Genomic DNA, 55,941 nt, shown 5'->3' on the forward strand with positions numbered 1-55,941 from the left:
ACCGCCCAGATCGCCGAACTCCTGGCCAAGGAGTTCCGCACCCCCTAACAACCCCACCCCACCCGCCCCACCCCGCCCCGCCCCGCCCCGCCCTGCCCGCGTGCGCCCCGCGCCCCGCCATCGCGGTCGATCATGGAGTTGTGGTGGGTGAATTATCCAGCTCTAAGCCTTTTGTGGGGCACCACAACTCCTTGATCGACGCCGGTAGGGGGCGGGGGTTGGGGTTGGGTTGGGGGTGGGGGTGGGGTTGGGGGGTGGGTCAGGCTGCGGAGAGGTGGACTCCGTCTCGGCCCTGGCGTTTTACCGCGTAGAGGGCCTGGTCGGCTCTCTTCAGGGTGCGGTCGGGGGTTTCGCCGGGGCGGGGCAGTGCGACGCCCACGCTGATCGTGCGGCCGATGCGCCGAGCCGCCTCGGTCAGCCGTTCGGCGATCCGGACCGCCTCCTCGGGGCGACTCACCTCGATCACCGCGACGAACTCGTCGCCACCGATCCGGTACAGCTCGTCGCCGTGCCGGAGTGCCTCCTCGAGAGCGCGGGCCAACCCGACGAGCACCCGGTCACCGGCCTGGTGGCCGTACGTGTCGTTGACGATCTTGAAGCCGTCCACGTCGATCGCCAGCAGGGCCGTACGTCCCGGGGTGGCCGCCGCGATCCGCTGCCCGAACGGGCCGGTGTGCCGCAACCCGGTCAGCGGGTCGGAGCTGGCCTGCTCGCGCAGTCGGGCCAGCGTGCGGAGGCGGTCCAGGTTGGTCCAGGCCTGCCCGGCGAGCAGTTCCATCAGGCTGACCGTGGTCGGGTCCGGGCGCAGGGCACGTTCGTCGGCGACCAGCAGCATCCCGCCGGCCTCCGGTGACCCGACCGGAACGGCGACCACGGTCTGCACCCGCGCCTGGGTCAGTGGTCGGTAGTCCTCGGTCGGGGGGTGCCCCGCCTCGCCCAGCGTGTACCCGGCGCCGTAGCGGTGTGCCCGGTCGACCATCCGGGCCAGGGCCGCCGGGCCAGCCTCGGTCAGCTCGGCGCGGATCCGGGTCTCCAGGTCGCTCGGCGTTGCCGGGGGAGGGCCGAGTTGGCCGGCGACGAGCAGGAGCGCGGTGGAGAGGGTGGAGACCTCCCGGGCGGCGCGGGCCGCCGCGTTCATCAGCTCCGCTTCGGTGAGTGCGGAGGAGAGTGCGGCGGTGTGCCGGAGCAGCTTCTCGCTGCGGCTCTCCTCCGGTGGGCCGCCGAGTGCGGCGATCCGCGCGCCGAGCCGGTCGGCCAGCCACTGCGCCGTCTCCCGCCACAGCTCCAGGTCGGCTGGCTCACTCCACTGCAGGTCGAGTACGCCGATCGCCCGTCCGGTCGGGTCCAGCACCGGGACGCACAGCTCGGCGGTCACGTCCGGGCGTACCGGAAGGTAGTCCGGGTCGGTGGTGACGTCCGGGACGACGGCGGGGGCGCCGGTGGCGTACACCCGCCCGACGATGCCGGTTCGCTCCGGCACGGTCGCGAAGACCTGCCAGGCCCCGGTCGCCGCTACGCAGCGCAGACGGTCGTGGGCCGCGAGCAGCACGGAGATCGTCGCGTGGGTGTGCCGGGACAGCGCGGTGACCGTCCACCGACAGGCCTCCGGCACGCTCGACGCCATCGGGAGGCGGGCGATGACGTCACGGCTGACTCGCTGATGATCCACTCGCACGTCGTTCCAGGTAGGGGAGGGGCCGGCCGGCGCCGAGCCGCGCGATCAAGCGTACTCACGGTGGCGGGATCCTCAGGGCTTCGTACACACGTGCTATCCACAGGCTGTGGACACAGCCTGTGGGCGGTGCCACCGGGTGTCAGAGTTGACGATCGCGTTTGCGCCTGCCAATAATAGTTGGCATGAGCCAAGGTGAGCTATGGGAGAGCTGAGCGGCGACCGGCTGGTCGAGGTCCTTGCCACGCTGGCCAGCCCGCACCGACTGCGGGTGCTCGCCGCGCTGACCGGTGGACGTGCGTACGTCTCGCAGCTCGCCCGCGATCTGGGCATCAGCCGCGCGCTGCTGCAGGTGCACCTCAAGAAGTTGGAAAAGGCCGGGCTGGTCACCGCCCATCTGGAGTTGTCCGAGGACGGCAAGGCACTCAAGTACTACGAGACCGCGCCCTTCTCGTTGCACCTCACGCCCGACATGGTGGCGGCCGCCGTCACCACCCTGAGCACCGCCGGAGACGGCGATGCCGTATCGAAAGGAAACAGTTAGATGGACGTCACCGCCTCGGTCTTCCTCGTCGTCGTCGCCGCCCTGCTCATCTCGGTCGTCTGGTACGCGGGCGTCCGCACGCGGACGGCGGTCGCCGGCGAACTGCAGCGGCAGTACGCCGAGCAGGCCGCCGAGACCCAGCGGCTGCTCACCGACGTGAGCGCGCAGTTGGCCGACCTGAACCGGCGCACCGCGGACATGCAACGCATCCTCAAGGACGCCGAATGACAGCCCTCGGCCTCAGCCCGCCGGTCACACTCCTCAACGTCCCCAACGCCATCACCGCCGTACGCACGGCGGGTGCCGTCGGGCTCGCCGTGGCGGCGCTGACCCAGCGCAGCGCGCACCTGCTGGTCGCCGCCTACCTGCTCTACTGGATCGGAGACATCCTCGACGGTGCCGCCGCCCGGAGCCTGGGACAGGAGACGCGTACCGGCGCGGTCTTCGACATCGTCGCGGACCGTGCCTGCACGTCGGCCTGCGCCGCCGCACTCATCGTGCTGCGGCCCGCCACGGCCCTGCCGATCGCGGTGTTCCTGGTCCAGTTCATGGTCATCGACCAGTTGTTGAGCCTGATGTTCCTGCGCTGGCCGCTGCTCAGCCCGAACTACTTCGCCCGCGTCGACAGGCGCGTCTACCTGTGGAACTGGTCTCCGCCGGCCAAGGCGCTGAACACCGCCGCGGTGGTGCTGCTGGCGATCTTCGCGCCGATGCCTGTGGCCGTCACGTTCGCCCTCGCGGTCGCCGCGGTGAAGATCGTCTCGTTGGTCTGCGCCGCCAAGCTGCCGGCGGGACTCCTGCCTACCCGACCATGATCGCCGTTCTGGTGGCCGCCGGCGTCGGGCTGCTGTCGGCCTTCCTGCCGTTCACCCCGGCCGAGCCGTACCTGATCGCGACCGTGGCCACGACAAGCGCGCCGCCCGTGGCGCTCGGCGTGGCCGCCGCTGCCGGGCAAACTGCCGGCAAGGTGCTGATCTTCCTCGGCGCGCGCGGCGCAATCCGCTCGACGTGGCTGCAACGGCGGCTCCGCGGACGTCCGCCCGCCGCGCCGGCCCGACCGGGTCGACTGAGCACGATGCTGGCGCGCCCGAAGGCGGCCGGCGCGCGACTCGTCGAGGTGCTGGAACGCCCCCACCAGTCGACCGGGATGCTGCTGGTCAGCGCCGTCAGCGGCCTGCCTCCGCTGCTGGCCGCCAGCGTCTACCTGGGACGCACACCCATGCGTCCGGTCACCTTCGCGGTGACGTGCCTGCTGGGCCGGGCGATCCGCTTCGTGACTGTCGCGCTGGCCCCGCAACTCGCCGGCTACTGAAACGGTGGCCGTCGGCCCGACCTCGACGACGGGCCGGACTGCCACCGGACCGGCCTCGTCAGGGACCTCGTTCAGGCACCCAGGAACACCGCGCCCAGCGATAGCGTGAAGCTCCCGACGCCGAGGAGGCGAGCCCATGCTCATCGCTCAGCTCAGCGACCCGCACCTGACCACCGGTCTGCTCGCCGCCGCACCGGCCGCCGGGCTGCACCGTGCGCTCGGCCGGGTGCTGGCCGTCCGGCCGCGGCCGGACTGCGTCGTGATCAGCGGCGACCTGGTCGACCACGGCCGACCCGACGAGTACGCGGCGCTGCGCGAGCTGATCGGCCGGTTCCCGGTGCGGGTGCACCTGGCCGCCGGCAACCACGACGACCGCGAGGCGCTGCTCGACGCCTTCGGCGGCACACCGTGGCTCGGGGGCGGGTTCTCGACCCACTACCACGTCGATCACGAGGCGGCGTCGGTCGTGGTGCTCGACTCGCTCGTCCCCGGCAGCAGCAGCGGCCAACTCGGCGAGGAGCAACTCGGTTGGCTCGACGGGGTGCTGGCCGGGCGGCCCGAGGTGCCCGCCGTGGTCTTTCTGCACCATCCGCCGGTCGCGGTCGGCATCCCCGCGGCCGACTCCCTCCGGCTTGCCGACTCCGACGCGTTCGCCGAGGTGATCCGTCGGCACCCGCACGTCGTCCGAGTCGCCTCCGGCCACCTGCACCGCCCGGTCACCGCGGCCTACGCCGGCACGGTGCTCACCGTCGCACCCAGTACCTGGAAGCAGAGCACGCTCACCATGAGCACCGACGAGCAGATCGGCTGGGTCGACGAGCCAACCGCCTTCCTGCTGCACCTGGTCGAGGCGGGCGGGTGCGTGACGCACACCGTGCAGGTGAGTCACTCGGCCGGTCAGACCTGCACCTCCTGAGGGAGCCCGTCGTGGTGGTCTGGTACGTCGCGTACGGCTCGAACATGCACGCCGCGCGCCTCGGGTGGTACATCGGTGGTGGCTGCCCGCCCGGTGGGAGGCGCACGTATCCGGGCTGCCGGGATCGGCGCCCACCGAGCCGGTCGGTCCCGGTGTCCCTGCCCGGCGGGATCTACTTCGCCGGTGAGTCCCGGTCCTGGACCGGGGGCATGGCCTTCTACGACCCGCACCTGCCGGGCGAGGCCGCGGCCCGCGCCTATCTGGTCACCGAGGAGCAGTTCGCCGACATCGCCGCCCAGGAGATGTACCGCCCGGCGGGTGCCGCCGCCGACCTGATCCCCGCGACCGGGGCGGCGATCGAGGCGGCCGTCACCGACGGACGGGCGACGCTCGGCCCCGGCCGGTACGAGACGTTGGTCTGCCCCGGCAGCCGCAGCGGCGTCCCCCTGCTCACCTTCACCGCGCCCGAGGGGGCGTCGGCCACCCCGTGCCGGCCGCCCGCGCCGATCTACCTCGGCATGATCGCCCGTGGTCTGCAAGAGGCACACGGCTGGCCGGCCGAGCGGATCACCAGCTATCTGGCCGCCCGGCCCGGCGTGGCCGACGGATGGCGCCCCGACGCCGTCGCCGCCCTGGTCAGCGAGGTGCTGGTCGACGTGTGACCGCCGGGCGGTCCCGGCCCGCAACTCGGCCCGGCACGTGGCCCGCTGGGGGCCAGGCCGTCAACCGAGCAGGAACTCCCGCAGCGCGGGAGCGAGCGTCGCCGGCGGCACGTCGTGGTAACCACCGTCGAGGCTGATGGATCGGCCGCCCGGGACCGCCTCGGCCGCGGCCACACTCGCGTCCCTCAGCCACTGTGGACTGCCGGTGCTGTGCACCCCGAGAGTCGGCACCGTGATGGCCGCCAGCCGGTCGGTGGGCAGTCGCCCTCCGGCGGTGACGATCGAGTCATACACCAGGGTGTGCGCGATTGCGGTCAGTCCGTCCCACATCGGCTGCGACCGCATCCCGGTGATCTGCTCGGCCGGCAGCCCCACCGAGTCGCTGAGGAAGAGCCCCACCGCGCCGTCCCGGTCGTCGGCGGCGATCAGCTCGATGAGCTGCGGGGTGATGTCCTTGCGGACGCCCACGTGCGGGCCGACCTGGAACGGTGGCTCGAACAGGACCAACCTGGTCACCGGAAGGCCCTGCGCCGTGGCGAGGGCGGCCAGGACCGCCCCGGAAGAGATGCCGTAGACGGCGGCGGAACCACCCGCCGCGGCGATCAGGGCCGCCAGGTCGTCGATCTCGCGACCGATCTCGTACGGTGCGGTGTCGCCACTGAAGCCGCGCCCCCGACGGTCGTAACTGAAGGTGGTGAAATCCGTCGCCAGTGCCGCACCCAGGTCGCGGGTCGCGTTGCGATCGCTGAACGCGCCACCGACCAGGATGATCGCCGGCCCGGCACCTGACCGTTCAAACGCGATGGGTGTGCCGTCGGCCGACCGCACCTGCTCCGCCACCGGTGTCGTTCCGCTCACGATGTCGCCCCCAGCTCTCGTTGGTCGTCCCGTCCTTTCTAGACCCTGCGTACGACGATGTCCGGCAGACCGCGGCAAACGACGTTCGATCCGGGGTGCGGGCGTACCCGCAGCTCCGATCCGCCGCCTGGGTCGCCCCGCCGGCGTCCGGATGAGAGGCTGTCGGGGCAGGCGGCCATCCCCAACCGCCGCCAACCGCGACCCTGACGACGGTGTCGCTCGACGGCCCGGTCGACCCAGAGGCCGGGCCCCGCGCGGGCGCCGATTCTTCCGAGGAGATCCATGTCCACAACCGGGATGCGACGGGCCGCTGTCGGCCTGACCGCGCTCGCGGTGGCCGCGTTCGGCGCGGTCGCCACCAGCCCAGAACAAGCCGACGCGCGACCGAAGCCGGTCGACGTCACGCTGCTGGCCCTCAACGACTTCCACGGCAACCTCGAACCGCCGAGCGGGTCCAGCGGCACCATCGCCGGGCAGGCCGCGGGCGGCGTCGAATACCTGGCGACCCACCTGGCCGAGCTGCGGGCCGCCGCCAAGAAGAAGAACACCATCACGGTCGCCGCCGGTGACCTGATCGGCGCGTCCCCGCTGCTCTCCGCCGCGTTCCACGACGAGCCGACGATCGAGGCGCTGAGCATGGCCGGGCTGGACTACGCCAGCGTCGGCAACCACGAGTTCGACGAGGGCGCCGCCGAGCTGCTGCGGATCCAGAACGGCGGCTGCCACCCGGTGGACGGCTGCGCCGACGGCACCCCCTACCGGGGCGCCGGCTTCAAGTACCTGTCCGCGAACGCCTTCAAGACCGCCACCGGCAAGCCGCTGCTGGCGCCGTACGCGATCCACAAGGTGCAGGGCGTCAAGGTCGGCTTCATCGGGATGACCCTGGAGGGAACCCCGCAGATCGTCAGCCAGCAGGGCGTCGCCGGCCTCACCTTCGCCGACGAGGCGGACACCGCCAACCGGTACGCTCGCGAGCTGCGCCGCAAGGGCGTGGAGACGATCGTCGTGCTGCTGCACGAGGGCGGCGCCCAGGCGTCGACCGGTGGGATCAACGACTGCGTCGGCATGACCGGGCCGATCGTGGACATCGCCAACCGGATGGACCCGTCGATCGACGTGGTGGTCAGTGGGCACACCCACCAGGCGTACAACTGCGACATCAACGGCAAGCTGGTCACCAGCGCCAGCTCGTTCGGTCGCCTGGTCACCGACATCGACCTGAAGATCGACCGTCGGAGCGGTGACGTCGTCTCCGCCGCCGCGAACAACGTCGTGGTCACCCGCGACGTGGCGAAGGACCCGAAGCAGACGGCCCTGATCAACCACTACAAGACGGTGCTCGGCCCGGTCGCCGGCCGCCAGGTCGGCGTGACCAGCCAGGCGATCACCCGGAGCCAGGAAACCCTCTTCGGTACGAGTCTGGGTGAATCCCCGCTGGGCAACCTGATCGCCGACGCCCAGCTCGCCGCCACCGACGACGAGGAGGGCGCGGTCGCCGCCCTCATGAACCCGGGCGGGGTCCGCGCCGACCTCGACGCCGGCCCGGTCACCTACGAAGAGGCGTTCACGGTGCAGCCGTTCGCCAACAACCTGGTGACGCTCGACCTGACCGGCGCGCAGCTCTACTGCGTACTGGAACAGCAGTTCGTCACCAACCGCACGCTGTACCCGTCGTCGACCGTGGGCTATGTGGTCGACCCGAACGGCACCACCGGCACGGTGGCCGACCCGTGCGCCGGCACCCGTGTGGTCCGGGGCAGCCTCACCCTCGGCGGGACCGCCGTCGACACCGCCGCCACCTACCGGGTGACGGTGAACAACTTCCTGGCCGGCGGCGGCGACGGCTTCAGCGCCCTCACCGGCGGGACCAACCAGGTCACCGGCCAGATCGACCTGGACGCGTTCGTGGCGTACCTGACCGCGCAGTCGCCGGTCTCCGCCCCGACGCTGGACCGCATCCGCACCACCGCCGAGGTCCCCGCCGCCTGACGGCCGACCCCCGCGACATCGGGCCCCGGAGCACCCGCTCCGGGGCCCGACCCGTCCCAAGCGCCACCGTGTCCCCCGCAGCCCTGAGTCCGCGCGCTCGCGTCCCGCGCGCTCGCGTCCCGCGCGCTCGCGTCCCGCGCGCTCGCGCTCGCAGCCTGCGCCCCGCGCCCCGCCGCGCCCCGCCGCGCCCCGCGCCCCGCCGCGCCCCGCGCCCCGCCGCGCCCCGCGCCCCGCGTCGCGCGCCGCGCGCCGCGCGCCGCGCGCAAGATCGCGCTCGAACATGGATGTAGTGGCATCGAGGCGTGATGAGGCCACTACATCCCGGATCCAGCACGATCTTGGGGCGGCGCGGTGGTGCGGGGCGGCGCGGCGGTGCGGGCGGCGCGGGGCAGGGCGGCGCGGGGCAGGGCAGGGCGTGAGGCGTGGGGGTGTGCGGGTCAGGCGGCGACGGGGGTCGGGCCGGGAGACACCGCGGCGGCTGTCGCGCGGCCGTCCTGCTCCGCGGTGAGCAGTCGGCGCAGGGAGAGCGCGATCAACGAGGCGACCAGGCAACCGCCGACCACCGTCGCCACCCAGACCCTGCCGTCGGCGGCGGCGATGAGCGGTCCCGCGGTCACCGGGCCGATCACACCGCTGATTCCGAAGATCATCGAACTCATCGCGTTGTACCGACCACGAAGCTCGTCCGTCGCCAGGGCGTTCGTCAGGGCGGGCATCACCGGCGACAGCATCGTCTCACCGAAGCCGAAGATCGCCGAGCAGGCCACCACGCACAGGGCAGCCAACACGGCGCTCTCCCCGGTGACCAGGCCGGCCGCACCGAGGACCAACCAGGCGGCGGCGAACACCGCCCCCACCACCGCCAGTGCCCGGGTACGGCTGCGCCCCTCGATCCGGCGGATCACCAGCAGTTGCGCGAGCACGATCATCACGGTGTTGGCCGCGAGCGCCCAGGCCACCACGCGGGGGTTCACCTCGACCACCCGCACGGCGTACGCGGCGAAGCCCACCTCGATCTGCGCGTACCCGCAGGTGGTGAGGACCAGCCCGAAGATCACCAGCCGCCGGAACGGGCGGTCCCGCAGCACGGTCAGGTAGCCGCCGGGCGACGGATCGTCGACCCCTCGACGGTTGCCGAGTCGGTGGCCCACGCTGGGCAGGGTGAGCAGGATCAGCGCCGGCAGCAGGTACGTCACCGCGTCCAGTAGGTAGATCGCCTGGAAGGTGCCGGGTCGGGCGGTGTCGACGATCGCGCCGGAGGTCATGCCGCCGACGCCGATACCAAGGTTGAGCAGGGCGAAGTTCAGCCCGAACACGCGTTGCCGCTCGTCGTCGTCGGTCAACGACGCGAGGATCGTGTTCTGCCCGGACCAGATCGCCGAGCTGCCGATGGCGATCACCGTCATCACCAGCAGGGCCGAACCGGTCGAGTGGACCAGCGCGAGCGAGCCCGTGCCGATCGCCTCCAGCACCAGGCAGGGCACCACCACCCAGCGGGCGCCGAACCGGTCGATGAGCGTCCCGCCCAGCGGTGACAGCGCCAGGGTGACCGCGCCGTACCAGCCGATCACGAGCCCGGCGCGGGCGTCGGTGAGCCCGCGTACGTCGGTCAGGTAGATGAACAGGAACGGCAGGGTCAGACCGCGCCCGATCGCCGACAGCAGAGTGCCGAGCATGATCCGGCGGGCGTCCGCTCGGCGGGGCAGGGCACGACGCAGCATGTCCGGCATTCTGATCCCCAGGTGTGACACCGCGCGAACCGTTTTGGCCGCGCTCCGCCCTCGCTGGTGTCCTCGGGTGACCAATCCCACGATGATCCACTGGTCTCGGTGGCGGTCGGTCGTTGTCCCCCGGGTCTGCGATGCTGGCTCGATGACCGGCACCTGGCGACACCTGCCCGCTACCGCCCGCGCCATCGCGGTGACCGCCACCGCGGCCGTCGCCGCCGCGCAGGCGCGCGATGGTCAGGCGTACGACGAGGCGGTCGGTGGCCTCGCCGCCGACGAGCGATCCGGCCTGGTGCTCGGCGCGGTGGTCCGGCTGCTGCTGGAGGAGAGCCATCCGGAGGGGCTGACCGGCGACGACATCCGCCAGGTGTTGACTCGATGCGTGCAGAGCGCGACGCGGTGGCGGTCGGACGTGGACCCGCACGTGGTGCTCGTGCTGCTCGCCGGCGCGCTCGGCGTGTACGACCCCGAGGGCGACGAGTCCCGTCCGGACGCGTCGGCGCTGGCCCGGCATGCACCGCTCCTGGTGGCCGACCTGTTGGCGACGACAGGCGTGTCGTTCGACGACTACCTGGCCGCCGCGTTCGCCGAGATCGAGCGCACCGAACGACAGGACTGACCGGCGGGGCGGCCACCTCGGTGGTGGCCGCCCCGGTGGCGTACGGCAGGGGCCGGCAGTTGTCGTGTCAGTTGGAGTTGGTGAGCCGTTGCGCCACGACCTCCAGGTACTCGGCCGGGATCCGTACCGTGCCGTCGGTGGCCCGGTTGTGCGTACGCGCCAGCTCGACCAGGTCGGCGTGCAGGTGCGGTCGCCGTTCCTCGGGCAGCGCCTCGAACGCCTTGAGCGTGGGCCCGTAGTTCGCCCGGAAGAAGTTGGCGAACTCCTCGGGTGTGCCGAAGCGGAAGACGAACTCCCGGCGTACCGCCCGCAGGTCGCCCACGGCCTCGCCGAGAAGCTCGCGGACCCGGGCCTCGTCGCCCCACTCGACGGGCGGGCGCAGTCCCGGTGGCGGGGGCACATGCCGGGCCACCGTGCGGAACAACTCGCCGATGAACCCCTGCGGCGTCCACGAGACCAGCGCCACCGTGCCGCCGGGGCGGCAGACCCGGACCAGCTCGGCCGCCGCCCGCTGCTGGTCCGGGGCGAACATCACGCCCACGACGGAGAGCACCGCGTCGAACGACCCGTCGGGGTGCGTCAGGCGCTCCGCGTCCCCGGCCACGAAGGTGACCGCGAGCCGTTCGGCCGTCGCCCGCTGACGGCCCCGTTCCAACAACTCGGGTACGTAGTCGACGCCGGTCACGACGCAGCCGCAGCGGGCGGCGGCGATGGCGGCGTTGCCGGAGCCGGTCGCGACGTCCAGCACGCGGGCACCGGCCGACAGGTCGGCCGCCGTCACCAGCAATTCGGAGATCGGATGGATGAGTGCGGCGACCGCGCCGTAGTCGCCGCTGGCCCACGTCACCTGCTGGCGTGTCTTCACGGCGTCGAAGTCGAGTGCGGTGCTCATGGGCGTCCCCCTCGGACGGTAGTGGTGCCCTTGACGCTAGGTGACCCACCGCCTCTGGGGATCGGCTGAAGTACGTATGTTGGCGGCGGTTTCCGCAGGCAGCGTCACGATCAGTCCTGGTTCCAGGTGTCCGTCTCAAGTGTCGACGGCGCACCGTCGGTGGCCACCTGACCGGTGGCGAGCGTCCGGCCGGACGCGTCGAGCGCCTCGACGACGAGGTCCGTCATGGCGGGGGGCACGCGCACCACCGCCCCGGAGCCGCTCACCGCAGCCGTCGCCACCTCGCGCCCGTTCTGCGCCACCCGTACCTGGGTGGCTGCCGCAGGCGTCACCACGAGCAGGGACCGAAGGGCTCCTTCGCCGATGACGCCGTTGTCGATCGACACCGCCAGGACGCTTGCGGGGTCGGTCGGGTCCGCTGCGACGCTGAAGGAGGTGCCGGTGCCGACCACGCCGTTGGGTCGTGGTTGATCGAGGTCGATCGTCACCTCGCCGAGCCAGCCGCCGCCGGCTGCGGGAGCAGCCACGATCATCGTCTTGCCGCTCTCCACCGAGGGCCAGCCGGTGGGCGGCGAGCCGTCGTCGGAACGGGCGGGAAGGAGAGCGGCGTGCCCGCCCCACACCACGCTCGGCAGGGCGGTCAGTTGGTATCCCGACGACTGGGCGTACTGCGACACCAACAGTCGGGCACGCGGTTCCGGGACACTGCCGCGTACGCGGGACATCGCGGTCGCGAGCTGCGCGTCGGTGATCGGCTCCGACGCCAGCGAACCCGGTCCCGCGGTGATCTTGCGCGTCACCCCGCCGCAGTCGACCCGCCACCACTCGGGCCGCTGGGTCTTCGGGGTGCGGATCAGGTACGACCCGGTCGGCTCCGGCGCCCACTGGAACGCCCTGCCGTTGGGCAACGGTGAGGTGAGGAAGACACACCCGGCGGGTGCGATCGCCACGTGGATGAGCTTTCCCGGGCCGGAGGGGTCTTCCACGGCGCGGCTCTCGTAGGGTTCCAGCCCGTCGCCGACGCCCCGATCGGCGTTGGTGCTGGTCAGCTTCTCGGCGCTGGCACCCTCCTCGGCGGCCAGCCAGATCGCGGCGCTCGGCCAGCCGGTGCCCGGATCGGGCTGGTCGCGGACGAAGGCGGCGAGGGCGATCCGCTGGCCGCCGACGTCGTCGACGAACAGCACCTTCACCGCGGTCAACGGCACCCTCAGGCGGGGAAAGTCTCCTCGGCGCTGCGCGGCCAACAGGAGTTCGGAGAGCTGGCGGACGTAGCCGCTGTCCTGGCCGACGACGCCGCGCGGTGGCGACTGGAGGAGCTTGTTCGACCAGGCCAGCACGGGCGCGTTGGACTCCGTCGCGTCCGCGGGTGGTGGTGGGGTGGTCCGGCCCGGGTCGGCGATCGCGAAGGCGGTTCCGCCCAGGGAGAGCACCAGAGCGAGGGCCAGTCCGCCGAGGCGGCGCTGCCGGTCCCGTCGGTAACGCGCCCTGGCCCGACCGTACGGATCCGGCTGTGGGGTCAGGGTCCTGCTCAGCTCGGCCAGCGCCCGACCCACTTCGTCGTCGGCAGTCATGGTGTTACCCCTGTCATCGTCGTCGTCCCGGGCGGTGCTGGATCGGTTGCCGCTGGGGTCGTCGTCGGCACCTGGTTCGGCGTCGGCGCGTCCGACGCCAGCGCCAGACGCAGGCGAGCCAGACCTCTCGACGCGCGGCTCTTGACCGACCCCACGGAGCAGCCCAGAGTGGCGGCGACCGCCGCCTCCGGCAGGTCGACCACGTACCGCAGCACGATCACGGCCCGGGTTCGCGGCGTCAGCTCCCGCATCGCCTCGTACAGGGCGTGCCGTTCCGTCACCGCCTCCGTCATGTCCCGACCGGACCGGTCCGGCAGGAACGACGTCACCACCTCGTGCACCCGGTGGCGACGCCAACTGCTGATGTGGTGGTTGATCATGACCCGTCGCAGGTACGCCATCGGATCGTCGATCCGACGCCATCGACGCATCACCTTCACCAGCGCCGTCTGCACCAGATCCTCGGCATCCTGCGCCGACCCGGTGAGGTGGTACGCCACGCGCAAGAGATCCATGTAGCGCGTCTCGACGAACTCGCGAAAATGCTCGTCGTCAACTGCCATAAGCCCCCGCCTCGATTGGTTACCCAGCACGACTCTGGTGGGGCCGTGAAGGTTGAAGGCCCGCGGGTGGCAATCCGCACACGACGCGGGCAACGACGACCATCACCTCTCGCGCACCTGACACCGGCGTCGTAAGCTTCAGTTTGAGCGACTGCTCAACTCGGTCGAGTGCGTGCGCCCGACCAGGTGTTACCCCGGCATGTCAGCGGCGCGCCGGAGCAAGGTGTTCCGGCACGCGGGACCACGGAAGGCGGCCAGATGAGAGCCCCCCGATTGGTGAGCGTCGTCCAGCGCCGCCTCCTCGTGAACTACCGCACGGAACCGGAGGTCACCGCGCGGCTGCTGCCCGCCCCGCTGCGACCGCAGGTCGTCAACGGGTGGGCCGTGTCGGGCATCTGCCTGATCCGGTTGAGCGGAGTCCGTCTCCCCTCCGTGCCCGCACCCTTCGGCCTGCGTAGCGAGAATGGCGCGCACCGGATCGCGGTTGAGTGGGACACACCTGACGGCGTCGCACAGGGCGTCTACATCCCACGCCGTGACACCGGTTCCCGGCTCAACTCCTGGGTCGGCGGCAGGCTTTTTCCGGGGCGGCACCACCTCAGCCGCTTCGACGTCAGAGAGAGCGCGGACGAGCTGCGGATCGCCCTCGCCGATCCGGTCGACAAGGTACGCGTCGGTGTCCACGTCCGCGTGGCAGCCGCCCTGTCGGGCAGCCACCTGTTCGATGACGTCGACCAGGCCTCGGAGTTCTTCCGGCGCGGTGCCACCGGCTTCTCGACCACCCCCGATCCGAGCCGCCTCGACGGAGTGGAGCTGCTCACCCGGGGCTGGCAGGTCACGCCGGTGGACCTGGCCTCGGTGCAGTCCACGTTCTTCGACGACCCGGTCCGGTTCCCTCCGGGATCCGCGATACCCGACTGCGGGCTGCTGATGCGCAACGTCCCCGCCACGTGGAATCCGCTGCCGCCGATGGCGGTGCGGCCCACCGGTGGCCCGGTCGCCACTCGCAGCCGGTGAAGGTCGTCCTCGCCGGCGGTTCCGGGGCGCTCGGATTCGTACGGTGGGGTATCGGTGGCCGCATGGGCAGCGGCCGACAGTGGATCAGTTGGTTGCACATCGACGACCTGTGCGCGATCGTGCGCCACTGCACGGACGACCCCACGCTGTCGGGCATCGTGCATGCGACCTCCCCCAACCCCGTACGCAACAGCGATCTCATGGCCGCGCTCCGCCGGGCGATGGGTCGTACCGTCGGTGTTCCCACCCCTGCGCCTCTGGTCCGGGTCGGATCGGTGTTCCTGCGCGCCGATCCGCTGTTGGTGTTGACCGGCCGTCGGTGCGTCCCGAACCGGCTGCGCGATGCCGGCTTCGAGTTCACCCACCCAGAGTTGGGACCCGCGGTCGCCGACCTGCTCAGCGGAGCGGCCCGCCGATGACCGGCCTCTCCTCGTCTAGGGCTGGACGTCGTTGGACAGGTTGATCCGGATCTCCGTGTTGCGGTAACCGGCGCGACCGAAAGCGGCCGCCATCGGCGCGTTGCCCATGTCGGTGGTGGCGGTGATGCGCGACTCCCCGTTGGTCGCGTGCAGGCGGGTGATCTCGGCGAGCACCTCGTCCACGTAGCCGCGCCCGCGGAACTCCGGCACCACCCCGAGATAGCCGACGTTCACGTTGTACGGGGTCGCGGAGGGAATCGCCATGCCCGCCACCTCGCCCTCGCGCGTGTAGGCGATCCGCCACCACTCCCGCTTGCCCGGCGCCCCGAGATAGAAGTCCATCTCCTCGCGCGCGGTCGCGTCCACGCCCTTGGCGGCCAGGCTCGCACGGGTCCGGGCATCCAGGCTGCCCTCGGCGATTCTCCTGAACACCGCGAGGAACTCCTCGTCGGAGGCCGCGCGGAACCGCAGCCGGCCGGCTGCGGGGGGCACCCCGTCGGCGGGTGCCCACTCGAACTGCAGCCGCTCCACCTCGCGGGTGAGGCCCGCCGCATGCGCCGCCGCCCGCCGCCACTCCACGGCCGCCAAGGTGGCCGGATCGTCCCGCCAGCCACCGCTGACCTTGATCATGTACTCCACCGGCTCCGGGAACCCGGCCAGCGCCGCCCTGATCAGCTCGGCGGCGACGGCGGCACGGTCGCCCACCGCTGGATCCACGTCGAGGCAGTCGAGCGCGACCGGATGCGGGCTGCCCTTCGGCCCCCACCACAATGCCCGTCCCACGACCTGGCCGTCGTGCTCGGCGATCCATGTCCATTCCGGCCGGTACATGCCTTCGGCCAGTTCGGCCAGGTAACGGTCTGCGGGGATCCACCCAACGGGCTCGGTCACGATCCACGGGGTCACGCGGTCGAGGTCCGCGGGGGCGGTAGCGCGGTAGGAGATCACGTGCAGAGGCTAGCGAAGCGCAGCACCATCATTCGTGCGCGCCGGGGGAATGACAGAAGGCCAGGTGAGAGTCGATCTCACCTGGCCTTCTGGCCTCTGGTCGGGGTGGCCGGATTCGAACCGACGACCTCTTCGTCCCGAACGAAGCGCGCTACCAAGCTGCGCCACACCCCGAGGCGTGCCGACAAATAGTAGCCCACCCGCCCGGAGGGTCAAACTCGGTACCCCCGCCGCCCGGCCCCGCCCCCGACCATCGACAGGCGGGCGGGAAGGAGCCGCTCAGCGGGGGATGAGGGTGAGGATGCTGGCCTCCGGGGGGCAGGCGAAGCGGACCGGGGCGGTCGGGTGGGTGCCGAGACCGGCGGAGACGTGCAGCCAGGAGTCCGAACCGGGCCAGCGGTGCAGGCCGCGCGCCATCGACCGGGGCAGGCCGCAGTTGGTGACCAGCGCTCCGTAGCCCGGTACGCAGACCTGACCGCCGTGGGTGTGCCCGGCGAGCAGCAGCCCGAAGCCGTCCGCGGCCATCTGGTCGAGCACCCGCGGCTCCGGGGAGTGCGTCAGCGCGATGGACAGGTCCGCCGAGGACGAGACCGCGCCGGCCACGGTGGGGTAGTCGTCCCGCTCGATGTGGGGGTCGTCCACGCCGACCAGGTCGAGCTGCCGGCCGCCGGCCTTCAGCGTGGTCCGGGCGTTGTTGAGATCCGCCCAGCCGGCGCCGGTGAACACCTGCCGGAGCTCCTCGTAGGGCAACTCGACGCCCTCGGTGTACTCCCGGTCAGGCAGGAAGTAGGTGAACGGGTTCTTCAGGACCGGCCCGGTGTAGTCGTTGGAGCCGAACACGAACGCTCCCGGGTAGTCCAGCAGCGGTTGCAGGGCCCGCAGCACTCCGGGCACCGCGCCCGGGTGGGCCATGTTGTCGCCGGTCACCACCACCAGGTCGGGGTCGAGGGCGGCCAGCGACGCCACCCACCGCTGCTTGCGCGCCTGGTCGGGCATCATGTGCAGGTCCGACAGGTGCAGGACCCGCAGCGGCTCCGCGTCGGCCGGCAGCACCGGCACGTCGTACCGCCGGAGGGTGAACATGTTGCGCTCGATGAGCGACGCGTACGCGAGGGTGGCCGCGCCGACCGTGGCGGTTCCGGCGGCAAGCCGGAATAGTGTGCGCTTTCGCATGGCGTTCAGGGTAGTTTGACCGTCCATGAGCACGCTGAAGGACCGCCTCACCGCCGACATGCGTTCCGCGCTCAAGGCGCGCGACGAGCTGACCACCTCCACGCTGCGGATGGCCCTGGCCGCCGTCGGCACCGCCGAGGTCGCCGGCAAGGCCAAGCGCGAGCTCACCGATGACGAGGTGCTCGCCGTGTTGACCAAGGAGGCCAAGAAGCGCCGGGAGGCGGCCACCGCCTTCGCCGACGCCGGCCGCGCCGAGCAGGCCGCGAAGGAGACCGCCGAGGGTGAGGTGCTGGACCGCTACCTGCCCCGGCAGCTCTCCGACGCCGACCTGGCCGAGCTGGTGTCGGGGGCGCTCGCCGCGGGCGGCTTCACCGGGAAGGCCCAGATGGGCCCGGCCATGAAGGCGGCCCAGGCCGCGGTGGCGGGCCAGGCCGAGGGTGGTCGGGTGGCCGCCGAGGTACGCCGACAGCTCGGCCTCTGATCCACCGGCATCCCGGTCTGCGCTCTCCGGAGCGTGGACGGGTAGGCGGTGGTCCCGGACAGACGGAAACGGGCGGGCACCCGTGGTGGGTGCCCGCCCGTCGTGTCCTGATCGTCGGCTCAGCCGCCGGGGCGGCCACCGGGTCGACCGGTGTTGCCGGGTTGGCCGCCACCGGGGGTGCCCGGCGTGGCGCCGCCGCCACCGTTGCTGACCTGGATGGTGACCACGCCGCCCTTGATGGTGCGCCCGTCCGGGCTGGTGCCGTGGACGGTGTTCGGAGGACAGGACGACTTCACCTTGGTGTCGGAGACCACCGGCTCGAAGCCCGCATCCTTGAGCCGGGACTTCGCCTGATCCACCGAAATGCAGCTCACGCCGGGGATGCTCTTCTGGTCACCCTCGGAGATCTTCTGGCCCGGCGGCTCGAACTGGATGCGGTCCTTGCCCCTCATGGCATCCCGCAGCGTCTCCTGGACCGGCGGGTTGATGCCGTTGGGGACATCGTGGCCCATCTCGACGTTCGTCTGCGGCCAGTCCGGGTCGGCCATGATGCCGGCCACCGCGTACTGCTTGGTCATCGCGACCAGGGCTGCGGTCTTCTCCGAGTCGGTGGTGCCGGACTTGCCGGCCACCGGCGCGTCGACGATTCCCTTCACCCGGCTGGCGGTGCGGCTGCTGCCGCACTTGCTGGTGCTGGAGTTGTCGCCGACCGGGCAGCGGGCGGCGTCCACGGCGGCTCGGGCCACCTCGGTGCCGAACCGCTTCTCACAGCGCGGTTTGGCGATGTCCAGTTTGTTGCCGTCCGGGTCCTTGATCTCCTGCACCGGGATCGGCTCGCAGTACGTGCCGTCCGCCGCCAGGGTCGCGTACGCGTTGGCGAGGTCCAGCGGAGTGGTCTGCGAGACACCGAGGGTGAAGGCGCCCCACTGGTGCGCCCCCTTCTCCAGGGTCAGATCCTCGTCGGTGCGGAACTGGATGCCGGCCCGCTTGGCGACGTCGACCACGTTCTCCGCGCCGACCTGCTGCTGGAGCGGGACGAAGAAGGTGTTGATCGACTGGGCGAACGCGGTCCACATGTTCTGCACGCCACCGGGCTTCAGTCCGGAGTTGGTCGGGCAGTACAGGTTGGTGCCGGGGCAGGCGGCAGGGCCGGGCTGGATCTTGTACTCCGACCGGAACTGCTGCGGCGCGTTCATGCTGTAGCTGAGCGGGATGCCCTTCTCCAGCGCTGCCACGATGGTGAAGATCTTGAAGGTCGAGCCAGCCTGGTAGCCGGTGATGCCGTCACCACCGGTGAGCAGCGGGTTGACCGTCGCCGGGTAGTTGCCCCGGATGCCCTTCCGGCTCTTCGCCGGATCGCTGGAGATCTTGTTATTCGGCTTCTTCGGGTCGTCCAGCTTGAACTGTCGGTTGACCGCGAGCGCCCGGACCCGGCCGGAGCCGGGCTCGACCACCGCGACCATTGCCGCTTCCTTGCTCTTCTCGCTCTTGGCCTTGCGAACCGCCTTGTCGGCGCCCCTCTGCGCCTGCACGTCGATGGAGGTCACCACCGTGTAGCCGCCGCTCTTGAGTCGCCGCTCCCGGTCGTACGTGGTGGAACCGAACGTCTCCTGCTGCATCCACCAGCGGTAGAAGTAGTCGCAGAAGAAGCCCCAGCTGTTGACGTTCGCGGCGACGCAGCCGTTCGGGGTCCGCTTGTCCAGCACCTTGAGCTCGACGGCCTTGGCGGCGTCCGCCTCCTGCTGGGTGATGGCCTTGATCTCGACCATGTTGTTGATGACGTAGTCACGTCGTTCCAGCGCGGCCGGGTAGCCCGACTCGGTGGTCGGGTCGTTCGTGGTGGGCGCCTTGACCATGCCGGCCAGCAGCGCCGCCTCCTCGATCTTGAGCTTGCTCGGCGGCTTACCGAAGTAGACCTGGCTGGCGGCGTAGATGCCGTACGCGCCGTTGCCGAACGCGGCGAGGTTGAGGTAGCGGGTGAGGATCTCGTCCTTGGAGAATTCCTTGTCGACCTGGAGGGCCAGCCGCATCTCGCGAAGCTTGCGGGCGCTGGTGTCCTCGGTCGCCGCGACCACGTCGGCCGGGTGGGTGGCCGAGTAGGCGATGGCCAGCCGGACGTACTGCATGGTCAGCGTCGAGGCGCCCTGCCGGCCGCCGTCGCCCTGGTTGTTGACGAACGCGCGGGCGACACCGTTGATGTCGACGCCGTTGTGCTTGTAGAAGTCGTGGTCCTCGGCCGCGATGATGGCCTTCTGCATGTACGGAGAGATGTCGGCGAGCTTCACGTCGCGCCGGTTCTCGTCGTACATGGTCGCGAGCGGTGTCTTGCCGTCCGACGCCAGTAGATAGCTGATCTGTGGCGCGCGGGCCACCGTCAGCTCTGTGGGCAGGGCGCCGAACGTCTCGGCGCCGGCCTTCGCGGCCAAGCCGGACATCGCCACCGCGGGGAAGGCCGCCGCAGCGACCACCACGCCGGCCAGCAGGCCGCACACCAGCAGCGATGCGGCGTTGGTCAGCACATTGTGGTCACGTTTCCGCATCCAGGTCACCTCGGCATGGTACGCGAGTAGGGAACGAGGGGCGCCTGGGCATTCTTTCCCCATTTCCTGCACGCGCTGCCCTCGTTGTGCTAAACGCACGACCCCCGGTGCTTGGTTGCGTGTAGCCCGGCGCGAGTCTCCTCCAATTTCCGGAGGTGGCGCAGCGTTATCGCCGACCTCGGCGGGGTAACCGGCGGGCGAAGGCCCGGGAAGCCGGGAGTGTCCGGAATGATGGATTTCGCCGACAACGTTGCGTAATCAGTCGACTACAGAGCATGATGGGGGCGGCGACAGCGCCACATGTCGTCCGTGCCGCCTTGGGGAAGGCGAGCCGGGCGATCGGGGGGAATTGCCGGCTGGCGTGCATCGACGAGGTCGGTAGGTACTGCAAGGGGGGACGTGTACACATGGGCATGATCACTGACTGGCCGTCGCTGGCGGCGTGTCAGAACGGGGACCCGGACGCGTTGTTCGTACAGGGCGCCGAACAGAACGTGGCGAAGCGGATCTGCCGGAGCTGCCCTGTTCGGTACGAGTGCCTGGCCGACGCGTTGGACAACCGGATCGAGTTCGGTGTGTGGGGCGGCATGACCGAACGCGAACGGCGGGCACTGCTGCGTCGACACCCGCAGGTGACGAGCTGGCGCAAGATGTTCGAGGCCGCGATGAAGAAGAACAGCAAGGAAAAGGCCGGAAAGGACAAGATCCTCGTCAGTGCGACCAACTGACGACGGTCACGGCCGGCTGATCGCCGCGCCGATCGTCCGCAGCCCGTCGACGTCGTGCACGTCGGCGGGCTGTGCCGTCACCGACACCGTCGGCACCGCCGGGAACGCCTCGGTGAACCGCGCGGCCACCTGCTGCTCGCGTACCGCCTGGCGAGCCAGCGCCGCGTGTGCCCGCAGCACGTCGGCGGTGGCCTCGTGCCCACCCAGGTCGGTCAGCCGCTCGGCGGCGACCCGGCTCTGCTCGGCGTCCAACTCCGGTGCCGCGAGTCGGTGCACCCGGTTGAGCACCAGGCCGGCCAGTGGCATCCGCTCCTCCCGCAGGCGGCCCGCGAAGTAGGCAGCCTCCCGGACCGCGTCCGGCTCCGGCGTCGCGACCAGCAGGAAGGCCGTCTCCCCAGCCTGCAGGATCCGGTACGTCTGCTCGGCTCGCTGCCGGAAACCGCCGAACATCGAGTCCAGTGCGGCCACGAAGCCGGACAGGTCGGTGAGCAGTTGCGCGCCGAGGACCTTCTGCACCACCTTCGAGAACATCCCGAACGAGGCGGTGACCAGGCTGAACATGCTCCGTCCGCCGCTGCGCGCCGGGGCCAGCAACAGTCGCAGCATCCGGCCGTCGAGGAAACGGGAGAGCCGGGCCGGTGCGTCCAGGAAATCAAGTGCCGAGCGGGACGGTGGGGTGTCCACCACGATCAGGTCCCATTCGCCCCGGGCGTGCAGCTGGCCGAGTTTCTCCATCGCCATGTATTCCTGCGTGCCGGCGAAGGTCGAACTCATCGCCTGGTAGAACGGGTTCGCGAAGATCTCGGCGGCCTTCGCCGGATCGGTGTGCTGCAACACCACGTCGTCGAAGGTGCGCTTCATGTCCAGCATCATGGCGTGCAGCTCGCCGCCGCTGCCCTCGACGTCGATCCCCTTGACCTGGCGGGGCGTGTTGTCCAGCTCGGTCAGGCCCAGCGACTGGGCCAGTCGGCGGGCCGGGTCGATGGTGAGCACCACCGTGCGTCGGCCGTGGTGCTCGGCGGCCCGCAGCGCCAGCGCCGCGGCCGTGGTCGTCTTTCCCACCCCGCCGGCACCGCAGCACACGACGATCCGTACGCCGGGGTCGGCGAGAATCTGGTCGACGTCCAGCAGCGGCGCCGCGTCTTCGGAAGGCACCAATCGAGCGTATCGGGCTGGTGGGTCCGTGCGCCCGTGCTGCGCTCAGGTGTGAGTCAATCGGCGCGGACGAGGGCCTGGGCCAGCGTCGTGAGCCCCGCCCGGTCCACTCCGTCGGGCAGCAACGGCAGCTCGACGATCGGCAGCCCCAACTCCACCAGGTCGGCGCGGAGCGAATCTTCCAGTTCGCGCCGGATGAGCTGGTCACGTGCCTCGTCGTGCAAACCGGCCACGGTGTCCCGATCGGCCGGCAGCCCGGCGGCGACCAGCCCTCGCCGCAGCTCCCCGGCGGTGACCGGCTGGCCGGCCGGCAGCGCCGGTCGGGTGCCGTTGACGATCACCTTTCCGGTGCCGAAGCCGAGGGCGGTCAGGTCGGCGATGGCGTCCACCGTCTCCTGCACCGGCATCTCCTCCAACAGCGTGACCACGTGGACCGCGGTCATCGGGGAGCGCAGCAGGGCAGCGACCCCCTCGCTCTGGGTCTTGATCGGGCCCACCTTGGCCAGCCGGGCCGTCTCCGCCGTGACGTTGAGGAACCGACCGATCCGCCCGGTCGGCGGGGCGTCCAGCACCACCGCGTCGTACGCGCGCCGCTGCCCGGTGGTGCGGGTGGTGGCCTCCTTCACCTTGCCGGTGAGCAGCACGTCCCGCAGACCCGGCGCGATGGTGGTGGCGAAGTCGATGGCGCCGAGCTTGCGCAGCGCCCGGCCCGCCGCGCCCAGCTTGTAGAACATGTCCAGGTATTCGAGCAGCGCCTCCTCGGCGTCCACCGCGAGGGCGCGCACCGCACCGCCGTCCGGCGCGTCGGCGAGGTGTCGCTCCTCGTACGGCAGCGGGTCGATGCCGAAGAGTTGGGCGATGCCCTGCCGCCCCTCGACCTCGACCAGCAGGGTGCGCCGACCGCCGGCGGCGAGCGCGAGGGCCAGGGCGGCCGCCACGCTCGTCTTGCCGGTGCCACCCTTGCCGGTCACCACGTGGAGGCGGGCCGACCATCCGGTACCGGCCGGGTCGAACGGCCGCTCAGCTGCACACACCCGTCGAGCCTATCCACGCCTGGCGGTCAGGCGACCTCGCAGACCCACCAACCCGTCTTCTGCACCACGGTGAACCGCAGGTCCTGGTCGGCAACCTTCTCGTCCGCGGTGGTCATGGTGACCCGGGTGGAGACGGTGGCCCGGTCACCGGTCTGGTTGTCCACCTTCGGGGTGGTCCACCTGAACCGGGGGTTCTGGTACTCGGACGCGTACTTCTGCACCTCGGCCACCTTCGCGGCGATCTTTCCGTCGTCGCGGGAGGCGGCGCACACGCGGGTGGCCGCCTTGGTCGCGTCGCGATCCTTGTAGACCGCGGTGAGGAACTCGTCGACGGCGACCGCCGGCTCCTTGGCGCCCTCGCCGGTCTCGGTGTTGCGCAGGGTCAGGAACGCCAGCACGCCGCCGCCCACGCAGAGCACCATGATCACGACGAGTGTGACCGCCGCGATCAGCAGACCACGCTTCTTCTTCGGCGCGGCCGTCCCGGGATAGGGCGGGTACGCCGGCGGGGGTGGCGGGATGGTCGACGGACCCGACGTACCGGGTGGTGTCGGTGTCGCGGCCGGCGTGCCGGCAGCCTCAGCCCCACCGGTCGGTGCGGGGAAGGCCTGCTGGACGGGGATCGTGGGTGCGGCGGGGAGCGCCGCCGGTGCGGGCGGCGCGGGGAGCGCGAGCTGCCCGGACGGCGCGGCGGGGGCCGCTGGGGCGGGGGCTGTCGACACGCCGGGCTGATCGGTGGGTTCCGGCTGGGCCGGCGGGAGGGCGGGTGGACCGGCCTGGTCGCCGCTGGGCGGTTGGGTCATCGTCTTCCCCCGGGGGTCCGGCGCCCGCCGCCACCCCTGGCGTCGAGCGTGATCGAGCGGGCTGCCGGGCGCTGCGCGACCGCCCGACCGGAAGGGTAGCGGTCGATGACGGAAGTGGTGTCGCCCGTGCCGCGCGGCCAGCCACCGATCCGGCCGACCGGACTCCGCTTGCGGAGCGCCATCGGGTGTCTTACCTGCCATGTGTCGCATATGTGACTGTAGGTAGCCATTCGGGCGCGTCTTGTTGGCGGGACTACGGCCCCGGACCTACCTTTCGTCCCGGCGCGGGGGCCGGAACGGACGAATGGGTCCGGACCGGAAGAGCGATCCGAGCGGTACGACCGGAGGCAGTGCATGCGCGACGTGGACAACATCCCTCGCACCCAGTTCCCGACCAACGAACGGCCGCACCGGTCCGGGTCCATGTTCACGGCCGGTGGGCAGATCGGTGGCCAGCCGATCAACGAACGGTCGTACCGACGGATGCCGGAGCAGGCGGAGGCGGGCCGGGCGCCGGGTCACGCCGCCGAGCGGACCCGCGACGACGACGAGCCGGGCTTCGTCATCCACCTGCCGATCCGGGTGCCGAGTCTGGCGGCGGCGACCGTACTGGCCGGCCGGGTCGCGGTGTCGCTGGGCTTCCTGCCCGAGTTGGACGCGGGCGAGACCACCGTGTCCAACGCCGATGATCAGAACAACAGGCACCGGGTCTTCTGCGACCTGCTGCTGCCCGACCGGTCCCGCTGCCCACAGGGATACGGACACGAAGGGCTCTGCGGGGAGGTGCCGGCCGCTCCGGAGCAGCGTCCCGCGCCTCGTCCGGCCAGCGGACCGTAGGCTGTCCCTCGAACAAATTCCGCACCGAGAGGGAGCCCTTCAGCGATGCAGAAGTGGGAATACTCCACGGTCCCGCTGCTGGTCCACGCGACCAAGCAGATCCTCGACAACTGGGGTGAGGACGGGTGGGAGCTCGTCGCCGTGGTCCCCGGGCCGAACCCCGACCAACTGGTCGCCTACCTGAAGCGACCGAAGGCGTGAGCAACGGTCCGCACGCGAAGCTCGCCGAGCTGGGGCTCGACCTGCCCGAGGTCGTGCCGCCGGTGGCCAGCTACGTGCCGGCGGTGCAGTCCGGGCAGCACGTGTACGTCTCCGGCCAGTTGCCGATCGCCGAGGGCAAGCTGCTGGCGACCGGGAAGGTCGGCGCCGGGATCTCCGCCGAGCAGGCGAAGGACCTGGCCCAGCGGTGCGCGCTCAACGCGCTGGCCGCGGTCGACTCGCTGGTCGGCCTGGAAAATGTGGTCAAGGTGGTCAAGGTGACCGGTTTCGTGGCCTCCGCGCCCGGCTTCACCGGTCAGCCCGCAGTGATCAACGGTGCCTCCGACCTCTTCGGCACCGTCTTCGGTGAGGCCGGTCGCCATGCCCGCAGCGCCGTAGGGGTGGCCGAGCTGCCCCTCGACGCCCCGGTCGAGGTCGAACTGATCGTCGAGGTCGCCTGACGCTTCGCGACGCCCCGCGATCTTGCGCTTCCGGCACGGAGAAAAGCCCTGAACGGTGACGAATCAGGGGCCGCGCGGGCAAGATCGTGGGGTGTTGCGGGCGGGGTCGTACGATCGCAGCCATGAGCGGGCACGTGACGGCGCCGGCGGCGGCGGTCGCCGACGAGCTGCCGACCTGGGTGACACTGCTGCGCGCGCCGAACCCGGGGCCGATGACCCTCGACGGCACCAACACCTGGGTGCTGCGCGCCCCGACAGCCGAGGCGGCCATCGTGGTCGACCCGGGGCCGGCCGACGAGGGACACCTGACCCGGATCGCCGAGCACGGCCCCGTCGGGCTGATCCTGATCACCCACGGCCACCCCGACCACACCGAGGGCGCGGCCCGGCTGAGTGAGCTGCTCGGCGGTGTCCACGTCCTCGCCGTCGACCCGGCGCACACCATCGGCGGCGCGCCGCTGACCGAGCCGGGCGAACACTTCGGCGGCTTCGGCCTGGCGGTTCGTCTGCTGAAGACCCCGGGGCACACCGCCGACTCGGTCTGCTTCCTGGTCGAGCACGGCGACGAGCGGGTGGTGCTCACCGGTGACACCATCCTCGGCCGGGGCACCACCGTGGTCGCCCACCCGGACGGGCACCTCGGTGACTACCTGACCAGCCTGGAGCTGCTGTCCGCGTACACCGGGACTGCGGCGTTGCCCGGGCACGGCCCGGCGCTTGCCGACTGCGCCGCCGCCGCCGACTTCTACCTCGCGCATCGCCGGGCCCGGCTGGACCAGGTCCGGGCCGCGGTCGCGGCCGGTGCCACCACGCCCGCCGACGTGGTCGCGACGGTCTACGCCGACGTGGACCGCTCGCTCTGGCGGGCGGCTGAGTGGTCGGTCCGCGCGCAGTTGGAGTATCTGGGTGTCGGCACCGGGGAATCCGCGCCCGGGGTCAGTGGGTTGGAGCACATGTGACCTGCCCCGTGTGTGGAACCGTTGCCGTTCCCGGCGCGCGGTTCTGCCACAACTGCGGTGCCGCGCTGCCGGCCGCCGCCACGTTGCCGGCGGCCGAGCGTCGGGTGGTCACCGTGCTCTTCGGCGACCTCTCCGAGTTCACCTCCTGGTCGGAGGATCTCGACCCGGAACGCGTCGGCGCGGTCACCGACCGGGTCCTGGCCGCCCTCGCCGGTGCCGTGAAGACCTTCGGCGGACACGTCGACAAGCTGACCGGCGACGGGATCATGGCGGTCTTCGGCGCGCCGGTGGCGCACGAGGACGACGCCGAACGCGCGGTCCGGGCCGCCCTGTCCATGCAGCGGGCCGTCCGCCGGGTGCTCGACGACGAGCGGGGCGGCGGCGCGCCGCTCGGGCTGCGGGTCGGGCTGAACACCGGCGACGTCATCGCCGGCATCCAGGCCGCCATCGAATACACGGTCATCGGCGACACGGTCAACACCGCCGCCCGGCTGGCCGACGCCGCCGCCGTCGGCGCGGTCTACGCCGGCGGACGCACCGCCGCCGCCACCCGGCACGTGTCCTCCTGGCGGGCACTGCGCCCGCTGCGGCTCAAGGGCAAGCGTGAGCCGGTCGAGGCGTACGAGCTGCTGGGTCTGCTGGACGCGCCCGGCACCCGTTCCGGGCTCGGCGACGAGGCGCCGTACGTCGGCCGGGAGACGGAGATCGGCCGGATCGCCGGGCGGCTCGCCGAGGTGATCGACCAGGGTGACCCGCGGGTGCTGCTGATGACCGCGGAGGCGGGCATCGGCAAGTCCCGGTTCGCCGCCGAGGTGGAGCGCCTCGCCGCCGGGTACGACGTGGGCGCCGGCCGGTACGCCGCACACACGGGCGCCCGGGTGCTCTCGGTGCGCTGCGCCGCGTTCGGTGAGCGACGCCGCCTCGCGCCCCTCGCCGACCTGGTCCGGGCCGCCGTCGGCCTGCCCAGTGACGCCGCCACCGCCCTGACCCGACCGGCGGTGGAGGAGAGGCTGCGGCGGCTCGGGCAGCGGCTCGCCCGCTCCGGCGGTGAGACCCCGCCGATCGCCACCGAGCAGTTGCTCGCCCTGCTCGGCTACGCCGAACTGTCGGCACACGGCGGCACCGACACCGGCGAGTGGAGCGGATCGGGCACCCCGGCCGCGGATGCCGAGGTGGTGCCGAACGCGGTCGCCGACCTGCTCAGCGGGCTCGCCTCGGAGGCGCCGCTGGTGATCGTGGTGGACGACCTGCACGACGCCACCGCCGAGACGATCGGCGCCCTCGGGCTGACCCTGTCCAGGCTCACCGGCCCGGTGCTGGTGCTGCTGCTCGGCCGTCCCGAGCTGGTGCGTACCGCCGGGGCGCTGACCCGGGTCGCGGACGCCGAGGTGCACTCCCTGCCGCCGCTGCGGGGTGCCGACGCCGCGCGGCTGCTCACCAGCTACCTCGGCGGCGGCAAGTTGCCACCGGCCGACGCGGACCGGCTGCTCGCCACCGCCCAGGGCAACCCCTTCTACCTGGCCGAGTTGGTCACCCTGCTCATCGAGCGGGGGGCGCTCACCACGGAGACAGCGCGGGGTGCCCGCGCACCGTCGGAGCGGGACCAGAGCTCCTCGGCCGGCTGGCGGTTGGTGCCCGGTTCGCTGGGCAGCCGGCTGCTCTCCCGCGACCTCGCCGCCGTACTCGCCGCCCGCATCGACGCGCTGCCGCCGGACGCCCGCTCGGTGCTGCGGGACGCCGCGGTGATCGGTGACACGGTGCCGACCGGCGCGCTGGAGGCGCTGCGTGAACAGCGCGCCGGCCGCGACGGCCGGCCGTCGGCAGTGATCGCCGTGGAACTCGACCGAGCTGTCGAGGAGCTGCTGCAGCGTCGGATGCTGCACCGCTCCCGGGTCGGCTACTCGTTCGCGACCCCGCTGATGCGGGAGGCCGCGTACGCCGGTGTGAGCAAGGCGGAGCTGGCCGAGCGGCACGCCGCGTTGGCCCGCTGGGCGGCACCGGCGGACGGCGCGACGGCCGGGTCGCCGGGAGGGTTCACCGACGAGGCCCGGGACGACTTCGTGGCGACGCACGTCGAGCGGGCCGCCACGCTCGCCGACGCGGTGAAACTGCGCCCGGACGCGCCCGCCCGGGCGGTGGTGCCGCTCGGCATCGCCGCGCTCGGCCGGGCCGCCCGCCGGTCACTGTCCGCTGGTGAGCCGGTGCTGGCCATCGAGTACGCCGAACGCGCCACCGAGTTGGCCCGCGACGGGCTGTCGGCGGCCGACCGGGTGGTGCACGCGCGGGCGCTGCTCCAGGTCGGTCGCGTCGCCGACGCGCTGGCGTACGCGGAGAAGATCGCCGCGAACGCGGGGGACGAGGCCACCCGCGTCGGTGCCCTGCTGCTCGCCGGGCAGGCCCAGGAGACCCTCGGTGACCAGGGCCGGGCGATGACGGCCTGGCACGAGGCGTTGCAGGTCGCCACGGCCGCTGGGTTGCCCGTGCAGCGGGCGACGGCGATGCGCCGGCTCGGCATGGCCGACTTCGTGGCCGGGCGGCTTAGCCAGGCGAGCAGCCGGTTGGCTGCCGCGTACCAGGTCAGTCTCGGTGCGCAGGACCGGCGCGGGCAGGCGTGGTCGTTGCAGAACCTGGCCTGGGTGACCACCACCCGGGGTGACTTCGCCGGCACCGACGCGGTCCTCGGCCGGGCCGCCCGGCTCTTCGCCGAGCTGAAGGACCCGTACGGGCGGGCCTGGCTGCGCGGCACCACGGCGTTCGCCCGGCTGCTCGCCGGCCGACTGCGCGAGGCGTGTCGGATGGCGCAGGTGTTCCTGCCCTTCGGGGAGCGGGTCGGTGAGGCGTGGGCGGTGGGCACCTTGCGTGCGGTCGCGGCGTTCGCCACCGCCGAGCTGGGTGACCTGGCCGAGGCGGACCGGGAGGCCCGGCGGGCGTACCGGGAGTTCGCCGCCGCCTCCGACGACTGGGGACGCGGGTTCGCGCTCGTGGTCCGGGCGGTGGTGGCGCGTGGGCTGGGCGAGCCGGAGCACGCGGCGGACCTGCTCACCGACGCCCTGGCGTACGCCGAGCGCACCTCGCACCCGCTGCTCACCGGGATGGCCGGCACGTTGCGCGGCTTCGTGGCGTTGGACCTGGGCGACTGCGAGACCGCCGAGCGGGTGGCCCGCTCGGTGCTGACGGCCGTGGAGCCGCACAACCCGCAGGCCCCGGCCCAGGTGGCACCCCGGGTGCTGCTGGCGACGGCCCGGCTGGCCGCCGGTGACGCGGCGACCGCCGTCGGGCTGCTCGCCCCGGTGGCGACGGCCGCCGCGAACGCACCCTCGTTGCTCCTCTCCCGCCGCCAGACCATGGCCCAGTACGCGGCGGCCCTGCTCGCGCACGGTCAGCGGGAGCAGGCGTTGGACTGGGCCCGGCGGGCGGTCACCGCACCGGCCGAGGACGTACGGAGCCAGGTGATCGCGGCCGGTGTGCTGGCCGAGGCGCTGGCCGCCTGCGGCTACCTGGCGGAGGCGCAGTCGTGCGCGGACGAGGCGGTCCGCCTGGCGTACGCGACCGAGCAGCGCAGCGAACGCGCCGCCGCCAACGCTCTCCGCGCCCGTCTGACCACCTCTGCCTGACCCTTGGTGACGCCTCCCTGACCGAAACCTCTGGTCGGCCGGTCAGGGGTGTTGACGGCACGGTTTTTGCCGGTTCTGGGGATGTGGCGGTCGGGGTGAGGGGCTAGCGTGTCACCACCGTGTGCCGGTCCGCAGTGGTGACCGTCGCCGTGCCTGGGGAGGCCTCTTCATGAAGCTGCCGCGCTCTATCGCGGGCTGGACCATCGCGGTCTTCGGCGTGTTGGCGCTGGTGCTGGGCGCGGTCGGGCTGCTCTGGCCGGAGGCGCAGTTGCGCATGCTCGGGCTCGAGGTGCCGGAGACGCGTGCCGTCGGTGACCACACCGGCACCTTCCTGCTGGCGTCCTCGATGGCGGCGTTCAACATGGGCGTCTACTACCTGCTCGCCACGATCACCGAGTGGCGGGCGTTCTACCGGTTCACCGTCGTCTTCCGCCTTGTCACGTTCACCGTGTTCACCATCGCCGTGCTCTCCGACATCGCTCCGGGCCGGTTCTTCGGGGTGGCGGTGTGGGAGGGCCTGGGGGCGGTGGCCACCGCCGTCGGTCTGCGTCTGGATGCCCGCCGGAGCGCGTCGGCGGGCGGAGTCCCCTCGTCCGACGGCGCCGGGGCGGCTGCGCCCGCCGAGGAGGGTACCGGCCCGTCCGGTGCCGCTCCGGCGGACACGGTGCGCTGAGCCGCCGGCCGGGTTGGGTATTTTCGAGCGGTGACCGACACCCCGACCGGCGGCCCACCGGTGCCGATCGTGCCCGGTCTGACCGATTTGCGGGTCTTTGCCCGGGGCGGGTACGCGACCGTCTACCAGGCCACCCAGATCTCGGTAGGCCGCGAGGTCGCCGTCAAGGTGGAGAACCGGACGCTGGACAGCGAGCGGGACCAGGCCCGTTTCCTGCGCGAGGCGCGGGCGGCCGGCCGGATGTCGTCACACCCGCACGTGGTGGACCTCTTCGACGTCGGGGTCACCGTCGACCAGCACCCCTACCTGATCATGGAACTCTGCGACGGCTCGTACGCCGAACGGATGCGGACCTCGCCACTCGACCCGGTGGAGGCCCGCGACCTCGGCATCAAGATCGCCGACGCGCTGGCCCACTCACACGCGGCCGGGGTGCTGCACCGGGACGTGAAACCGGCGAACATCCTCCACTCGGCCTTCAACTCGGCGGTGCTCGCCGACTTCGGGCTGGCCGTGCTCGCGGAGCACCGCGACGCCTCGGTCACCCTGGAGGTGCTCACCCCGGCGTACGCGCCGCCGGAGATGTTCAGCCACAGCCCGCCGTCGCCGGCCGTCGACGTGTACGCGCTCTGCGCCACCCTCTACGCGGTGATGCACGGTCGGCCGCCCCGCTGGCAGTCCGAGCGCAACCCCAGCCTGATCACCGTCCTGGAGATGTTCAACCAGCCGCTCCCCGCCCTGCCCGGCGTCCCGGACGAACTGATCGACGTGCTGCGCGCCGGCATGGCCAACGACCCGGCCGAGCGTCCCTCCGCACTGGAACTGCACGACCTGCTCGCCAACCTGCCACTCGGTCCACCGTCGGCCCCGGTCAGCGGCGCCCCGGTCAGCGGTGGCGCGACCCGCCCCGGCCCGTACCCGCCCAGCCGGCCGGTGCCCCGACCGCCCATCGAGGACACCCAGCAGGTGGTCCCCGGCGTCCGACGCTGGCGGCGCTGGTTCCTCGGCGGTGCCGGCGTCCTCGCGCTCGCCGGCTCCGCGACCGCCGGGGCGTGGTTCGCCGACCATGCGGCACCGCCGACCCCGAGCCCGACGGCCACCCAGGTCGCCGCCCCGGCGACCGGGCCGCTGCCCGGCTGCACGACCGGCAACGGCACGCCCACCGTGCTGCCCGAGGGCGCCCGGTGCCTGCCCGAGCTGGAATGCTTCGGCCCGATGCGCATCCGCGGCGACCGCGCCGAGGCGGCTCGGCTGTCCTGCACCGGCCGGCACACCTGGGAGACGTACGCCGAAGGCATCCTGCCGGTGTCCCTGGTCGGCGCCAACTACGACGACGTGGTCGCCGCCGCGCAGGTGCGACAGGTGTGCAGCGCCACGACGTTCCGGTTGACCACCGGGATCGCCGAGCCGAGTGGCTGGCACCTGGAGGTGCTCCCACCGGTCGACGGGAGCATCGACCGGACGTACCGGTGCCTGGCTGGGCGGGGCGTGGACGCACTCGCCGCGCCCACCCTCACCGGCCGCTGATCCCGTCCGACCCGCGCCGCCGGTCCCGCACCGCCCGCAGGGCATCCCGACTGTCCAGGGCGTCGAGGGTGTCCGCGTCGATCCCGTACGGCATCAACTCCGCCGGCCCGGTGGTCGCCGGCCGGTCCTCCGGCTCCGGGTCGTCGGCCTGACGGGCGGCGGAGAAGGCCACCCCGGCGACCATGGCCAGCAGGACGCAGAGCAGGGCGAGAACCACGCCGACCAGGTCCTGTCGGCGCCAGACGACCAGCAGGGCCAGTGGCACGAGGGCTCCGAGTGCCGCGAGCACCGCCACCGTCCGCGCATCGGGCCTGGACAATCGACTCATTCGTTCAGCATGTCGTGACATCGGCGGCTGTCAACCGGAGAGCGGGCGGCGCGCCGATCGACACCGGCCGACCGGTCCGCCTGACGTACCCGGTCGGCGTCGCTACGGAAAAGCATCCAGTCGATACCCTGGGTGTTCCGCAGGCTGGTCCGTCAGCGAGGTCACCTCATGAACGTACGCAGTTCCCGGTCCCGGCTCCGTTCGGTCGCGACGACACTGGCGGTCGCCCTCACCCTCACCCTGGCGGCCGCCGCCGGCTGCGACAGCCGGCAGGAGCCGTTGCCGTCCGTGCAGCAGAAGATTCGTGAGTCGCACATCTACCGGCAGGCACAGCTGCGCATCGGCGTCGCCACCAAGGAGCCGTTGATGGGCGACCTGCGCAACGGCCAGCACGTCGGCTTCGACGTCGAGATCGGCAGGTACATCGCTGCCTCCCTGGGCTACCAGGGCGAGCAGCGGTTGGAGTTCGTGTCGGTGGCCACCGAAAACCGGATCCCGGCGTTGCAGGGCGGCACTGTCGACCTCGTGGTGTCCAGCTTCTCGATGACGGAGGAGCGCGAGAAGCTGGTCAGCTTCGCCGGGCCGTACCTGGTCACCACGCAGGAGGTGATGGTGCCGGTCCGCCTCAAGGACCGGATCCGCACCATCGAGGACCTGCGCGACCCGGCGTACAAGGTGTGTACCAGCGGCGGGTCCACGACCGAGGCCGAGCTGGAGAAGCACGGGGTCAGGACGTTCGTGGTGAAGGACGTCGGGGACTGCGTCGACGGCATCCGGGCAGGCCGGTACGACGTGGTCAGCTCGGACGAGACGATCCTCGCCGGGTTCCTGGCCACCTATCCCAGGGAGTTCGAGGTCGTGGACATGCCCTTCGGCACCAGCGAGCTGCTGGGCATCGGCGTGCCGATCGGCGACCCCGCGCTGCGCGACCTGGTCGCGTACTTCCTGCAGAAGAGCTACGACAAGGGACGCAACGGGCAGGTGAGCCCCTGGCAGAGCGCCTACAACAGCACCCTGGGTCCGTGGCTGAAGGTCGAGAAACGCCAGCCTCAGCCGCTGCAGGTGCCGAAGCTTGTCGACTTCGACGACAAGGCGCCGTCGACGTGAGCACGGCGCCGACCGCGACCGGCGCCGACGGCCCGGTTCCACCACCCCGCACGTCCGTGCCGGGTGTGGCGGCACCGCCGGCCAGTGATGGTACGGCTCACGTCGAACCGGACCAGGCTGGCTGGCCGGTCGGCGTGCCGGTCGCCGAACCAGCCGACCCGGTCGTCGCCGACGTCGAGCCCGGGCGGGTCCGTTGGGATCCGGCGGAGCGGCGTGCCCGTGCCAGCCAGTCCTTCTGGACGGCGCTGGTGGGCGTACCGGCGATCTTCTCGGTGCTCCGCCTCGGTGTGGAGGCGGGCGGCGAACTTCAGACCACACTGTTGCTGGTGGCGAACGTCGGCCCGGTCAACCTGCTCGCCGGCTTCCTGACCACGGCGGCTCGGCTGCTCTCCACCGGAATGGTCGCCGTGTTCGCGCTCGGGGCGGTGCTGGCCGTCGGGGCGGACCGGCTGCCACCGGGGACCCGCCGTCGCCCACTCTTCGCCCGCTGGGCCGACCTCACCCCGGCCTGGGTGGTGCTTGCCGCTTTCCTGCTCGCCCTGATCACCTGGCCGCTGCTCTACCTGCCGCTGCTGCTGCCGGCGTTCGCGGCCGCGTTTCAGCTGCGCCCCGGGCGACTGCACGAACGGTTGGCGCCACGACTGGTCATGATCGTCGCACTGCTCGCCGGGTACGGCTGGCTGCTGCTGCCGACGCTGCGAGACGCCGGGAAGCAGGGCGAGCTGTTGGTGTTGGCGCTGCTTGCGGTGCCGCCGCTGCTGGCTCTCTTCATCGCGGGACCGCTACCCGGTGTGGTGATCCGGCCGCTGGCGTCGGTGACCGAGGTGGCGATGCTCGCCATGCTGGTCTGGGCCGCGGTGCCGGTGATCAGCACACCGGTGTTGCCGCTGACCGTCACGACGGTGGGCGCGGAGAGCGGACCCACCGAGGACGTACGCGGGCACGTGATCACCACGGACGACGTCAACATGGTGATCCTCCAGGAGCGGGGTGGGGTGCGGTACGTGCCTGTCGATCTGGTCCGCGCGCAGGTGCTCTGCCCGAGCGAGGAGGAGTTGCCCCGGTACCAGTTGCGCATCCGGGACTTCCACGTCGAGGACTCGCTGTTGGAGGGCATGGGCCGCCGGGTTCGCCCGGTCCACCGCATCGACGCCGCCTGCCGGATCCCCGGCTGAACGTGCGACGGGTGGCCGGCCGATCAGTGCGACAGACGTGCTGTCGCGTCGGCGGCGTCGGCCAACTCGTCGGCGACCTGGGGGTTGGTCGAGGTGATGGCGGCGGTCCACAGCACGTCGGTGGGCGTCGCGCCGGCCAACCAGCGCCGCATCGACTCCTGCGCCCGGTCGGGCAGGGGACCGTGGTGTGACAGACCCTCGACGACCTCGGCCAGGTGCCGCGCGGTGGCCTCGCCGGGGATGGCCGTGAACTCGGCCAGGTACGGCCCGAGGTCGATCTCCAGCTCGGCGACCGCCTCCAGCAGGCCCCAGGCCGAGGTGGTGGACGGGAACTCCGCGAGGATCCGGTGCCACCAGCCGAGGAGGAACCGCTCGACGGCTGCCCGCTCGGCGGCCGGCCAGCCGTGCCACTGGTCCCGCATCCGCCCGGTGACGGCCTCCGGCGGCAGGTACGACAGCTCGCCACTGGCGGCCGCCTCGAGCAGCCGGGGCAGCAGGTGCGGCACCTCGGTCCCGTCGCCCCAGGTGCCCCGGTTGCCCAGGTAGTCATCGATCTGGTCGGTGGTCAGTTGCCGCAGCGGGGTGCTGGCGAAGAGGGCCAGGTCCGCCGGCTCCACGCAGTGCGGGCAGGCCTCCATGTCGGCGGGCATCGGGTGGTCGGCGAAAGCGGCGTAGAGCCCGTCTACCAGCCGATCGAACTCGACGTCGTTGCGCACCCGCTCAGTATTTCCGACGACGCGCTCGGACGGGGCCCGCATATACAGTCGGACTGTATATGCTGCGGTCATGGCGAAGGCTTCCCTGCACGAATCGACCTATCTGATCCTCACCGCGCTCGTCGAGGCCCCACGGCACGGATACGCCGTCCTCGACGAGGTCCGCCGGATCTCCGACGGGCGCGTCGACCTGCGCGCCGGCACCCTCTACGCGGCGCTGGACCGGCTGCGTACCGAGGGCCTCATCGACATCGAGCGCGAGGAACAGGTGCAGTCCAGATTGCGGCGGTACTACCGACTCACCGCCGCCGGGGTGCAACGCCTGGCCGAGGAGTCGGCGCGCCTGCGGAGCAACGCCGACGCGGCGAGCGTGCGGCTGCGTCGTGCCGGCCTCCTCGTCGAAGGCGGTGCGGCGTGACGTTGCACCAGGTCTACCGGTCGCTGCTGGCCTGCTACCCCCGCGCGTACCGGCGGCAGTACGAGGACGAACTGATCGGGGTGTTGCTTGACGACGCGGCACCGGGCCAGCGCAGGCCCTTGGCGCGAGACGTGTCCGCCCTGCTCGGCGGGGCGTGTCGGGCGCACGTCCGGCAGGTAGGCGCCCGGTTCTCGGTCGACGCGTGGCGAGATGCGGCGCAGGTGCTCGGCCTGATCGCCGCGCTGCTGTTGTTCGTGCGCTCTGCGCGCGTTCCGGTGCTGCACCTCAGCATGTACGCGCAGAGCTATCCGGAGGGGATCGGTGAACCGTTCGTCCTCTGGCCGCATGGTCCCCTGGCGGCGCTGTGGCTCGTCGTGGCGGTGTTCACCGCACTCGGATGGGGGCGGGCGGCGGCGGCGATCGCCGTCGGCGGCGTGGCGTTCGAGGTGGTACGGGTCGCCGAGGCCTACGGATATTATTCGACGGTCTTCGACATCTGGCCCGTCGTGCTCGCCGCGATGGTCCCGCTTGCCCTCGCCCTCCGCGCTCCCCGTTCCATAACGGCTGTCCTCGGGCGTTGGCGGCTCGGCACACTGGCGGCGGCGACGGTGGTGAGCGTCGGCGCGCCGAGCGTCGCCCTGGTGACCGCCGCTGACGTTTCGACGTCGCCCATCTACGGCACCTGGATGTTCACCAGCGGTGTCGGCCGCGTCGAGGCGATCCTGTTGATCGCGGGGTACCTGCTCTTCGCCCTTGTCGTCCTGTCGACGCCGACGGCGCTCCGACTGCGCCTGCTCGCGCTCGTCGTCCCGGTGGGGGTCACGCTGCTTCTCACCCGGGTGGGGCTCGGAACCACGGGGACGTACCTGGAGCGCTCCAGCCACGACGGTGTCCCCGACGCGCTCACCTGGGCGCAGTGGTCGACGTTGGTACTGGCACCCGTGTTGCTCTTCGCGGTGGCCGTGGCGATCCTGCACCACCGCGAGCGGGCTGGGTCGCAGCAGGGCGTAGGCAGACCGATCACCCGCGCTCAGTAGGACTTGTCCTGACCGAGGACGTGCTGGGCCACGAAGTTGAGGATCATCTCCCGACTGACCGGTGCGATCCGGCCGGCCCGGACCGCGCCGAGCAGGGTCGCCACCCCGTACTCGGTGGTCATGCCGGCCCCGCCGAGGGCCTGGACGGCCGTGTCGACGGCGAGCGCGGCTGCCTCCCCGGCCGCGTACTTGGCCATGTTGCCGGCGACCCCGGCCTCCAGGTCGCGGCCGGCGTCGTACAGGGTGGCGGCCTTCTGGATCATCAGGCGGGCCAGCTCCACCTGCACCGCCGCGTGCGCCAAGGGATGCGATACCCCCTGGTGGGAGCCGATGCTCCGGCCACCCCAGACCTTGCGGGTTGCGGTGTACTCGCTGGCCCGCTCGATGGCGTACCGGCCGGTGCCGGCACCCATCGCGGCCACGGTGATCCGCTCCGGGTTGAGGCCGGCGAAGAGCGCCGGCAGCCCGGCGTCCAGCGACTCGCCGAGCAGCGCGTCGGCGGGGACCCGGACGTCGTCCAGGTAGAGCAGGAACTGGTTCTCCGGGGACACGATCTCCATGTCCAGCTTGGAACGGGTCAGCCCGGCGGCGTCGGCCGGCACGAGGAACAGCGCCGGCTTCAGCTTGCCGGTGGATGAATCCTCGGTACGCGCCACCACCAGGACGTGGCCGGCCTCGTCGACGCCGGAGATGTAGCACTTGCGGCCGTTGAGCAGCCAGCCGTCACCGTCCCGGCGAGCCACCGTGCCGAGCCGGTGGAAGTTGGAACCGGCCTCCGGCTCGGTGATCGCGAAGACGATCTTCTGGGAGCCGTCGGCGAGGCCGGGCAGGTGCCGCTTGCGCTGCTCCTCGGTGCCGTGCCGGGCGAGCACGGTGGCCGCGATGGCGGGGGAGACCACCAGCAGCAGCAACGGGCAGCCGGCGGCCGCCAACTCCTCGCACACGATCGCCAACTCGGTGATGCCACCGCCGCCACCGCCGTACTCGGTGGGGATGTTGACCCCCAGGTAGCCGAGCCGTCCCGCCTCGGCCCACAGTTCGGTCGTGTGCTCGCCGGCCTTCGCCTTCTCGACGAAGTAGCCGTGGCCGTAGCGACGGCCGAGCGCCCGGACGGCGTCGCGAAGCTGGTCCTGCTCAGGGGTGAGGTCGAAGGTCATCAGGGGGTCCTCCTCAACAGATGTCGATGACGGCAAGCACGGCACCGGTGCGCACCTGACCACCGGCCGGCACCGGCAGTTCGGTGACCACGCCGTCGGTCGGGGCGAGCACCTGATGTTCCAGCTTCATCGCTTCCAGGGTGAGCAGCGGCTCGCCGGCCACGACCCGCTGGCCGACCTGGACGTGTACCCGGGTCACCGCACCGGGTAGCGGCGCGAGCAGCGACCCGGCCGCCACCTCCGCCGTGGGCAGCGGGAGACGCGGCAACTCGACGAGGCTCGCCGCCCCGTCCGGGCCGTCCACGAAGACAGCCGACCCCACCCGGTGGACGCGGTACGCGCACCGCACCCCGTCGACGTCGAGCACCACCCCACCCGGGCTGGCCTCGACAAGCGCCACGTCCGGTGGTCCGGCGGCAGGGCCAGCGGCGGCGGGGCTGGTGGCGGTCGGGTCGGCGGACCACTCGGCGAGCCGACCCACGCGGTCCAACCGGTAGCGGACCTCGACCTCGCCGTCCGGACCACCGAACCGGGTGACCTGCGGGACGGCCGGCACGTTCCGCCAGCCCGACGGCAACCCGGCCAGCACCTTCGCCTCGGCGCGACGGCCGGCGGCCGCGGCGAGCGCCGCGGCGAGCGCCACCACCGGGAGCCGGTCGGCGGGCAGCAGCGGGGCGAAGACCTCCGGATGCCGATCCAGGAACCCGGTGTCGATCTCCACGGCGGCGAACGCCTGACTGCGCAGCACCCGGACCAGCAGGTCCCGGTTGGTGGTCACCCCGTGCAGCTCGGCCCGGGTCAGCGCGGTGGACAGCAGTCGGGTCGCCTCCGTCCGGGTGCGACCCCAGGCGATCAGCTTCGCCAGCATCGAGTCGTAGTGCACGCCGACCACCGAGCCGGCCACCACCCCCGAGTCGAGCCGCAGCCCCGGTCGGTCCAGCCCACCGAACTCGGTCGTCACCTGGGGGACCGCGAACCGGTGCAGGGTGCCGGTCGCCGGCCGCCAACCCGCCCCGGCGTCCTCGGCGCACAGGCGTACCTCGATCGCGTGCCCGGTGCCGACCGGCAGGGTCGCCGGCAGCGGCTCGCCCTCGGCGACGAGCAGTTGCAACCCCACCAGGTCCAGACCGGTGCACAGCTCGGTGACCGGGTGCTCCACCTGGAGACGGGTGTTCATCTCCAGGAAGAAGATCTCGCCACCCGGGGCGAGCAGGAACTCCACAGTGCCCGCCCCGACGTAGTCGACCGCGCGACCGGCGGCCACCGCGGCCTCGTGCAACGCCGTGCGCACCCGCTCCGGAACGACAGCCGGGGCCTCCTCGACGATCTTCTGGTGCCGGCGTTGGATGGAGCACTCCCGGTCACCGAGAGCCACCACCCGGCCGTGGGTGTCCCCGAAGATCTGCACCTCGACGTGCCGGCCGCGCTCGACGTACCGCTCGATGAAGACCGTGCCGTCGCCGAACGCGGCAGCCGCCTCGCGGCGCGCGGACGCGACGGCGTCGGCCAGTTCGTCGGCCCCCCGGACGATCCGCATCCCCCGCCCGCCACCACCGGCGGACGCCTTCACCAGGACCGGGAAGTCGGTGACCGCGCCGGTGTCGGTCCAACTGGGCAGCATCGGCACGCCGGCCTCGGCGAGCAGCCCTTTCGCGGCGAGCTTGTCGCCCATCACGGCGATCACCTTGGCCGGCGGGCCGACCCAGGTCAGTCCCGCGTCGGTCACCGCCGCCGCGAAGTCGGCGTTCTCGGCGAGGAAGCCGTACCCCGGGTGGACGGCGTCCGCGCCGCACCGCCGGGCCGCGTCCAGGATCAACTCGACCCGCAGGTACGTCTCGGCGGGCGAGTCCCCGGGCAGCCGGACCGCCTGGTCGGCCTCGGTGGCGAACGGCGCGTCGGCGTCCCCGTCCGAGTACACGGCCACCGTCTGCACACCGAGCGCCCGGCAGGTCGCGAAGACCCGGCGGGCGATCTCCCCCCGGTTGGCCACGAGCAATTTGGTGATCATCGTCGGCTTCGCCCCCCTACATCCGGAAGACGCCGAAACCGTCGGCGCCCTTCACCGGTCCGTTGTGGATCGCCGAGAGGCAGAGCCCGAGGACGGTACGCGTGTCCCGAGGGTCGATCACCCCGTCGTCGTAGAGCCGACCGGAGAGGAAGAGCGCTCCCGACTGCGACTCGATCTGCTGCTCGACCATCATCCGCATCGCGGCGTCGGACTCCTCGTCGAAGGAGCGTCCCCGGGCGGCGGCGGCCTGCCGGGCCACGATCGACAGCACCCCGGCGAGCTGTGCCGGACCCATCACCGCCGACTTCGCGTTCGGCCAGGTGAACAGGAACCTCGGCTCGTACGCCCGCCCGCACATGCCGTAGTTGCCGGCCCCGTACGAGGCGCCCAGGTTCACCGTCAGGTGCGGCACCGTCGAGTTGGACACCGCATTGATCATCAGCGCGCCGTGCTTGATGATGCCGCGCTGCTCGTACTCGGTGCCGACCATGTAGCCGGTGGTGTTCTGGAGGAAGATCAGCGGCGTGTCCGAGGCGTTCGCGAGCTGGATGAACTGGGCCGCCTTCTGCGCCTCCGCGCTGAACAGCACCCCCCGGGCGTTGGCCAGCACACCCACCGGGTACCCGTGCAGTTCACCCCAGCCGGTGACCAGCGCGTCCCCGTACGCCGGCTTGAACTCGTCGAAGTCGCTGCCGTCCAGGATCCGGGCCAGCACCTCGCGGGGATCGAACGGCACCTTCAGGTCGGCGCTGGTGATGCCGAGGAGTTCCTCCGGGTCGTACTTCGGCGGCTGCGGCACCGCCGTCCGCGGCGCCGGGCCGTGCTTGCGCCAGTTCAACCGGCGTACGCACTGCCGGGCCAGCCGGATGCCGTCCCGCTCGTCGGCGGCCAGGTAGTCGGCGAGCCCGGACGTGCCGGCGTGCATCGCCGCACCGCCCAGTGACTCGTCGTCGGTGACCTCGCCGGTCGCCATCTTCACGAGCGGCGGCCCGGCCAGGTAGACCTGCGACCGGTCCCGAATCATGATCACGTGGTCGGACATTCCCGGCACGTACGCACCACCGGCCGTGGCGTTACCGAAGACCACGCTGACCGTCGGGATGCCCGCCGCCGAGAGCCGGGTCAGGTCCCGGAACACCCGACCGCCCGGGATGAAGATCTCCGCCTGGGTGGGCAGGTCCGCCCCGGCCGACTCCACCAGATTGACCATCGGCAGCCGGTTGGCCAGGGCGATCTCACCGGCCCGCCGGGTCTTCGCGAGAGACCACGGGTTCACCGCGCCACCGCGTACCGTCGGGTCGTTGGCGACGATCAGGCACTCCACACCCTCGACCACCCCGATGCCGGTGACCACGCTGGCCCCGACCGGGAAGTCCGTGCCGTACGCGGCGACCGGCGACAACTCCAGGAACGGGCTGTCGGCGTCCACCAGCAGCTCGATCCGTTCCCGGGGGAGCAGCTTGCCGCGCCCGTGGTGCCGGGCCACGTACTTCTCGCCACCGCCCGCCCGCGCCTGGTCCAGCGCGGCATCCAGCTCGGCCAGCCGCTCCAGCAGTGCCGCGCGGTTCGCCGCGTACGCCGGTGCGGACGGGTCGACCGCGCTGTCCAGGATGGTCACTGTGCCTCCCTCGTTCGCGACTGCGGGGCGCTCACAGGCCCATGCCCTTCGCGATGATCTCGTTCATGATCTCGGTGGTGCCGCCGCCGATGCCGAGGATCCGGGCGTCCCGGTAGTGCCGCTCCACCTCGGCGTCGCGCAGGTAGCCGAAGCCGCCGTGCAGTTGCAACGCCTGGTCCACGACCTGGTCGCAGGCGGCCACCGCCACGTTCTTCGCCATCGCCACCTCGGTCACCACCGGCTCGCCCGCGGCGACCCGGGTGGCCACCTCGTGCACGTACGACCGGGCCGCCTCGGCCCGGGTGTGCATCTCGGCCAACCGGTGCCGGATCAGTTGCCGACTGGCCAGCGGACGCCCGAAGGTCTCCCGGTCCCGACACCAGCGCGTCGCCAGCTCGACGCAGCGCTGCGCGGTCGCGTACGCCTGGGTCGCCAACGAGAGCCGCTCGGTGGCGAAGTGCTGCATGATCGCCAGGAATCCGGTGTTCTCCGCGCCGATCCGATTGGCGACCGGCACCCGCACGTCGACGAACGACAGCTCGGCGGTGTCCGAGCAGTGCCAGCCCAGCTTCTCCAGCCGGCGTCCCACGGTGAACCCGGGCAGCCCCTTGTCGATGACCAGCAGGGTGAGTTCGCCGCTGCCGGGAAAGTCGGTGCACACCGCCGTGGTGACGAAGTCGGCCCGATGCCCGCTGGTGATGTACGTCTTCGACCCGTTCACCACGTAGTGGTCGCCGTCCCGGCGGGCGGTGGTGCGGATGCCGGCCACGTCCGAACCACTGTCCGGCTCGGTGATGGCCAGCGCGCCGATCATCGTGCCGGCCAGGGTGGGGCGGACGTACCGCTCGATCAGGCTGTCGTCGCCCGGGGACGCGGTGCCGCCAAGCCGGCCGCCCAGCGAGCCACCGGAGCGGGTCCCGGCCGCCGCCGTCATGTGCGGCAGCGCGATGCCATGCGTGAACAGGGCCGCCACCAGGCCGGACGAGCCGCCGGAGCGGATCAGCTCCTCGGTCACGATGATCGAGTCGAGCAGATCCCCGCCGCTGCCGCCGACCGACTCGGGAAAGCCGATGCCGAGCAGACCGAGCTTCGCGGCGGTCGCGTGCAGTGACCGGGGCACCTCGCCGGCCCGCTCCCAGTCGTCCAGGTGCGGCAGCACCTCCCGGGTCACGAAGGCCCGGGTCAACTCGCGCAGGTGCCGCCGCTCCGGGGTGTCCACGATGCTCACCGTGCTCCCCCTGTTCGCGACTGCGGAGCTGCCCCGGGCAGCACCTCGGCGGGCAGGTCGACGATCCGGGCGCGCAGCAGCTCACCGAGCGCCTTGGCCTGCGGGTCGAACCGGGTGGACGCGGCCACCCCGGCCCCGAGCAGACCCTCGATCACGAAGTTGACCGCGCGCAGGTTCGGCAGTTCGTAGCGCCGTACCGGCAGCGGCGCGGTCTCCGGCAACAGCTCGGCCAGCCGCTCGACGGTCAGCCAGGCGCGCAGCCACGCGTACCCGGCTTCGGTCCGTGCCCAGACACCGAGGTTGGCATCCCCACCCTTGTCCCCGGAGCGTGCGCCGACCAGCTCGCCGAGCACGCCGCGCCGCGTCGGTCCGCCAACCGCCGTGCCGTCGTACGGGACTGTCTCGTCCGCCGGAACGGCGGCGGTGCGGATCGGTGGGGCGATCGGCACCCGTTGACCATCGGGCAGCACCGCGACGTGCGCCACCGCGTCCTGCGGCGTCGAGTCGGCGGTGAAGACGCCGTACGGGGTCGCGTCACCCGGCAGGGTGGTCAGTGTGCAGCCCGGGTACGAGGCCAGCGCCAGCTCCACCGCGGCGGCCGAGAAGGCCCGTCCGGCCCGCGTCCGGTCGCCGTCCCGCAGGTGTACGTGCAGCAGGGCACTCGCGGTCTCGGTGTCGGCGGCGTCCACGTGGTCGGTCCGGGCCAGCGTGAACTCCAGCCCGTCCTTCCCCACCGCCTCCTCGACCTGACCCCGGACCAGGGCCGCCTTCGCCTCGATGTCGAGTCCGCAGAGGACGAAGGTCATCGAGTTGCGGAAGCCGCCGAGGTTGTTGACGCCCACCTTGAGCGTGGGCGGTGGCGGCGTACCCCGGACACCGGAGACCCGCACCCGGTCCGGCCCGTCCTGGCGCAGCGTCACCGTGTCCAGTCGGGTCACCACATCCGGCCCCAGGTACGCCGGTCCACCGATCTCGTAGAGCAGCTGCGCGGTGACCGTCTCCACGGTGACGGCGCCACCGGTGCCCGCATGCTTGGTGAGCACCGTCGAGCCGTCGGCGTGCACCTCGGCGATCGGAAAGCCGGGCCGGTGGCCGCCGTCGGGCAGCTCCGTGAAGAAGCTGAAGTTGCCACCGGTGACCTGTGCGCCGCACTCGACGAGGTGCCCCGCGACGGTCGCCCCGGCCAGCTCGTCGAGGTCGTCGCGGCCCCAGCCGTACCGGGCGATGGCCGGGCCGACGACGAGCGACGCGTCGGTGACGCGACCGGTGACCACCACGTCCGCACCGCCGTCGAGGCACGCTGCGATGCCGAACGCGCCGAGGTAGGCGTTCGCGCTCAACGCGTCCGGGCGCTGGAGGGCGTCGCCCTCGACGTACCCGACGCGGGCCGGCAGGCCCAGCCGGACGGCGAGGGCGGTGATGGCGGCGGCCAGGCCGGCCGGGTTCAACCCGCCGGCGTTGGTCACGATCCGCACCCCCCGTTCCAGGGCGGTGCCGAGGCACGTCTCCAGTTGACGCAGGAACGTCTTCGCGTACCCCAGGTCGGGGTCGCGCAGCCGGTCCCGGGCGAGGATCAGCATGGTCAACTCGGCCAGGTAGTCACCGGTCAGCACGTCCAGCTCGCCGCCGTCGAGCATCTCCTGCCAGGCGGTGAACCGGTCCCCGTAGAAACCGGAGGCGTTGCCGATCCGGATCATGCCGGCGTCCCCTTCCCGCCGGCCGGCTGCCGGCCGTCGCCGGGCGGCCCGGCGAACGCCTGCGCCACGTCGAGCCACTCGTCGGCGACCGGCCCGGTGGCGACCAGGGCCAGGTCCGCGCGGTGTCGGCGCTGGGTGACCAGCAGGCAGAAGTCCAGGGCGGGGCCGCTCAGCCGGTCGGCGGCGTCCGCCGGACCCCAGGTCCAGACGTCGCCGCCGGGCCCGACCAACTCGACCCGGACCGGCGTCGTCGGTATGTCCCGGCCGTGGGCGGCGAACCCGTGCCCGAGGGTACGCACACCGAGGTGCGCGACGTGCCGGAGTCGGTCGCTCGCGGGTCGGACGACGCCGAGCGTGTCGGCCACGTCCTCGCCGTGCGCCCAGGTCTCCATGATCCGGGCGGTCGCCATCGAGGTGGCCGACATCCGGGTGCCGAACCACTGCAGTTTCTCGCCGGACGGGACGGCGGCCAGCGCGTCGGCGAGCGCCGCCCGGCCGGCCCGCCAGCGGGCGAGCAGCTCGACTGGCGGGGCGAGGAACTCTTCGGCGCCGTCATCGACCATGCGGGTCGGGTCCGGCGCGGCGGTCACCGCCGCGAAGAACGCCTCGGTGTCGGTGGCCGCCAGCAGCGACATGTGATCGGTCCAGGCGAGGTGGGCGATCTGGTGCCCGATGCTCCAGCCCGCCGCGAGGGTCGGTCGAGCCCAGTCGGTCGCCGGTAACGGCGCCACCAGGCTGTCCAGTTGGGCGGACTCGGCGGCCAGATCCGCGAGCAGGTCGGTGAGATCGACCATGGGTGCCTCCGGTCGGTTGTGGCCGGCGCGGCCAGCGGTCAGGGCGTGAGCAGGGTGGCGAGTTGGCGCTTCCAGGTGCTCAGCAGGGCGGTACGGCGGGCCGAGTCGTCGTTGAGCAGGTTGGCCACCCCGAGCCCGCGGAGCAGGTCGAGAGTGGCCTGGACCGCCTCGCGGACACCGGGTCGACGCTCGTCGACACCGAGTAGGGCCACGGTGAGGCGGTGCATCTCCCGGCCGACAGTCGCCTCCAGCGGCACCAGGGCGTCGCGGAGTTCCTGGTCCGTGCGGGCGGCGACCCAGAGTTCGAGGGCGGCCACGAACAGTGGCCCGGTGAACGCCACGCCGAGCAGGTCGATCACCCGGTCCAACCGCTGCGGGCCGGCCGGCAACGCCTCGGCCTCGGTGCGCAGCTCGACGGCCCGCCGCTCGGCGAGATGGGCCACGGCGGCTGTCACCAGTGCCGCCTTCGTCGGGTAGTGGTGCAGTTGGGCACCGCGCGAGACACCGGCCCGCGCGGCGACGACGGTGGTCGTGGTGCCGGACCAGCCGTGCTCGATCAGGCAGTCGACTGTCGCCTCCAGCAGGCGGGCCCGGGTGGCGCGGCTGCGCTCCTGCTGAGGGACGCGCGTCGATGCGGTGGGCACCGGACCAGCCTGCGGCCTCGGAAACAAACAGTCAAGACTGACTTTTTTGGCCGTCGTTCGGCTCGCCGCCGAGGCGTCGATGCCGTACCGGTCAGCGGCCAGGTCCGAGCATCGTCCTGGTTGCGGCGGTTGTCCTGGTTCGAGCCGCACGAGGTAGCGGCATTTTCGTCTGTCACGGTCACCCGCCACCCAGGGCGGCCGGCCGGCCCGGATCACGACCGGGCCGGTGGACGCCGACATCGCGGCCGGCGCTCACTCGTTCCATGACAGCCGTCCCCACCGTGTCCCGGAAGAGCAGCCGCAGGTCGGGACAGACCGGCTTCAGCGGCCGTCGCGGGGAGCGAAGACAGCGAGCGCCTCGGCGTCACTGTGCCGGGACCGCAGGAATTCGTCGGCCCACTCGGCGGCGTCCGGGAAGGTCGACTCGGCGGCCACCCGCGCGCAGGCGGCATCGACGTCGAAGCGGGTACGGCGGAGCTGGACGCCCGGCCCGAGCAGCGCCCAGTGCGCCCCCGCGCCGCCGTACGGCATGCCGATGCTGCCCGGGTTGACCACCAGACGTCGATCGACCAGCCGGGTGAAGGGCATGTGGGTGTGGCCGCAGGCCACCGTCGTCACCTCGGCCGGCACCTCGGCGAACACCTCCGCCCAGCGCTCCATCCGGGTGTCGACGAGGACGACCTCCTCGTCGTCGCGCGGGGTGGCGTGGCAGAACAACGTCGGTCCGAGGCCGTCGATCTCCAGGGTCACCGTCAGCGGGAGTGCGGCCAGCCGATCCAGTTGGTCGTCGCGGAGCTGCTCGGCGGCCCAGTTCGACACCTCGATGGAGGCGGGGCGGCCGGCGCGGGCCTCGACCAGCTCGCGCTCGCAGTTGCCGCCGACCCAGCAGACCCGGTCGCCGAGATCAGCGAGCAGGTCCAACACCTCGACCGGTTGTGGACCGGCCGCGATGTCCCCGGTGAGCACGATCAGATCGGCGGTGGCGACGTCCGGCTCGGCCAGCACGGCCTCCAGCGCGGGCAGCACACCGTGGATGTCGGAGAGGACAGCGACTCGATTCGGCATCAGCCCACCCTGACGCTGGCGCCGAGCCGGGTCCAGCGAATCTGCGGCGGGCAGACGAAGAAATCCGGCCCGGTCCGCGTGCTGCGGGCCGGGCCGGAACGTCGCGGGCGCCGGGGTGGTAGCCCGGCGCGCCGGGTCAGACGCGGGCGCGCCGGGCCAGGCGCTCCGGGTCCAGGATGATGATGCTCTTGCCGTCCAGTCGCAGCCAGCCACGCGAGGCGAAGTCGGCGAGCGCCTTGTTGACCGTCTCCCGGGAGGCGCCGACGAGCTGGGCGATCTCCTCCTGGGTGAGGTCGTGGGTCACCCGCAGGACGCCACCGTCGCGGGTGCCGAACCGACCGGCCATCTGGAGCAGGTTCTTCGCGACCCGACCCGGCACGTCCGTGAAGATCAGGTCGGCGAGCGAGTCGTTCGTCCGGCGCAGCCGCCGGGCGAGCACCCGGAGCAGTTGCTCGGCGATCTCCGGGCGGTTGGCCAGCCACGGCCGCAGCGCCTGCTTGCGCAGTCGTACGAGCCGGGTGTCCGTTACCGCGGTGGCGGTCGCCGTACGCGGACCCGGGTCGAAGAGCGACAGCTCACCGACCATGTCCGAGGGCCCCATCACCGCGATCAGGTTCTGCCGGCCGTCCGCTGCGCGGCGACCAACCTTGATCTTCCCGGACAGCAGGATATAGAGGCTGTCACCGGGCTCGCCCTCATTGAAAACGATCTCGCCCTTGCGGACTTCGATCGTCTCCATCTCCTTGGCAAGCGCCTCGGCAGCTTCCGGGTCGACACCCTGGAAGATCCCGCTGCGGGCCAGTACCTCGTCCATCGCGCACCTCCGGTTGCGCGTGCCGTCCGTCGGCCGGGTCCGCCGTCCGCTGATCCCCTCGCGCGCCGCCAAGTCTAGGCGCACATGAGCTTGAATCAGAGGTCGCCCCTGGAATCTTGATCGTTGGGCGTAACCTGCCCGACGTGCTGAGCGAGCCAACTCTGACCAGTCGCTCCGAGGACGGGTGGGACATTCCGCTGCTCGTCTGGCGCGCCGACGGACCTCTGCGGGCCGTCAGCAGCGGCCCGCTGGGCGGTGGAATCGGCGCCCGGCACTGGGTGCTGAACGCGACAGTGCCGATGTCGTACGACCGGGACGACCCGGCCGCCCACCTGACCGCGCTCGCCGCCGACCTCGCCCTCGACGGACCCGGCGTTGGTCTGCTGACCGGCGTCGACGTGGCCGAGGTGGTGGCCCGGGCCGACACCGGGGTCCGGGCCTGGGCGACGGTCGGGCTCGGCACGCCGGTGCGCGCGGCCGCGCCGGCTCCGGCCGGGCTCGTCCAGCGGGTCGGCACGGTCAACATCGTGGTGTACGTGCCAGCCCGACTCGCCGACTCGGCACTGATCAACGCGGTGGCCACGGCGACCGAGGCGAAGACCCAGGCGATCACCGACCTCGGACTGCCGGGGACCGGCACCCCGACCGACGCGGTCACCGTGCTCTGCCCGGTCGACGGGCCGGAGGCCGCGTACGGGGGGCCGCGCTCCACCTGGGGCGCCCCGCTCGCCCGAGCGGTGCACGCGGCGGTGCTCGCCGGGGGTGCTCGGGCGGTCGTGCCCTGGTCAGAGCAGCTTCCCGACTGAACTTCCGACCGATCGGCTGTCGTCGGCGCGTTGCCGGCCCGGTAGGGTCGCGAGCGATGTATGCTCCCGCCTCTCTCGCGTCCCGCCCGCGTCGCCGCGTCGTGCTCGGCCTCGCCGGGCTGCTGGCCGCCCTGCTCGTCGCCGGCTGCGGCGACCCCGGCGGGGAGAAGGCTCCCGTCTGGCAGCCCGGTGCCGGCGGCGGTGGCACCGGCGCACCGGTGACCGCGGCCGGCCCGGAGGCCACCGGGCCGGCGGACTCCGCCACGGGCGGCGCGATCTCGCTGTCCGCCACCGGCGACATCATCATGGGCAACGCACCGAGCCGGCTGCCCGCCGCCGGTGGCAAGGGCTTCTTCACCTCGGTCACCGAGGCGCTCAAGGCCGACCTGGTGATGGGCAATCTGGAAGAGCCGCTGACCGTGGACACCGGCACCGGCAAGTGCGGTGCCAACTCCACCCGCTGCTTCCAGTTCCGGGCCCCACCGGAGTACGCCGCGCACCTGCGCGACGCCGGCTTCGACGTGCTCAACCAGGCCAACAACCACGGCTACGACTACGGGCCGAAGGGCTACGAGAACACCCAGCAGGCGCTGGAGAAGTACGACCTGGAGCACACCGGTGCGCCGGACCAGATCACCGTGGTCGACGTCAAGGGCGTCAAGGTCGCGGTGGCCGGCTTCTCGTCGTACGTCTGGTCCAACAGCCTGGTCGACATCGCCGAGGCGAAGGCCGTGGTCGCCAAGGCCGCCACCATGGCCGATTTGGTCGTGGTGCAGGTGCACATGGGTGGCGAGGGCGCGGACAAGACCCGGGTGAAGCCGGGCACCGAGATGTTCCTGGGCGAGAACCGGGGTGATCCGGTCAAGTTCTCCCACGCCATGATCGACGCCGGCGCCGACCTGATCGTCGGACACGGGCCGCACGTGCTGCGCGGCATGGAGTTCTACCAGGGCCGGCTGATCGCGTACAGCCTGGGCAACTTCGCCGGCGGCGGCAACTCGCTGAGCAACGATGGCCGCCTCGGCTGGGGCGGGGTGCTCAAGGTCTCGCTGAAGCCGGACGGCAGCTGGGCCGGTGGCTCGTTCACCTCGACGTACATGAACGACGCCGGTAAGCCGACGATGGACTCGAACGACAGGGGTCTGGGCCTGATCGGCGACCTGAGCGGGAGCGACTTCCCGAAGAGTGGCGCGCGGTTCGACGAGCAGGGCAAGATCTCCCCGCCAACGGGCGGCTGACCCGAGCGGGAACGTCCGGGGCGCGACGTAGGCTGACCGTCGTGACCAGTAGTCCCCCCGGTGCCAGCGAGACCGACCTCGGGCGCACCCGCCGCGCCCGCAAGATCGGCCGGGTGCTGACCGAGACGCATCCCGACGCGCACTGCGAGCTGGACCACTCCAGCGCCCTGGAGCTGTCCGTCGCCACGATCCTCTCCGCGCAGTGCACGGACAAGAAGGTCAACGAGGTCACCCCGAAGCTCTTCGCCCGCTATCCGAGCGCCGCCGCGTACGCCGGTGCCGACCGTGGCGAGATGGAGGAGCTGATCCGGCCCACCGGCTTCTACCGCAACAAGACCGACTCGCTGATCAAGCTGGGCCAGGCCCTCCTCGACCGGTACGACGGCAGTGTCCCCGGCCGGCTCGCCGACCTGGTGACGCTGCCCGGGATCGGCCGTAAGACCGCGAACGTGATCCTCGGCAACGCCTTCGACGTTCCCGGCATCACCGTCGACACGCACTTCCAGCGGCTGGTCCACCGGTGGCGGCTGACCAGCGAAACCGACCCGGTCAAGATCGAGCATGCGATCGGCGCGTTGTACCCGAAGCGCGACTGGACCATGCTGTCGCACCGGATCATCTTCCACGGGCGGCGGGTCTGCCATGCCCGCAAACCGGCCTGTGGCGCGTGCACGCTCGCGAAGCTCTGCCCCTCGTACGGCACCGGCCCGACCGAGCCCGCCGCCGCCGCGAAGCTGCTCAAGGGGCCTCGGGCGCGGGACCTGGCGGTGGCCGCCGGCGTCGACCCGGAGCTGGTGCCCGCCCAGGCGGTCGCCGCGGAGGTGCCGTGAACCGCCGCCTCGCCCTGGTGATCCTGCCGCTGCTGCTGACCCTCGCCGGCTGCACCAGCGGCGCCGCCGACGATCCGGCCCCCCGCCGGGCCGCCGCCGAGCGACCATCACCGTTCCGGGACTGTTCCACGCTGACCGCCCGACCCGCGGCTGCCTCGCCCGGCTCCGCCACACCCGGCGCGACTGCCCCCGCGTCGCCCGCCGCCACGCCCGACGCGACGGTCTCCGCAACCGGCGCCGGCGCGACGGCCCCCGCCGCTGGCGGTCGGGCGCTGCCGGAGCTGACGCTGTCCTGCTTCACCGGCGGCGCGCCCGTCGCCCTTCGGGACGTGGCCGGGCCGGTGGTGATCAACGTGTGGGCCTCCTGGTGCCCGCCGTGCCGCAAGGAGCTGCCCGCCTTCCAACGCCTCAGCGAGCGGGCCGCCGGTCAGCTCCAGGTGGTCGGGGTCAACAGTCGGGACAGCCGCAGCGGCGCCCAGGCCATCGGTGAGGACTTCGGCATCCGGTTCCCGATCCTGGTCGACCAGGGTGAGGCGCTGCAACGCAAGCTGGAGCGCAGCTTCTTCCCCATGACCATTCTGGTCGGCGCCGACGGTCAGGTCCGGCACATCGAAGCCAGCGGCGCGCTCGACGACGCCCAACTCGCCGCACTGGTCCGTAAGCACCTCGGCCTGACGGTGCCCGCGTGACCCGTCGACCGCCCGAGTGGATCGAGCCGTTGCTGACCCGGCTCGGCACCGCCCGCGCCGAGGACTTCACCCGGCTGACCACTCCGGCCGAGGGTGGTCGGGAGAGCGCCGTGCTGGTGCTGCTCGGCGAGCAGCCCGGCGTCGGCCCCGACGTGCTGGTCCTGCAACGCGCCGCCACCCTGCGTACCCACGCCGGCCAGCCGGCCTTTCCCGGGGGCGCGGCCGACCCGGAGGACGCCGACGTCCGGGCCACCGCCCTGCGCGAGGCGAACGAGGAGGTCGGCCTCGACCCGACCAGCGTGACCGTACTGGCCGAGCTGCCGAAACTGTGGATCCCGGTCAGCGACTTCGTGGTCACCCCGGTGCTGGCCTGGTGGCACGACCCGCACCCGGTGCACCCCCGGGAGCCGGCCGAGGTGGCGCACGTGGCCCGTCTGCCGGTGAGCGAGCTGGTCGACCCGGCCAACCGGCTGCGGGTCCGCCACCCGAGCGGCTGGATCGGCCCGGCGTTCTCCGCACGGGGGATGCTCGTCTGGGGCTTCACCGCCGGGGTGCTGGCCACCCTCTTGGAGATGGGCGGCTGGGCTCGGCCGTGGCCGCGTGAGCGGGTGGTGGAGCTGCCGCCGAGTGGTGCGGCCCCAGCCCCGTCGGCGGGCACCGACGACGCCGACGAGAGTGCCCTGCGCTGACCGCGCCTTCACTTTCCGCAAGCGATGGTCATCCGGTGGGCACACTGCCCGTACGCTTGACCCGTGTCCGTCGTGGATCTGCTGCTGCTCCTGCTCATGCTCCTGTTCGCGATCAGCGGATACCGTCAGGGCTTCGCCATCGGCATCCTGTCGCTCGCCGGGTTCTTCCTGGGCCTGCTGCTGGGCCTCCAGCTCGGGCCGCTGTTCGCCAGGCAGTTCGTGGATCCCGTCGCCCGGGTGCTGATCTCGCTGGTGGCGATCTTCGGGCTGGCAGTGATCGGTCAGGCGCTCGCCGGTTGGCTCGGCTCACGCCTGCGTAAGACGATCACCAGTGAGGTGGGCAGGCGGGCCGACGACATCGGCGGAGCCGTCGTCTCACTGCTCGCGGTGCTCCTGTTCGCCTGGCTGATCGCCGTGCCGTTCGGCTCGTCCGCGGTGCCCTGGATCGCCGCCGCGGTGCGCAACAGCGCGCTGATCACGGTGGTGAACCGGGTCCTGCCCAACCAGGCCCACGATCTGACCACGGCGTTGCAGGACACTCTCGACACCGACGGGTTCCCGGACGTCTTCGGTGACCTCGCGCCCACGCGCGCCCGCCAGGTCGAGCCGCCCGACCCGGCACTGGCCGGCTCACAGGTGGTGGTCAACGGGCAGCGGTCGGTCGTCAAGGTGCTCGGCTCCGCACCCAGCTGTTCACGCCGCATCGAGGGTTCCGGCTTCGTCTACGCCGACGACCGGGTGATGACCAACGCGCACGTCGTCGCCGGGACCCGTACGGTCGCCGTGGAGCTGGGCGGCGAGCGGTACGACGGCAAGGTGGTGGTCTACGACCCGGACCGGGACCTGGCCGTGCTACTCGTACCCGGACTGCCCGGTCCGTCCCTGCGGTTCGCCGCCGGTAACGCGGGCAGCGGCGCCGACGCCATCGTGCTCGGCTTCCCGCTCGACGGCCCCTACAACGCGCAGTCGGCGCGGATCCGCGACGTCGACCGGATCAAGGGACCGGACATCTACTCCGACGGTGACGTCACCCGGGAGATCTACACGATCCGGGCGCTGGTCCGCAGCGGCAACTCGGGAGGTCCGCTGCTCTCCTCCAACGGCCTGGTGCTCGGCGTGATCTTCGCGGCGGCGGTCGACGACTCGAACACCGGCTTCGCGGTGACCGCGGCCGAGGCCCGCCCGGTCGCGCTGGCCGGTGCCGAACGTAACCGGCAGGTCGGCACCGGCGAGTGCACCTGACCGCCGTGCGGGGTCAGCTGGGGGCCGACGCGGCTCGTCGCGCGGTCGGCAGCTTCGCCCGACCCCACCGCAGCCCGCGGTCCAGCACGGCACGGGCCATGATCGCGACGCAGGTGCCGCCGTTGAGGAAGGACGCCACCACGTCGCTCGGGTGGTGCATCCCCCGATACATCCGGGTCAACGCCACGCCCAGCGGCACCATCAGCAGCAGCGTCCACCAGGCGACCTTCGCCCCGGTGCTGCGGACCCGCAGCGCCATCAGCACGGCGATGCCGACGTAGAGCGCCACCGCCGCCGAGGTGTGCCCGGACGGGAAGCTCGACGTGGGCGGCGAGACGTCCATGTGCTCCACCGCCGGCCGCTGCCTGTCGATCACCATCGTGGTCAGCAGGAACACCAGCGCCTGGGCGGTGACCGCCGCGCACAGGAACAGGGGCTCCCGCCAGCGGTTCAGCCAGAGCCGCAGCGCCAGCGCCACCAGTACGGTGACCACGACGATCATCTGGGTGCTGGCCAGTGTGCTGAACACCAGCGAGACGTTGTTCCAACCGCCGGTGCGGTCACCGGCGAACTCCCGATTCACCGCGTCCTCGACGGTGAACGGCCAGGTCCGGGCGAGCACCCGGGTGACCAGCACTCCGAGCAGCACCATGACGCCGAACAGGAGGGACACCGGCAGCAGCACCCGCCGGACGATCTGGACCACGGTGTCGGGCATGAGCCGGCAAGTACCCGTTCGGCGTCGTCGGCACGCCTCAGGTCGCGCCGGGGTGCCGCTCGATCTCGGGAGCGACGCCGTCGCGGGCCGGCCGGACCGGTCGCAGGCCGGTGTGCGCCCGCCAACTGGTGAACGCGGCGGTGGTCGCCGCGACCACCGCCACGCCGAGCAGCCAACCGCCGAGCACGTCGCTGGTGAAGTGCACACCGAGCGCCACCCGGCTCAACCCGGTCACCACGGTGAGCAGCAGCGCGCCGACCCAGAGCGCGACCCGTGCCACTCCCCGGCCGACGTACGGCAGAAACACCAGCAGCAGCACCCCGGCGGTCAGGGTGGCGTTCAACGCGTGACCGGACGGGAACGAATAGCCGGCGGCCCGCGCCACCGGGTCGAGCAGCTCCGGTCGGTCCCGGCCGACGAGCAGCTTCAGCAACGGGCCGAACAGCCCACCCACCACCATGGTGGTGGTCGCCCAGAGGGCCAGTCGGCGGGCTCCCCGGCGCAGCAGCCAGATCACCACGAGCAGGGCGGCTGCCCGCAGCGGCATCGGCGCGAACACCTCGGTCCAGGTGTGCATCAGCACGACCCAGGCCGGGTGGTCGACGGCGTAACCGTGCAGCGCCTCGGTGACCGCCGTGTCCAGCCGGTGCAGCGGTGCCCAGGCGCCGAGCACCAGCAGCGCGAGCAGCGCGAAAGGCACGAGCACCAGGAACGCCGCCGTCGCGGCCAGGGTGAGCCGCAGCCCGAGCGAATGGTCCGGGTCGAGTCGGCGGCGCCGCCAGGACGGGTGCCGGGCGGTGCCGAGGGTACGTGGGCCGGGCGCGCTCATGCGAACCGTTCTACCCCACCATTCGGCCGGTCAGGCCTGCCGGTGGGCCTCGATCATCAGGACCGCTGGCGGAGCCGGCGCACCAGCAGGGTGGCGCCGCCGGTCAGGGCGACGAGAAGCATGAACCCGGTCCACAGTTGCTCCGGTGCCGACGTGTCCTCGCCACCAGCGGCCCGGGCCGTCCACCGGCTCTGCTGACGAGGAGCGGCGAGACCGAGCGGATTGCTGCCGGCGCCGGCCACCGAGTCGTCAGCGGAGCCGGGAGCCGGACCGAAGCCGGTCACCCCCGGCGACGTCTGATCATCGAGCGGGTTCGCGGTCACCGATGGCACGTCGGCGCTCAACGCGGCCACCGGGTCGACCATCCCGTACCCGAAGCGGTCGTCCCGGCCGGTCGGCCCGAGGTCCCGGGCGGTGGTCAGCAAGCGGTTGACCACCTCACCCGCGGACATCTGGGGATAGCGGGACCGGACCAGCGCGGCGGTGGCCGCCACCAGTGGCGCGGCGAAGCTGGTGCCCTGCACCCGCCAGTACCCGCTCGGGGGTTTGGCGCCGACCAGCCCGGTGGCGGGAGCGCTGAGCACCGTCGCCCGGCCGGTGATCGACCCGGACCACAGGTCCTCGCTGTTGCGCTCCAGGCCGGCGACCGCGATCACCCCCGGCTCACGCGCCGGATACCACACCTTGGTGCTGCTGGAGGTGGCCAGGTTGCCGGTGCAGGCGACCACGACCACGTCCCGGACGAACGCGTAGTCCAAGGCCGCCGCCAGGGCGGGGCTGTCGCCGCTGCCGCCCAGCGACAGGTTGATCACGCGGGCGCCGTGATCGACCGCCCAGCGGACCCCCTGGGCCACGATCAGCGCGTCGTCGTAGCGGTTGTCCTCGTCGAGCACCCGGACCGGCAGGATCCGCGCGTCCGGCGCGAGGCCGACCACGCCCCGCTTGTCGTCCTTGCGGCCGGCGATCAGGCCGGCGACTGTCGTGCCGTGCCCCACCGGATCCGGTCCCGCGCCGCCGCCGGAGCCGACCAGATCCTGACCGGGCAGCACCTGGCCGACCAGGTCCGGATGGCTGCCGTCCACCCCGGAGTCGACCACCGCGACGGTCACGCCCCGGCCGGTCGAGCTGCGCCAGGCCGTCTCGGCCTGCAACTCGTCGAGCTGCCACTGCTCGTCGCGGACCTGATCGGTGCGAGCGATCGT

Annotated in this window: 56 protein-coding genes and 1 tRNA gene (2 of these 57 cut by a window edge); 30 read left to right on the plus strand and 27 right to left on the minus strand. The window is 72.1% G+C overall.

Annotated elements, in window-relative coordinates:
• Positions 1–48 carry the end of an aspartate-semialdehyde dehydrogenase gene (locus AB0C01_RS08420; RefSeq protein ID WP_357255496.1) on the plus strand. Its footprint begins 1,014 nt before the window's first position, so the window shows 48 of its 1,062 coding nt (coding positions 1,015–1,062); its start codon lies off the left edge, out of view; its stop codon occupies positions 46–48.
• Between the two features lie 211 nt (positions 49–259).
• On the opposite strand, the gene AB0C01_RS08425 is transcribed toward AB0C01_RS08420, so the two are convergent.
• Positions 260–1,624, minus strand: coding sequence for a sensor domain-containing diguanylate cyclase (locus AB0C01_RS08425; RefSeq protein WP_357255587.1), 1,365 nt, complete (start codon positions 1,622–1,624; stop codon positions 260–262).
• Positions 1,625–1,874: 250 nt separating this feature from the next.
• Here AB0C01_RS08425 and AB0C01_RS08430 point away from each other — a divergent pair, with 250 nt between their 5' ends.
• From AB0C01_RS08430 to AB0C01_RS08455, 6 genes are all read left to right on the plus strand, one after another.
• Positions 1,875–2,216: a helix-turn-helix domain-containing protein gene (locus AB0C01_RS08430; RefSeq protein ID WP_357255494.1), complete on the plus strand. Its 342-nt coding sequence runs from the start codon at positions 1,875–1,877 to the stop codon at positions 2,214–2,216.
• Positions 2,217–2,444 carry a hypothetical protein gene (locus AB0C01_RS08435; RefSeq protein ID WP_357255492.1) on the plus strand — a complete coding sequence of 76 codons (228 nt, stop codon included), beginning with the start codon at positions 2,217–2,219 and terminating at the stop codon, positions 2,442–2,444.
• Entirely contained in the window at positions 2,441–3,031 is a 591-nt protein-coding gene (locus AB0C01_RS08440) for a CDP-alcohol phosphatidyltransferase family protein (RefSeq protein ID WP_357570741.1), read from the plus strand. The genes AB0C01_RS08435 and AB0C01_RS08440 overlap by 4 nt, the downstream gene beginning before the upstream one ends.
• A complete protein-coding gene (locus AB0C01_RS08445; protein WP_357570742.1) occupies positions 3,028–3,528 on the plus strand; it encodes a hypothetical protein in 501 nt (166 codons plus the stop codon). The genes AB0C01_RS08440 and AB0C01_RS08445 overlap by 4 nt, the downstream gene beginning before the upstream one ends.
• 136 nt (positions 3,529–3,664) lie before the next feature.
• Complete coding sequence (locus AB0C01_RS08450; protein WP_357570743.1) at positions 3,665–4,444, plus strand: phosphodiesterase; 780 nt, start codon at positions 3,665–3,667, stop codon at positions 4,442–4,444.
• An 11-nt stretch (positions 4,445–4,455) separates the two neighbouring features.
• Complete coding sequence (locus AB0C01_RS08455; protein ID WP_357570744.1) at positions 4,456–5,106, plus strand: histone deacetylase; 651 nt, start codon at positions 4,456–4,458, stop codon at positions 5,104–5,106.
• Between the two features lie 60 nt (positions 5,107–5,166).
• Here the strand turns inward: AB0C01_RS08455 and AB0C01_RS08460 are convergent, their stop codons facing one another.
• Positions 5,167–5,964, minus strand: a complete 798-nt coding sequence (locus tag AB0C01_RS08460) for an alpha/beta fold hydrolase (RefSeq protein WP_357570745.1) — start codon at positions 5,962–5,964, stop codon at positions 5,167–5,169.
• Positions 5,965–6,246: 282 nt separating this feature from the next.
• Between AB0C01_RS08460 and AB0C01_RS08465 the strand changes: the two genes are divergently transcribed.
• On the plus strand, positions 6,247–7,953 hold the full coding sequence (locus tag AB0C01_RS08465; protein WP_357570746.1) for a bifunctional metallophosphatase/5'-nucleotidase: 1,707 nt from the start codon (positions 6,247–6,249) through the stop codon (positions 7,951–7,953).
• Positions 7,954–8,390: 437 nt separating this feature from the next.
• Here the strand turns inward: AB0C01_RS08465 and AB0C01_RS08470 are convergent, their stop codons facing one another.
• The gene (locus tag AB0C01_RS08470) at positions 8,391–9,674 is read right to left on the minus strand and encodes an MFS transporter (RefSeq protein WP_357253037.1); all 1,284 of its coding nucleotides are present in this window, start codon (positions 9,672–9,674) and stop codon (positions 8,391–8,393) included.
• 151 nt (positions 9,675–9,825) lie between these two features.
• Here AB0C01_RS08470 and AB0C01_RS08475 point away from each other — a divergent pair, with 151 nt between their 5' ends.
• Positions 9,826–10,299, plus strand: coding sequence for a hypothetical protein (locus AB0C01_RS08475; RefSeq protein WP_357253034.1), 474 nt, complete (start codon positions 9,826–9,828; stop codon positions 10,297–10,299).
• Positions 10,300–10,366: 67 nt separating this feature from the next.
• On the opposite strand, the gene AB0C01_RS08480 is transcribed toward AB0C01_RS08475, so the two are convergent.
• The 3 genes from AB0C01_RS08480 to AB0C01_RS08490 form a co-directional block, all read right to left on the minus strand.
• Positions 10,367–11,191, minus strand: a complete 825-nt coding sequence (locus AB0C01_RS08480) for a class I SAM-dependent methyltransferase (protein WP_357570747.1) — start codon at positions 11,189–11,191, stop codon at positions 10,367–10,369.
• Positions 11,192–11,301: 110 nt separating this feature from the next.
• A complete protein-coding gene (locus AB0C01_RS08485; RefSeq protein WP_357570748.1) occupies positions 11,302–12,762 on the minus strand; it encodes a hypothetical protein in 1,461 nt (486 codons plus the stop codon).
• The gene (locus AB0C01_RS08490; protein WP_357570749.1) at positions 12,759–13,325 is read right to left on the minus strand and encodes a SigE family RNA polymerase sigma factor; all 567 of its coding nucleotides are present in this window, start codon (positions 13,323–13,325) and stop codon (positions 12,759–12,761) included. Before AB0C01_RS08490 ends, AB0C01_RS08485 begins: the two co-directional genes overlap by 4 nt.
• Before the next feature lie 258 nt (positions 13,326–13,583).
• On the opposite strand from AB0C01_RS08490, the gene AB0C01_RS08495 reads away from it, so the two are divergent.
• Both AB0C01_RS08495 and AB0C01_RS08500 read left to right on the plus strand, forming a co-directional pair.
• The gene (locus tag AB0C01_RS08495; RefSeq protein WP_357570750.1) at positions 13,584–14,342 is read left to right on the plus strand and encodes a DUF2071 domain-containing protein; all 759 of its coding nucleotides are present in this window, start codon (positions 13,584–13,586) and stop codon (positions 14,340–14,342) included.
• Between the two features lie 62 nt (positions 14,343–14,404).
• A complete protein-coding gene (locus tag AB0C01_RS08500; RefSeq protein ID WP_357570751.1) occupies positions 14,405–14,761 on the plus strand; it encodes a DUF1731 domain-containing protein in 357 nt (118 codons plus the stop codon).
• Positions 14,762–14,776: 15 nt separating this feature from the next.
• On the opposite strand, the gene AB0C01_RS08505 is transcribed toward AB0C01_RS08500, so the two are convergent.
• From AB0C01_RS08505 to AB0C01_RS08515, 3 genes are all read right to left on the minus strand, one after another.
• Positions 14,777–15,709 (minus strand): GNAT family N-acetyltransferase, encoded by a 933-nt coding sequence (locus tag AB0C01_RS08505; RefSeq protein WP_357570752.1) that lies wholly within the window; start codon positions 15,707–15,709, stop codon positions 14,777–14,779.
• A gap of 97 nt (positions 15,710–15,806) precedes the next feature.
• Positions 15,807–15,883: transfer RNA gene (locus tag AB0C01_RS08510), tRNA-Pro, on the minus strand.
• A gap of 105 nt (positions 15,884–15,988) precedes the next feature.
• A complete protein-coding gene (locus AB0C01_RS08515; RefSeq protein ID WP_357570753.1) occupies positions 15,989–16,882 on the minus strand; it encodes a metallophosphoesterase in 894 nt (297 codons plus the stop codon).
• Positions 16,883–16,907: 25 nt separating this feature from the next.
• Here AB0C01_RS08515 and AB0C01_RS08520 point away from each other — a divergent pair, with 25 nt between their 5' ends.
• On the plus strand, positions 16,908–17,363 hold the full coding sequence (locus AB0C01_RS08520) for a GatB/YqeY domain-containing protein (RefSeq protein WP_357253009.1): 456 nt from the start codon (positions 16,908–16,910) through the stop codon (positions 17,361–17,363).
• Positions 17,364–17,482: 119 nt separating this feature from the next.
• On the opposite strand, the gene AB0C01_RS08525 is transcribed toward AB0C01_RS08520, so the two are convergent.
• Entirely contained in the window at positions 17,483–19,903 is a 2,421-nt protein-coding gene (locus tag AB0C01_RS08525; protein ID WP_357570754.1) for a transglycosylase domain-containing protein, read from the minus strand.
• A 407-nt stretch (positions 19,904–20,310) separates the two neighbouring features.
• Between AB0C01_RS08525 and AB0C01_RS08530 the strand changes: the two genes are divergently transcribed.
• Complete coding sequence (locus AB0C01_RS08530) at positions 20,311–20,631, plus strand: WhiB family transcriptional regulator (RefSeq protein WP_357253003.1); 321 nt, start codon at positions 20,311–20,313, stop codon at positions 20,629–20,631.
• A gap of 6 nt (positions 20,632–20,637) precedes the next feature.
• Here the strand turns inward: AB0C01_RS08530 and AB0C01_RS08535 are convergent, their stop codons facing one another.
• The 3 genes from AB0C01_RS08535 to AB0C01_RS08545 are packed head-to-tail and all read right to left on the minus strand — an operon-like array spanning position 20,638 to position 23,542.
• The gene (locus AB0C01_RS08535; protein WP_357253000.1) at positions 20,638–21,786 is read right to left on the minus strand and encodes an ArsA-related P-loop ATPase; all 1,149 of its coding nucleotides are present in this window, start codon (positions 21,784–21,786) and stop codon (positions 20,638–20,640) included.
• Positions 21,787–21,842: 56 nt separating this feature from the next.
• Positions 21,843–22,820 (minus strand): ArsA-related P-loop ATPase, encoded by a 978-nt coding sequence (locus AB0C01_RS08540; protein WP_357570755.1) that lies wholly within the window; start codon positions 22,818–22,820, stop codon positions 21,843–21,845.
• 26 nt (positions 22,821–22,846) lie between these two features.
• Positions 22,847–23,542 (minus strand): hypothetical protein, encoded by a 696-nt coding sequence (locus AB0C01_RS08545; RefSeq protein WP_357570952.1) that lies wholly within the window; start codon positions 23,540–23,542, stop codon positions 22,847–22,849.
• Positions 23,543–23,977: 435 nt separating this feature from the next.
• Between AB0C01_RS08545 and AB0C01_RS08550 the strand changes: the two genes are divergently transcribed.
• From AB0C01_RS08550 to AB0C01_RS08580, 7 genes are all read left to right on the plus strand, one after another.
• Positions 23,978–24,460: a hypothetical protein gene (locus AB0C01_RS08550; RefSeq protein ID WP_357570756.1), complete on the plus strand. Its 483-nt coding sequence runs from the start codon at positions 23,978–23,980 to the stop codon at positions 24,458–24,460.
• 45 nt (positions 24,461–24,505) lie between these two features.
• Positions 24,506–24,661, plus strand: a complete 156-nt coding sequence (locus AB0C01_RS08555; protein WP_007466198.1) for a DUF4177 domain-containing protein — start codon at positions 24,506–24,508, stop codon at positions 24,659–24,661.
• Entirely contained in the window at positions 24,658–25,119 is a 462-nt protein-coding gene (locus AB0C01_RS08560; RefSeq protein WP_357252990.1) for a RidA family protein, read from the plus strand. Before AB0C01_RS08555 ends, AB0C01_RS08560 begins: the two co-directional genes overlap by 4 nt.
• 122 nt (positions 25,120–25,241) lie before the next feature.
• Positions 25,242–26,078: an MBL fold metallo-hydrolase gene (locus AB0C01_RS08565; RefSeq protein ID WP_357570757.1), complete on the plus strand. Its 837-nt coding sequence runs from the start codon at positions 25,242–25,244 to the stop codon at positions 26,076–26,078.
• The gene (locus tag AB0C01_RS08570; protein ID WP_357252984.1) at positions 26,075–29,692 is read left to right on the plus strand and encodes an adenylate/guanylate cyclase domain-containing protein; all 3,618 of its coding nucleotides are present in this window, start codon (positions 26,075–26,077) and stop codon (positions 29,690–29,692) included. Before AB0C01_RS08565 ends, AB0C01_RS08570 begins: the two co-directional genes overlap by 4 nt.
• Positions 29,693–29,861: 169 nt before the next feature.
• Positions 29,862–30,365, plus strand: coding sequence for a hypothetical protein (locus AB0C01_RS08575; RefSeq protein WP_357252982.1), 504 nt, complete (start codon positions 29,862–29,864; stop codon positions 30,363–30,365).
• Between the two features lie 30 nt (positions 30,366–30,395).
• Positions 30,396–31,892 carry a serine/threonine-protein kinase gene (locus AB0C01_RS08580; protein WP_357252979.1) on the plus strand — a complete coding sequence of 499 codons (1,497 nt, stop codon included), beginning with the start codon at positions 30,396–30,398 and terminating at the stop codon, positions 31,890–31,892.
• Here AB0C01_RS08580 and AB0C01_RS08585 read toward each other — a convergent pair.
• Positions 31,879–32,220, minus strand: coding sequence for a hypothetical protein (locus tag AB0C01_RS08585; protein WP_357252976.1), 342 nt, complete (start codon positions 32,218–32,220; stop codon positions 31,879–31,881). The two genes, AB0C01_RS08580 and AB0C01_RS08585, sit on opposite strands and share 14 nt — an antisense overlap.
• A 168-nt stretch (positions 32,221–32,388) precedes the next feature.
• On the opposite strand from AB0C01_RS08585, the gene AB0C01_RS08590 reads away from it, so the two are divergent.
• Both AB0C01_RS08590 and AB0C01_RS08595 read left to right on the plus strand, forming a co-directional pair.
• On the plus strand, positions 32,389–33,327 hold the full coding sequence (locus AB0C01_RS08590; RefSeq protein ID WP_357252973.1) for a transporter substrate-binding domain-containing protein: 939 nt from the start codon (positions 32,389–32,391) through the stop codon (positions 33,325–33,327).
• On the plus strand, positions 33,324–34,502 hold the full coding sequence (locus AB0C01_RS08595; protein ID WP_357252970.1) for a hypothetical protein: 1,179 nt from the start codon (positions 33,324–33,326) through the stop codon (positions 34,500–34,502). Before AB0C01_RS08590 ends, AB0C01_RS08595 begins: the two co-directional genes overlap by 4 nt.
• A 23-nt stretch (positions 34,503–34,525) precedes the next feature.
• On the opposite strand, the gene AB0C01_RS08600 is transcribed toward AB0C01_RS08595, so the two are convergent.
• A complete protein-coding gene (locus AB0C01_RS08600; RefSeq protein ID WP_357570758.1) occupies positions 34,526–35,218 on the minus strand; it encodes a hypothetical protein in 693 nt (230 codons plus the stop codon).
• 70 nt (positions 35,219–35,288) lie between these two features.
• Between AB0C01_RS08600 and AB0C01_RS08605 the strand changes: the two genes are divergently transcribed.
• Together AB0C01_RS08605 and AB0C01_RS08610 are read left to right on the plus strand one after the other, a co-directional pair.
• A complete protein-coding gene (locus AB0C01_RS08605) occupies positions 35,289–35,636 on the plus strand; it encodes a PadR family transcriptional regulator (protein ID WP_357570759.1) in 348 nt (115 codons plus the stop codon).
• Positions 35,633–36,673: a hypothetical protein gene (locus AB0C01_RS08610; RefSeq protein ID WP_357570760.1), complete on the plus strand. Its 1,041-nt coding sequence runs from the start codon at positions 35,633–35,635 to the stop codon at positions 36,671–36,673. The genes AB0C01_RS08605 and AB0C01_RS08610 overlap by 4 nt, the downstream gene beginning before the upstream one ends.
• Here AB0C01_RS08610 and AB0C01_RS08615 read toward each other — a convergent pair.
• The 9 genes from AB0C01_RS08615 to AB0C01_RS08655 form a co-directional block, all read right to left on the minus strand.
• Entirely contained in the window at positions 36,667–37,830 is a 1,164-nt protein-coding gene (locus tag AB0C01_RS08615) for an acyl-CoA dehydrogenase (RefSeq protein ID WP_357570761.1), read from the minus strand. The two genes, AB0C01_RS08610 and AB0C01_RS08615, sit on opposite strands and share 7 nt — an antisense overlap.
• Positions 37,831–37,843: 13 nt before the next feature.
• Positions 37,844–39,838 (minus strand): biotin carboxylase N-terminal domain-containing protein, encoded by a 1,995-nt coding sequence (locus AB0C01_RS08620; protein ID WP_357570762.1) that lies wholly within the window; start codon positions 39,836–39,838, stop codon positions 37,844–37,846.
• A gap of 16 nt (positions 39,839–39,854) precedes the next feature.
• Complete coding sequence (locus AB0C01_RS08625; RefSeq protein ID WP_357570763.1) at positions 39,855–41,456, minus strand: carboxyl transferase domain-containing protein; 1,602 nt, start codon at positions 41,454–41,456, stop codon at positions 39,855–39,857.
• Between the two features lie 31 nt (positions 41,457–41,487).
• Positions 41,488–42,684, minus strand: coding sequence for an acyl-CoA dehydrogenase family protein (locus AB0C01_RS08630; protein ID WP_357570764.1), 1,197 nt, complete (start codon positions 42,682–42,684; stop codon positions 41,488–41,490).
• A complete protein-coding gene (locus tag AB0C01_RS08635; protein WP_357570765.1) occupies positions 42,681–44,381 on the minus strand; it encodes an acyclic terpene utilization AtuA family protein in 1,701 nt (566 codons plus the stop codon). Before AB0C01_RS08635 ends, AB0C01_RS08630 begins: the two co-directional genes overlap by 4 nt.
• Entirely contained in the window at positions 44,378–45,175 is a 798-nt protein-coding gene (locus AB0C01_RS08640) for a TIGR03084 family metal-binding protein (protein WP_357570766.1), read from the minus strand. Before AB0C01_RS08640 ends, AB0C01_RS08635 begins: the two co-directional genes overlap by 4 nt.
• Before the next feature lie 38 nt (positions 45,176–45,213).
• A complete protein-coding gene (locus AB0C01_RS08645) occupies positions 45,214–45,819 on the minus strand; it encodes a TetR/AcrR family transcriptional regulator (RefSeq protein WP_357570767.1) in 606 nt (201 codons plus the stop codon).
• A 321-nt stretch (positions 45,820–46,140) separates the two neighbouring features.
• Positions 46,141–46,884, minus strand: a complete 744-nt coding sequence (locus AB0C01_RS08650) for a metallophosphoesterase family protein (RefSeq protein ID WP_357570768.1) — start codon at positions 46,882–46,884, stop codon at positions 46,141–46,143.
• 136 nt (positions 46,885–47,020) lie between these two features.
• On the minus strand, positions 47,021–47,698 hold the full coding sequence (locus AB0C01_RS08655; protein WP_110563686.1) for a Crp/Fnr family transcriptional regulator: 678 nt from the start codon (positions 47,696–47,698) through the stop codon (positions 47,021–47,023).
• A gap of 143 nt (positions 47,699–47,841) precedes the next feature.
• On the opposite strand from AB0C01_RS08655, the gene AB0C01_RS08660 reads away from it, so the two are divergent.
• The 6 genes from AB0C01_RS08660 (at position 47,842) to AB0C01_RS08685 (ending at position 53,192) form a co-directional block, all read left to right on the plus strand.
• Positions 47,842–48,504 carry an adenosylcobinamide amidohydrolase gene (locus tag AB0C01_RS08660; protein ID WP_357570769.1) on the plus strand — a complete coding sequence of 221 codons (663 nt, stop codon included), beginning with the start codon at positions 47,842–47,844 and terminating at the stop codon, positions 48,502–48,504.
• 56 nt (positions 48,505–48,560) lie between these two features.
• Entirely contained in the window at positions 48,561–49,742 is a 1,182-nt protein-coding gene (locus tag AB0C01_RS08665; RefSeq protein WP_357252932.1) for a CapA family protein, read from the plus strand.
• A gap of 41 nt (positions 49,743–49,783) precedes the next feature.
• On the plus strand, positions 49,784–50,572 hold the full coding sequence (nth, locus tag AB0C01_RS08670) for an endonuclease III (protein ID WP_357252930.1): 789 nt from the start codon (positions 49,784–49,786) through the stop codon (positions 50,570–50,572).
• The gene (locus AB0C01_RS08675) at positions 50,569–51,261 is read left to right on the plus strand and encodes a TlpA disulfide reductase family protein (protein ID WP_357252927.1); all 693 of its coding nucleotides are present in this window, start codon (positions 50,569–50,571) and stop codon (positions 51,259–51,261) included. Before nth ends, AB0C01_RS08675 begins: the two co-directional genes overlap by 4 nt.
• On the plus strand, positions 51,258–51,950 hold the full coding sequence (locus AB0C01_RS08680) for a CoA pyrophosphatase (protein ID WP_357252925.1): 693 nt from the start codon (positions 51,258–51,260) through the stop codon (positions 51,948–51,950). The genes AB0C01_RS08675 and AB0C01_RS08680 overlap by 4 nt, the downstream gene beginning before the upstream one ends.
• Before the next feature lie 63 nt (positions 51,951–52,013).
• Entirely contained in the window at positions 52,014–53,192 is a 1,179-nt protein-coding gene (locus tag AB0C01_RS08685) for a MarP family serine protease (protein WP_357252922.1), read from the plus strand.
• Positions 53,193–53,205: 13 nt separating this feature from the next.
• Here the strand turns inward: AB0C01_RS08685 and AB0C01_RS08690 are convergent, their stop codons facing one another.
• The 3 genes in view from AB0C01_RS08690 to mycP are tightly spaced (at most 56 nt apart) and all read right to left on the minus strand, a layout consistent with a single transcriptional unit that may run on beyond the window.
• Positions 53,206–53,910, minus strand: coding sequence for a phosphatase PAP2 family protein (locus AB0C01_RS08690; protein WP_357252919.1), 705 nt, complete (start codon positions 53,908–53,910; stop codon positions 53,206–53,208).
• 37 nt (positions 53,911–53,947) lie between these two features.
• A complete protein-coding gene (locus AB0C01_RS08695; RefSeq protein WP_357570770.1) occupies positions 53,948–54,739 on the minus strand; it encodes a phosphatase PAP2 family protein in 792 nt (263 codons plus the stop codon).
• 56 nt (positions 54,740–54,795) lie between these two features.
• Positions 54,796–55,941 carry the 3' portion of a type VII secretion-associated serine protease mycosin gene (mycP, locus tag AB0C01_RS08700; protein WP_357253061.1) on the minus strand. It continues 177 nt past the right edge of the window, so only the last 1,146 of its 1,323 coding nucleotides appear in the window; the start codon falls outside the window, past its right edge; it ends in the stop codon at positions 54,796–54,798.

Source organism: Micromonospora sp. NPDC048905 (genome assembly GCF_040649655.1).
Lineage (GTDB): Bacteria > Actinomycetota > Actinomycetes > Mycobacteriales > Micromonosporaceae > Micromonospora.

Coding starts and splice junctions, on each gene's coding strand:
- AB0C01_RS08435 (WP_357255492.1), top strand. CDS start 2,217: ATGGACGTCACCGCCTCGGTCTTCCTCGTCGTCGTCGCCGCCCTGCTC.
- AB0C01_RS08480 (WP_357570747.1), bottom strand. CDS start 11,191: ATGAGCACCGCACTCGACTTCGACGCCGTGAAGACACGCCAGCAGGTG.
- AB0C01_RS08555 (WP_007466198.1), top strand. CDS start 24,506: ATGCAGAAGTGGGAATACTCCACGGTCCCGCTGCTGGTCCACGCGACC.
- AB0C01_RS08585 (WP_357252976.1), bottom strand. CDS start 32,220: ATGAGTCGATTGTCCAGGCCCGATGCGCGGACGGTGGCGGTGCTCGCG.
- AB0C01_RS08445 (WP_357570742.1), top strand. CDS start 3,028: ATGATCGCCGTTCTGGTGGCCGCCGGCGTCGGGCTGCTGTCGGCCTTC.
- AB0C01_RS08690 (WP_357252919.1), bottom strand. CDS start 53,910: ATGCCCGACACCGTGGTCCAGATCGTCCGGCGGGTGCTGCTGCCGGTG.
- AB0C01_RS08605 (WP_357570759.1), top strand. CDS start 35,289: ATGGCGAAGGCTTCCCTGCACGAATCGACCTATCTGATCCTCACCGCG.
- AB0C01_RS08550 (WP_357570756.1), top strand. CDS start 23,978: ATGCGCGACGTGGACAACATCCCTCGCACCCAGTTCCCGACCAACGAA.
- AB0C01_RS08650 (WP_357570768.1), bottom strand. CDS start 46,884: ATGCCGAATCGAGTCGCTGTCCTCTCCGACATCCACGGTGTGCTGCCC.
- AB0C01_RS08425 (WP_357255587.1), bottom strand. CDS start 1,624: ATGGCGTCGAGCGTGCCGGAGGCCTGTCGGTGGACGGTCACCGCGCTG.
- AB0C01_RS08665 (WP_357252932.1), top strand. CDS start 48,561: ATGTATGCTCCCGCCTCTCTCGCGTCCCGCCCGCGTCGCCGCGTCGTG.
- AB0C01_RS08475 (WP_357253034.1), top strand. CDS start 9,826: ATGACCGGCACCTGGCGACACCTGCCCGCTACCGCCCGCGCCATCGCG.
- AB0C01_RS08495 (WP_357570750.1), top strand. CDS start 13,584: ATGAGAGCCCCCCGATTGGTGAGCGTCGTCCAGCGCCGCCTCCTCGTG.
- AB0C01_RS08440 (WP_357570741.1), top strand. CDS start 2,441: ATGACAGCCCTCGGCCTCAGCCCGCCGGTCACACTCCTCAACGTCCCC.
- AB0C01_RS08485 (WP_357570748.1), bottom strand. CDS start 12,762: ATGACTGCCGACGACGAAGTGGGTCGGGCGCTGGCCGAGCTGAGCAGG.
- AB0C01_RS08530 (WP_357253003.1), top strand. CDS start 20,311: ATGGGCATGATCACTGACTGGCCGTCGCTGGCGGCGTGTCAGAACGGG.
- AB0C01_RS08565 (WP_357570757.1), top strand. CDS start 25,242: ATGAGCGGGCACGTGACGGCGCCGGCGGCGGCGGTCGCCGACGAGCTG.
- AB0C01_RS08525 (WP_357570754.1), bottom strand. CDS start 19,903: ATGCGGAAACGTGACCACAATGTGCTGACCAACGCCGCATCGCTGCTG.
- AB0C01_RS08695 (WP_357570770.1), bottom strand. CDS start 54,739: ATGAGCGCGCCCGGCCCACGTACCCTCGGCACCGCCCGGCACCCGTCC.
- AB0C01_RS08615 (WP_357570761.1), bottom strand. CDS start 37,830: ATGACCTTCGACCTCACCCCTGAGCAGGACCAGCTTCGCGACGCCGTC.
- AB0C01_RS08465 (WP_357570746.1), top strand. CDS start 6,247: ATGTCCACAACCGGGATGCGACGGGCCGCTGTCGGCCTGACCGCGCTC.
- AB0C01_RS08490 (WP_357570749.1), bottom strand. CDS start 13,325: ATGGCAGTTGACGACGAGCATTTTCGCGAGTTCGTCGAGACGCGCTAC.
- AB0C01_RS08500 (WP_357570751.1), top strand. CDS start 14,405: ATGGGCAGCGGCCGACAGTGGATCAGTTGGTTGCACATCGACGACCTG.
- AB0C01_RS08635 (WP_357570765.1), bottom strand. CDS start 44,381: ATGATCCGGATCGGCAACGCCTCCGGTTTCTACGGGGACCGGTTCACC.
- AB0C01_RS08520 (WP_357253009.1), top strand. CDS start 16,908: ATGAGCACGCTGAAGGACCGCCTCACCGCCGACATGCGTTCCGCGCTC.
- AB0C01_RS08620 (WP_357570762.1), bottom strand. CDS start 39,838: ATGATCACCAAATTGCTCGTGGCCAACCGGGGGGAGATCGCCCGCCGG.
- AB0C01_RS08430 (WP_357255494.1), top strand. CDS start 1,875: ATGGGAGAGCTGAGCGGCGACCGGCTGGTCGAGGTCCTTGCCACGCTG.
- AB0C01_RS08655 (WP_110563686.1), bottom strand. CDS start 47,698: ATGGACGAGGTACTGGCCCGCAGCGGGATCTTCCAGGGTGTCGACCCG.
- AB0C01_RS08590 (WP_357252973.1), top strand. CDS start 32,389: ATGAACGTACGCAGTTCCCGGTCCCGGCTCCGTTCGGTCGCGACGACA.
- AB0C01_RS08575 (WP_357252982.1), top strand. CDS start 29,862: ATGAAGCTGCCGCGCTCTATCGCGGGCTGGACCATCGCGGTCTTCGGC.
- AB0C01_RS08515 (WP_357570753.1), bottom strand. CDS start 16,882: ATGCGAAAGCGCACACTATTCCGGCTTGCCGCCGGAACCGCCACGGTC.
- AB0C01_RS08450 (WP_357570743.1), top strand. CDS start 3,665: ATGCTCATCGCTCAGCTCAGCGACCCGCACCTGACCACCGGTCTGCTC.
- AB0C01_RS08640 (WP_357570766.1), bottom strand. CDS start 45,175: ATGGTCGATCTCACCGACCTGCTCGCGGATCTGGCCGCCGAGTCCGCC.
- AB0C01_RS08470 (WP_357253037.1), bottom strand. CDS start 9,674: ATGCTGCGTCGTGCCCTGCCCCGCCGAGCGGACGCCCGCCGGATCATG.